We start from the raw sequence: 57,671 nt of genomic DNA on the forward strand, positions 1-57,671 counted from the left end.
TCTTTATCCAATTAAAAATTCAACGCTACAACTATTAGTTGCTAATATTCATGCCATTAATTTTAGTCTAGGGGTCAAAGTTTACCGCCAACAAATCTATATGTTATTAAATTATATTAAGCAACATCATGGACCAGTAATTTTAGCGGGAGATTTTAATGCTTGGAGTCGGCAACGGTTGAGCCTACTTTATCATTTGATACGTTCAATAAATCTTAAACCAGTTAATTTCTCGATTGATATAAGAAAAACGTTTTTAGGTAGGCCGCTTGATTTTATTTTTTATCGAGGGTTGAAGCTTGATGCGGCTAATATAGTTAATACAGCCGCATCAGATCATAATCCATTATTTGTTAAATTTAAATTGGATTAGAATTGACCAAATTAATTGTTAATATATCACCTTCTTTAACACGCATATTTTTTAATTTATTCCATTGTAAAAGATCGGTGATCTTAACTCGGTAATTTTGCGCTATAGTATAAAGGTTATCACCCGCTTTAACTTGATAAGTAATCTGTTTTTTGCCACTATTTAACATTGATTTAGTATCTTTTACTGTAGTATTGGTATATTGAATAGTGGTAGATTTTATTTCAAACGGCATATTGTTATGTGGAACATCTTCTAAAAGTTCAGTTACTTGATTAGCAACTAAATTTTCACTTTTTAACTTTTTAAATAATTTATCTGCATGAGAATAAGGTACCAGTAGATGGAAAGGGCCATTTACTGTTTGTTGTACATAACCTGCATTGTATGTCATTAAATCGCTAAGTGATAATTCTGAATATTGCGCTATTTTAGCCAATGATACATTTTTAGACATATCGATTCTAACTAATGAGTTTTCATAATTACAGTCAGGTAATTTAATACCATAACGTTTATTATTTTTAACAATATCGATAATAGCTAATATTTTTGGCACATAATGCATTGTTTCTGTCGGTAAATCTAACGACCAATAATCTGTTGATAAACCTTTAGCTTTATTTTTATCAATAGCTCTTTGAATTCGACCTTCACCAGCATTATAGGCAGCTAATGTTAATAACCAATCACCATTAAATCGATTATTAAGATTTTGTAACAAAGAGATTGCTGAACCTGTTGATGCGATTAGATCTCGTCGGCCATCAAAACTATTGCTACGTTTTAATCCATATTCTTTAGCGGTAACAGGTACAAATTGCCATAAACCAGCGGCTTGGGCAGGAGAGGTGGCTAAAGGGTCGTAAGCACTTTCTATTAACGGTATTAAAGCTAATTCAACCGGTAATTTGTTTTTTCGTAACTGATTAATGATGTAATACACATAAGGTTCAGATCGTAACGCAATATTTTCAAATCCTTTTGGATTACGTAATAAACGTTCGCGTTCGGCAACAACACGGCTATTATTTGGAACGTTAACGTTTATTTGCTTTAACATATAATGCCAAGGATTTTGCGTGACTGAAGCGTAATTAACACCACCACTTTTAACGCTAGAATTAACTATTGATTTAGCATTATATTTTTTTGAGCCAGCGTTGTATCGTGAACCATGATTTTGACACCCGACTAAAAAAGCACATAACACTGTAAATATTAATAATTTTTTCATTAGATTATAAGTTAGGACATTAATTTAAGCTGAGTATTATACCTAAAAAATGTCCTTTTGGCTCCTAAAAAAAGTAAACATATCTAACTCATTGTTACAATTAAATTTATTTTGTAAATTTTTTTCCTCACAACGTAAAAATAAATTGATCTGTTTTTCTTTGGTTAAAATGGAAGGCAAAGTAATTTTCTTTTTGCAAATAAAATCATAATACTCATGGATAACTTGATCCTCAGGAACTAGCATTTGAGCAAAATCTAAATTAGTTAAGGTATATTCGTGTCCTGCACAAATAAGGGTATCATCAGGTAACAGCTTTAATTTATTCAGCGAACTTAGCGTTTGCTTATAATCACCTTCAAAAATTCTACCACAACCAGCGGAAAACAATGTATCTCCAGAAAATAAATATGGCTGACAATAATAAGCTAAATGTCCTAATGTATGTCCCGGTACTGAAATAACCTCATATCGAAAATCACCAATCACTAATTCATTGATGTTTTCGAGATGATTAATCTGCAAATTAATTTCACTTGGCCCATAAGCTTCAATATCGGGATAAGCTGCTTTTAGCTCAGTTACCCCACCAGTGTGATCGATATGGTGATGAGTGAGTAAAATTGCAAGGGGTGATAAGTGATATTTTTTCATATAACTTAGCACTGGAGCAGCCTCACCTGGATCTATAATAACCACCTGTTTATTAGCATTTTCAAGTAACCAAATATAATTATCTTTTAGAGCAGGAATAACATGTAACTGATACATGGAAATTATACCTTCTATTTTATCTGATTAATCGGTTAATGATGCTTCAAAAATAGTATCATGTAAGGTGGGCGATTCAGCTTGCGTTTTGGCAATTTCATCACAGCGTTCGTTCTCAATATGGCCCGCATGACCTTTTACCCATATCCATTCAATGGTATGTAACTTAGCTAATACATCTAAACGTTGCCATAAATCAACATTTTTCACTGGTTGTTTTTTTGCGGTTTTCCAGCCGTTTTTTTTCCAACCATAAATCCAATTCGAAATGCCATTACGCAAATATTGGCTGTCAGAATAAAGCTTAATTTGACAGGGTTCTTTCAGTAATTCCAATGCCACAATGGCAGCAAGCAATTCCATGCGATTATTAGTGGTGTTAAAATAACCTTGAGCTAATACTTTTTCATTTTCTTTGTATTTTAAAATAGCTGCATAACCACCAGGTCCAGGGTTACCCAAACAAGATCCATCAGTGAATATTTCAATATTTTTTTGTATATTTGACATAGTTATAAACTTATTACGTGATTATTTTTCAAGAAATTTTAGCTTAATATAAATATTAATAAGCCAATATTAATGTTGTATCAATCATTGATTAAAACAGTGGAGGTATCAACATCAGTACGTTTTGGTGTTAGACTATACCATTAATTTGTTAAATTCCCAATTATAGATAAAGAAGAGTATATTGTGATAACACATTCAACCCGCCAAATTGTATTAGATACAGAAACTACAGGTATGAATCAAGACGGTAATAATCATTATGAAGGTCATAAGATTATTGAGATTGGTGCAGTTGAGGTATTAAATCGACGATTAACTGGCAATCATTTTCATGTTTACATCAATCCAGAACGTTTAATTGATGAAGAAGCCTTTAAAGTTCATGGTATCAGTGATGAATTTGTTAAAGACAAACCGATTTTTAAAAATATTGCACATGATTTTATTAAATTTATAGATGGTGCTGAATTAGTTATTCATAACGCCTCGTTTGATGTTGGCTTTATGGACTATGAATTTCGCCTTTGTGGGTTAGACTATAAAACCGCCGATCACTGTATTGTTACAGATACATTAGCAATGGCTCGCCGTCTTTTCCCGGGTAAACGTAATAATTTAGATGCATTGTGCGAACGTTATCAAATTGATAATTCTCATCGTACTTTACATGGAGCCTTACTGGATGCTGAAATACTTGCTGAAGTTTATTTAGCAATGACCGGGGGACAAACTACTTTGGCATTTAGTTCGGACGATAATTTATCTTCATCAATGACGAATAATGCTGTAAAAAAAATTGAACGTAATGGGATACCACTTACAGTAATTAAAGCTAATGAAGCGGAACTATCTGCGCATGATTCAATTTTAGAAAAAATTGATAAAAAAAGTGGTGGGGCGCTTTGGAAAGAGCATTAATGATTGTTTTCTATTCAATTGAACATAATTTTTGAAATTTATATTGACGAAAATAATAATAATCTTTAATATCACGCCTACTTTAATGTTCTGCATTAAAGAATCTAAAAAGCGGAGCGGTAGTTCAGTTGGTTAGAATACCTGCCTGTCACGCAGGGGGTCGCGGGTTCGAGCCCCGTCCGTTCCGCCAATTCTTAAAAGTTATACTTAATTTAAGTTTAATTAAAAATCACTCACATAAAATCATCTATATAAAACTTATAATATTTCTTAATCAATCTTAACTATAATTCAATACTATTTATTGTTAAAAAATACAAAATAAATTTCATAGCAATAAATTAATTTTTGTATCCTTTTTTCGTTCCAATTTTGATTTTAAATATAAGTGATATCACGACGAGAACCTAAAGTTGTAACTTTCTCTATTTATGTTATCTTCAACAATTATTTATACGAGTTAAATTTATTTTAATTGATTTAAATATGTTAAAAAAATCGCTATTTATTCTTCTAGGCGGGCTTTCCTTTGTATTAGGAACTGTGGGCATTTTTGTTCCTCTTTTGCCGACAGTGCCTTTTTATCTGCTTACTGCATATCTATGGTTAAATAGTTCTGATCGCCTGTATAACTATTTTACTCAAACTCGTTATTATCAAACTTATGTACAAAAAATGATTATCGAGAAAAAGATTTCAAAAACAGGATTAGTAAAAATGTTAACTATGGTATTTATCATTTTATTAATTCCATTTATTTTATTTGATTCTTTGCATGTTAGGATTATTTTAGCAATAGTCTTCTTTGCACATGTTATTTTTGGCGGTTATTATTTTCTCAAGAAGTGATGATATAGTTTTTGGTAAGAATAAAATTACAGGGCAAATAAGTTACCCTGTAACAATTAATTAGTAATAAAGCGAGTTAATTGATAACTATTTAAGACTTTTTTTAATCTCAATAGCTAATAATGGGTTCCACATTGCTCCTGTAGCACTCATTACCGCATCAGCGCCATTTTGAATAAATTGATGATAATGTTCACTATTACTAACACCACCAACACCAATAATGGCAAATTTTAAATCCATTTGTTTACGATATTTATTAAGTCGACTAACCATATCTAAACCAGCCCAACGGATTGCATCACCACATATACCACCTTCCTTACGGTTTTCGCCTAATGCCGGATGTCCACTTGCATCTACCGGTTTGGCTGAAAGGGTATTAATAGTACTTAATCCGTCAATGATTTTTCCGACTCGAGTTAATAGAGATATGATGCGTTCATCATCTGGGAAGTAAGCTAATTTTAAAATAAGAGGGCGATCTGGTACCGCATTCTTAATTTCATTCACAATTCGTTCTACTTTATCGACATCAAAACAAAGTAGTTTACTTGCACCTTCATTTGGACAACTCAAATTAGCTTCTAATATTGGTGCATTAGTTTCTCTTACTAACTTAGCAGCTAAAGCATAATCTTTTTCTATCTCACCATTACCTTGAGTTCCTTGGAAACTACCAATAACACATTGTCCAGCGCCAGCTGCATTTACCGCATCAGCCATATCCGGTTGCCAAATATCAGGTGCAAAAGATGGTACACCGAAGGAGTTGGTAATTGATAAAGGTTGATTATAATTTGTATCAGCCAATACTGTGTCTAAGTTAGGTGATAACTTGCCATTAGGATGAACAGATAAAACATTCGGTAATGGATGACATTTGTGAAACTTGGTTCTAACCGTTTTATAAACACATAAGTCAAATCCATAAGCAAAAGCAGCTTTAATATAATTAGCATTTAGTAACGGACCTGCTGGCTGACCAAATGGTAGGTTAACATCGACATTTAAAAATTTTGTTGGTTTAGTTGCGACCTGTTCAGCCTTATCTAATTCAGCAAAAAGTCCAAAAGGGCCTTGAGTATAGTTATCTTCATAACTTATACTTGGATTATAAAAAGGGATCAAAGGTTTCATGCTATCTCCTGTTTATGGCTATTCTTAATGTGGTTTTGATTTAAAATTTGGTATAAACTTGAAAAGTTAAAGTTGTAGACATAAAAAATCCTCCATAAAGGAGGATCAATATTTAAAAGAAAAAGACAATTCAATTTTGTTTTTGTTATTGGTCTGTGTGTTTGAACCACAATCATAATCAAATTCTCTTTTCTAAAATTGCTAAGCATTTTAGCTGAATATAAATAAAGTTCAAGTGCTATATTAATAAAAATATATAAGTAAATGAAATAGTTATAGTGTTTTTTTTTAGACTGTCTGACCTAAAATAGTTATATAAGCCAACAAATTCGATAAGAAATGAGTAGTCATTTGATTTGATTTTGTAATTTTTGTAATTAAACCACTAAAAACATTTGATATTTTCCTGTCGAAAAAATGATATTTTTTGACTAATGAAACTTATGTAAGTGGAGAAGAGAAATTTGAGATGGTATTATGCACGCCAAAATTTTAATTTTAATATTAAATATTAGGTATAAATAAATGAAAAAAGATATTTTCAAATCAGTAACCTTACCCAATGGAGTGGCATTAAAAAATCGCATTATGATGGCACCTATGACCACTTGCTCAGGGTTTTATGAAGGCTCGGTTACAAGTGATTTAATTGAATATTATCGAGCAAGAGCTGGAGAAATAGGCTCAATTATTGTTGAATGTGGTTTTGTCGATAATAAAGGATTAGCTTTCCCTGGTGCAATCGGTCTTGATAGCGATGATAAAATTGAAGGTCTGGCAAAAATAGCTCAAGCTATTAAAGAAAAAGGTTCAAAAGCGATTATTCAAGTTTATCATGGCGGTAGAATGGTTGAACCGAAACTCATTGGTGGTCAAACTCCAGTTGGTCCAAGTGCTATTGCGGCACCAAGACTGGGAGCAGCTACACCGATAGAATTAACTGCCGATGAAGTTGATCAAATGGTTGATAAGTTTGGTCAAGCAGTACGTCGAGCTATTCAAGCTGGTTTTGATGGCGTGGAAATTCATGGTGCTAATACTTATTTGATTCAACAATTTTATTCACCAAATTCAAATCAACGAAATGATAAATGGGGAGGTAGTCGTGATAATCGAGCTCGATTCCCATTAGCGGTTTTAGATATTACCTATAATATGGTCAAACAGTATGCAAATTCAGACTTTATTGTTGGTTACCGTTTCTCACCAGAAGAAGTTGAAGAGCCAGGAATTCGTTTTGATGATTCAATGTATTTACTTGAAAAGCTTGCGGAGAAAGGCTTAGATTATATTCACTTTTCCATGGGGGCAATTTTAAGGCCTTCGATAGTTGATACTCAAGATCCAACACCATTAATTAATAAATATATAGCAATGCGTTCAGAAACTTTAGCTAAAATCCCGGTTGTTGGGGTGGGCAACGTTGTTAATGAAAGTGATGTTAGAGCCGCATTAGATAATGGATTTGACTTTGTCGCAGTTGGCCGAGCGTGTATTGCTTATCCAGATTGGACTGATCGCATCATGAAAGGTGAAAAATTAGAGTTATTCATTAATAGTGACAAACGAGAAGAACTTAATATTCCAGAACCTTTGTGGCATTTTTCACTTGTCGAAAGTTTAATTCGTGATGTGAACTTGAATGTTAAAAAGTTTAAACCAGGAAATTATCAAGAAAAAGTCAATGATGAGTCTTATGAATTTGTGATTAATGTTGAGCTTGGTAAAGATTTCATCAAAGATATGCAATTAGTTAATGCCAATAATTTTGATAATGAGGTATTAAATAATTTTTCAGAAATTAAGCATCGCATTATTGAATCAAATAGCCCTCATGTAGATGCAATTTCTGGAGCTACATCACAAAGTGAAGCCTTCAAAAAAGCAGTTACTAAGGCAATGGCTCAATCAAACAAAGAAGCGATTATTGCCGAAGGTGGCGATCCAAATGCTAAAGCCTATGATGTTGTTGTTGTCGGTAGTGGTGGTGCCGGTCTTGCTGCAGCAATTCAAGCCCATGACCTAGGTGCTAGTGTTGTTGTGATTGAAAAAATGTCGGTTATTGGCGGTAATACCAATAAAGCTTCTGCAGGTATGAATGCTGCGGAAACCAAATTCCAAAAACTTAAAGGTATTGTTGATAGTAAAGATCTGTTCTATCAAGAAACCATGATTGGTGGCAAAAACAAAAATAATCCAGAACTATTACGCTATTTTGTTGAGAATGCCCCTGATGCTATTGATTGGTTAGATAATAATGGCATTGAACTCAGCGGTATTACAACTACTGGTGGTATGAGTATTGATCGGACTCATCGTCCAGCGAGTGGTGCTGCAGTCGGCGGTTTTTTGATTAGTGGTTTAGTTAAAAACATTAACCGACGTGGTATTGAAGTAATGCTTGATTGTAATGTTACTGAAATTATTACTGAAAATAATAAAGTTGTTGGTGTTAAGGTGACTGAAGAAGACGGTTCAATACAAACCATAAAAGCTAAAGCAGTTATAATTGCTACCGGCGGTTTTAGTGCTAATCATAAAATGGTTGAAAAATATCGTCCAGATCTTAAAGGATTTGTCACCACCAATCACAAAGGTGCAACTGGCTCTGGTATTATGATTTTAGAAAAATTAGGTGCCGGAACAGTGGATATGAAAGAAATTCAAATTCATCCAACTGTTGAGCAGACTACATCTTACTTAATTTCTGAATCAATTCGTGGCGGTGGTGCTATTTTAGTATCACAAAAAGGTGAACGTTTTGTTAATGAATTAAATACACGTGACAAAGTATCTGCCGAAATAATTAAGTTACCTGAACATTATTCGTATATTTTATTTGATCAACAAATTCGTGATGAAAATAAGTCTGTTGAGGAATATGTATCGCAAGATCTAACTGTGCAAGCTAATTCAATTGATGAGTTAGCGCAAAAATTGTCAATTGATGCGAATACCTTACATAAAACCATTGAACGATATAATCATTTTGTTAATAACAAACAAGATGAAGATTTTGGTCGAACTACTGGTTTACGCCATCCAATTGATAAAGCTCCTTTTTATGCGATCAAAATTGCTCCAGGTATTCATCATACTATGGGTGGGGTAACAATTAATACTGAAACTCAGGTTCTTGATACCGAGAAAAATGTCATCAGTGGGGTATTTGCTGCTGGTGAAGTTGTTGGTGGTGTACATGGCGCCAATCGTATCGGAGGTAATGCCGTAGCCGATATTATCATTTTTGGTATGCAAGCAGGAAAACAAGCGACAGATTATATTCATCAATAACTGAATAGCAATTTTTGAATGCATCATTCACGCTATGAATATACTCAAGCTATGATGGGAACAACGGTATCATTAATGCTTTTTGAGCCTAATGAAACCGTTGTACAACATGTTTTTAATACCATTAATCAGCTTGAAAATAAATTAACGGTTAATAGACCGGTATCGGAAGTTATGTCAATCAATAATGCGGCAGGAAAACATCCGGTTAGAGTTAGTCATGCCGTTTATTCGCTTATTGAGCAAGCTTGGAAAGTCAGTTTAATGCCAAATAGTTGCTTTAATGTTGCTATTGGCCCATTAGTTAAACTTTGGAAGATCGGTTTTTCTGGGCATCAGGTCCCCAATCCTGAGCAAATTGTTGAAAAGAGATCTTTGATCGATCCTAATGATATTAAATTAGATCCTAAATCTTGTTCGGTATTTTTAAAAAAGGCTGGCATGGAGATTGATTTGGGGGCAATAGCCAAAGGTTATATTGCCGATGTGATTAAACTTGTTTTGCAACAACACAATGTTTATCAGGCCATAATAAACTTAGGTGGTAATGTGCTAACTACTGGCGATTCACCCATTGATGCTGAAGGTTATTGGCATATTGGGTTAAAAAAACCCTTTTCCTCAATCGAAAATGAGTTAGTCGGTCTTATTAAAGTAAAAAATAAATCCGTAGTTACATCAGGAATTTACGAACGTTACTTTATTGAAAACCAACATGTTTATCATCATATTTTGGATTCTAAAACGGGTTATCCTTTAGATAATGAATTAGAAAGTATAACCATTATTTCGGATACATCCCTTGAGGGAGATATTTATTCAACAATCTTATATGGATTTGGTACTGAAAAGACTAAACAATTATTGAAAAGTCAGCAAAATTTATCTGCTATATTTTTATTGAAGGATAAAACAATAAAGATAGTCAATCCTGATAATTTTGCTTTTCAACTGCTCGACCAAGAATATCAAATAAGCTAGATATTGCGAATAAAATAAAGATTTTACCAATTATATCATTTCATTATCAATTTGATTAAATTGATATTTAATTTAAAAGGAAATATTATGAGTACAGTAAAAAAACCGCCAGTTAAATGGCTTCCTCTTATTATTATTGCAGGAATATCGGCAATATTATGGCTTTTTATATCTCCACCAGAAGGTATTAGTGTAGAAGGGTGGCGAACAAGTATTATATTTGTGGCAACTATCGCCTGTATTGTTGCAGAAATCATGCCTATAGGCGCAATTGGATTATTAGCTATTACGGTATTTGCTGTTCTTAGACCATCAGGAGCGACAACCGCTGCCGAATCAGTCAAAATATCATTAAGTGAATTAAACAGTAGTTTAATTTGGTTGATTGTTATCGCGTTTATGATTGCTAGAGGGTTTATTAAAACTGGTTTAAGTAAACGTATTGCTTATTTTTTAGTTAAAATTTTAGGTAAAAATACCTTAGGTTTAGCTTATGGACTATCAGTCACCGATGTTGCTTTAGCGCCGGCAATTCCAAGTACTACGGCTCGAGCTGGTGGGGTAATCTATCCAATAGCTGAAGCATTGGCTATCAACTTTAATTCAAATCCTAAAGATGAATCAAGAAATCGTATTGGTACTTTTTTAATGCTAACCATAAGTCATGTTAACGACATTACTTCGGCAATGTTTTTAACAGCTTTTACTGGTAATTTATTAGCGGCAAAATTAGTGACTTCATCACTTGGTATCACTTTGGGTTGGGGACAATGGTTTATTGCTGCAATTGTTCCTTGTTTAGTGTCATTTGTTGTTATTCCTTTAGTTATTTATTTTTTAACTAATCCAGAATTGAAAAAAACACCTGAAGCACCAAAATTAGCTGCTGAAGAACTTAAGAAAATGGGTTCAATTACCTTAAAAGAAATCATTATGGGTTCTACAGTCGTTTTATTATTAGCGCTTTGGATTTTTGGTAAAAATATTGGTATCGATTCAACTACAACCGCATTTATTGGTTTAACTATTTTAATTTTAACTGGTGTATTAAGTTGGGATGATATCAAAGGTGAAAAAGCGGCATGGGATACATTAATCTGGTTTGCTGCTTTATTAATGATGGCTGGTCAAGTTAATAAACTTGGTGTAACTAAATGGTTAGGCGATACCATTGGTGCAGCAGTAAAAGGCCATTTAGGTGATAGTAGTTGGATTTTTGTTATTATTATTCTATGTGTAGCTTATGTTTATTTACACTATTTCTTTGCCAGTGGTAATGCACATATTGCGGCTTTATTCCCAGTATTTTTATCTGTTGCTATTGCCTTAGGAGTACCGCAATTAATTGCTATTTTTGCTTTAGTTATTTGTACCAATTATTTTGGTTCTCTTACTCAGTTTGCAAATGCTCGAAATCCATTATTATTTGCTGAAGGATTTGTACCGGTAAAAACTTGGTGGAAAGTAGGCTTTATTTGTAGTGTAGTTAATCTAATTATTGTTTTCACCATTGGAATTTTATGGTGGAAAATTATTGGATTAGGTTAAAAACTCTATAATCTCTACTGTTATCGACAAATAAAAAGCCCCCCAGTAATTGGTTGTCCAACTATTGGGGGGTCACTTCAAATGGCGGTTTTTTACCTTAATAAATTAAAAAGCTTAAAAAGTATCAATCGATAATTTCCAGTTATTTACCGATTTCCAATATTTTTTCTCTTGTTCCAAATCTAATAGAATCAACCTATTATTTTCAACAAACAGCTTATCTATCGTTAGTGTCATTTTAGTGGATTTTTCTTGCGACAAAATTAACTTAAAAGCATTGAGATCTAGATCGGGACTACGTTGATTGTTTATGAGTATCGATAATCTGAGAATTTGTAACATGGCAATGATATGCTTAAATTCAAACAAGCTAAAATAAGGAAATTCTTCTATATTAATCGATTTTCGATGGTAACGAACCAACGTTGATAATAATAATTGCTGTTCTTCATTAAACCCCGGTAAATTACTATTTTTTAGAATATAACTAGAGTGTTTATGGATCGAAGAAAAGTTAATTTTTAACCCCACCTCATGCAATTGTGCTGCCCAATATAAAATGGATTCAACACTTGGTGGTATGATCATTAAAGATTGCGCTTTCCATTGAGAAAAAAGGTATTTTGCCGTTTTCACAATTTGTTTAGCATGGCGTTCATCAATATTATAGTGCTGCGATAGCGATTCAGCTGTTGTTTGTCTGATATCTCGGTAGTTCGGCCCATCAATAAGTTCGTAAAGAACACCTTCACGTAAAGCACTTGGACTAAATTGTAATTCTTCTAAACCTAATGCATTAAAGACGCCACTGAAGATAGCTAATCCACTGACAAAAACATTTTTTCTTTCCTCGGATAGAGAAGGAAAATCAATTTCATGAAAATAATTAAATTCTAATACATAACTGATTAAATCATCCAAACGTTTAGGGGTAATAATTCCGTCGCTAACCCCAATATCGAGTAAAATTTTATAAATGCTTTTAATGGTACCGGATGTACCGAAAGCAGCACTAATATTTTGTTTTTTTATTAGATTGATTAAATTTTCAATTTGTTGCTCGGCAGCTAATTTTGCTTGTTGAAATGATTGATAATCAATTTTCTTTTGCGGAAAAAACTGTTTAGTGTAAGTGACACAACCCATTGGTCTGCTAGCTACGAGTATTGGTTTTAGATTATTACCTTTACCAATGGCAATTTCAGTAGAGCCACCACCAATATCAACCACGAATTTGCTATCGTTTTCATTGGTGGACTCTGCTGTCATTGTACCGAGATAAATAAGTCTGGCTTCTTCTTGACCAGAAATGATTTCAATAGGGTATGGTAATACTTTAGCTGCTTCGTTTAAAAATTTAAGTCTATTTTTCGCAATTCGTAAAGTATAAGTAGCGATAATTCTTACATTTTCGGCTGGAAATCCATTTAATCGTTCAGCAAATAACGCTAAACATTCAATACCGCGATTAATACTTGATTCACTTAATTCATTATATTCATTTAATCCAGTAGCAAGATGAATATTCTTTTTATGTTTATATATGATTTGTCTAGCTCCATCGATATTGCGAGCGATGATCATATGAAAACTATTAGAGCCTAAATCGACGACAGCATATTCATTAAATTTATTCACGTTAAAACCCTTATACCGATGATTCCATGTGTTTTAAATAGTCATAAATGGCATGTTGTGCTCTTATTTTTTTCTTATTGCCTCGTTGTACATAATTATTCATATTATCTTTATCGATGATTCTTGCTTTGACATTATCATTGCATTGCAAGTTAAAGATATCATGTATAGTAGATTTTAAAACTGGATCAAAAATTTTAACACCTACTTCAATTCGATTATCTAAGTTACGAGGCATCCAGTCTGCTGATGAAATATAAGTGTCTTTTTTACCATCGTTTTCAAAAATATATACCCGAGCGTGCTCTAAATATTGATCGACAATACTCGTTACATAGATGTTTTCACTTAAATTAGGGATTTGAGGAACTAACACACAAGTCCCCCTAACAATCATTCTAATATTTACACCGGCACATGAAGCTCGATAAAGTTGGTCAATCATCTCTTTATCGGTGATCGCATTCAATTTTAAATAAATACCAGAAGGTTTTCCTGCTTTGGCATTATTAATTTCACGTTCAATAAACTCATAAAAACGTTGACGAGTATTTTGTGGCGATACCAGTAAGTGATTAAATGAAACAGGTTTAAATGGATTTTCAATGAAATTAAATACTTTAATAACTTCATCGGTAATGGCTGGATCAGAAGTTAATAGTGAAAAATCGGTGTAGACTCGTGCTGTTTTTTCATTAAAGTTACCTGAGCCGATATGTGCATAGCGGACAATTCTATCTTCTTCTCGTCGATCAATTAAAAACAATTTAGCATGGATCTTGAGTTTTGGTTGTGAATAGATAACTTTAATACCACTACGAATTAATCTTTTTGCCCATTTTATATTTGCTTCTTCATCAAAGCGAGCCTGTAGTTCAACCACCACTGTAACTTTTTTACCATTATTGGCGGCATTAATTGCTGCGTGTATAAATCGGGAATCTTTCGCAACCCGATAAATATTCATACGAATATGGGTCACAGCTGGATCGAAAGAGGCTTGACGCATGATCTCAAGTACATGACCAAATGAATAATAAGGATAGTAGAGCAATACATCTCGATCCTTAATAGTCGCAAAAGCATTCCTAAATTTTTTGAATCGATTATAAGCAAGGCTAGGTAAACGTTTATTAAGTAAATTTTTAACCCCTAAATCAGGAAAGTTAACTAAATCTTTAAAATTAGGATAACGTCCGCCTGGCATTGCATCTTGTTCTGTTAATTTTAACTTATTAATCAATAATTCAAATAATGCTTTAGGCATATCTTTTTGATAGGTAAAGCGTACCGGTTGTGCGGTTAAACGTTGTTTTAATCCTTGTGACATTAATTCTAGTAAACTATCTAGTTCACTATTTAATTCATATTCCGCATCACGATTAATATTGATTGAATAAGCATTTAATTCAACAGCATCAAAAAAGACTTTAAAAATATCGTCTAAACAGTAACGTAAAATATTATCTAAAAAGATAATTGATTTGTTTTTGGTTGAAACTTCCGATGGTAATAATACAAAACGAGGAGCATTGTCGGTAGGCAGCTCTAATAAGGCATAACTAATATTGTCTTTACAAATAATTTCCACTGCCAAATAAGCATGATCATCTTTGAGAAATTGGATCAATTCAGTATGGCTATCAAGAAGAATAGGGGTGATATATTGTCTTAGATTTTGCTTATAGTAATTTTTTATCCAATTTTCTTGATAACTAGTAAGTTGTCTCTCATTTATTAGGAAAATCTGGTTTCTAGCCATTTCTAATAATAGTTCGTTATAGAGCTGATCAAATTGTAATTCAAGTTGAATAACTTTTTGGTTAACTTGTCTTAATAAATGTTTCGCATTTGAGGTGGATTGAGATTGTTCTTGCTCAATAAGAACATATTTTTTTAAGTTTGCAAATTGAACTTTATAAAATTCGTCTAGATTACTGGAGTAAATACCTAAAAAACGGATTCGTTCTATAAGAGGATTACTTTCATCAGCAGCCTCTTGTAGTACACGTTGATTAAAGGATAACCAACTGAGTTCTTTGGGTAAATATACTTTTTCTATAATCATGTCTTATTTGGTCCAGTCCACAAATTGAATATCTAACAGCATAACGCATGTTAAAAAAAAAGCTAGCACATCGCTAGCTTTTTATTATTCATTTAAACAATTTTAAAATGATTAGATACGGTGTACCGAAGTTGTATTAGTAGTACCACTTGGAACCAATGCACCTGATACCATAACAATCGTATCACCTTGTTTAACATTACAAACTTTAACTGCCATTTCTTTACCTAAACGGTAGAAATCGTCAGTTGAGTTAATCGCATCAATTAAAATTGGTTCAACACCTTTAGATAATGCTAATTGATTAACTGTTTTTTGACTTGAAGATAACGCTAAAATACGAGCTGTCGGGAAGTAATGACGAAGTTCACGAGCAGATTTACCACTACGAGTAGCAACAACAATTAATGGCACATTTAAACGTTCAGCAATTTCAACTGCACCACAACAAACTGCAGCAGTAATACGTAATGTTTCTTCTTTGGTTGTTAACTCAAGTTTAGCAGGAATAGTACCATCAGTACGTTTACAGATTGTAGCCATCACATTTACTGCTTCAAATGGATATTTACCTTTAGCACTTTCACCTGATAACATAACTGCGTCGGTTCCATCAATGATTGCATTAGCAACGTCACCAGCTTCAGCACGAGTAGGGCGAGGGTTTTTAATCATTGAGTCTAACATTTGTGTTGCAGTAATAACAGGTTTTGAAGCTTTGTTACATTTTTTGATCATCATTTTTTGAGCAAAAATAACTTCTTCAACAGCGATTTCCACACCTAAGTCACCGCGAGCCACCATGATACCGTCAGAAGCTTCTAAAATTTCATCAAAATTATCTAAACCTTCTTGGTTTTCAATTTTAGAAATAATTTTAATTTCTTCACCACCGTGAGCTTTAAGATGAGCACGGATATCTTCAACGTCAGAACGTTTACGGATAAAAGATGCAGCAATAAAGTCAACACCTTGCTCACAACCGAAAATTAAATCATTTTTATCTTTTTCAGCAAGTGCAGGTAATTTAATAGAAACACCTGGTAAGTTAATACCTTTATTTTCACCTAAATCACCATTATTTAGTACTTTACAGACAACTTCGTTACCTTTGATTTCGACAACGTCCATAGCGATTAAACCATCATCAACCAAAACACGATTGCCAGGTTTAAGATCTTGAGCAAAACCTTTATAAGTAACCGCAACACGTTCTGAATTACCAACAACGTTCTCATCAGTAGTAAAAGTAAATGTTTGACCAGCAACAAGTGATACATCATTACCACCTTCTAACTTAATAGTACGGATTTCTGGACCTTTAGTATCCAACATAATTGCCGCTTTTAAGCCTGTTTCTTGCATTACTTCACGTAAATTTTTGATTCGATTTCCGTGTTCTTCATAATCACCATGAGAGAAGTTTAAACGCATTACATTCATGCCTGCATTTAATAATTTGGTTAACATCTCTTTTGATTCTGATTTTGGTCCTATAGTACAAACGATTTTTGTCTTTTTCATAATATTATCACTACTTGTTAAGGTTAATGTTTAAATTTCATATAAACTGGGTATATGTCTAAATGCAAAGTATTTACATTGGATTGAAAGGGATATAAGAAGGATCGAGCAACTGAAAAATAGTTACTTAATTTTATTTCAGTGTCTGAAAAATTGACTATTTTCATTAAAATTTAGATCCTCAAAAAATTGGCTTCATTATAGACTTAACTCTATTTTAAATAAAGTTTTTTATCACTAAATCTGTTTTAAGTTTATACAATTAGTATAAGATAACAAATTGGATAATAACGATAGATTTTATAAAAATTTTGAGGAAAGGGGTTTTTTAGTTACATATAATCTTTTAATTGAAAGATAAGTGTGTCTTGGTTATTTTTTAGTACTAATTTAGTGTCAATTAATTGAATATTTGCCCCATCAATAATCAGTTTTTTAATCACATTATCGAGTAAATCTAATTGTTTGTTCAGACATTTATTGTTGGTCATATTAATTATCTGGACTTTGATCATATTATTTTCAAGTTTAACTTGAGCTAAAAATTCACTACAGATTTTTCCAATCATAATCATATTTTCGCCAAATTCTAAATCAACATTTTTGAAAATAGGTAAACTTAAACCATTATTTTCCATCAGAATATAATGGTGATGCATAAGATCCTGTTCATTAATGCTATTTGAAAAAGCGCATCCAGTTGAGTTAAATATTAGCGAAGCAGATAATAATAGTAATAGTGATTTCTTCATTTAATCTCCTATAAATAAGGAATATTTGCTATAATTTATAACAATTATAATTGTGAATAATATTCTCAACGCCTTATGGTATCTCAACAATTAAACAAATTGTCGTCAATGACTTTCTTAGATCAACTGAAAATAAGAAAGCTTATTAATAAAAAACAAAATATTGCTGAAATTCAATCAGCAATTGATTTAGCTGTTGAACATTATAATGTTCGATTACAATCTTTACCTGATCATATTGATTTTCCTAGTAATTTACCTGTAGTTGAAAAAAAACAGGCTATTTATGAAGCAATTAAACATCATCAAGTGGTCATAATTGCTGGCGAAACCGGCTCAGGTAAGACGACACAAATTCCCAAAATATGTCTAGAATTAGGGCTAGGTGTTAAAGGCTATATTGGTCATACTCAACCTAGAAGATTAGCCGCTCGTTCGGTAGCCAATCGTATTGCTGAAGAATTAAAGACGGAAATAGGGCAATTAGTCGGTTACAAAGTTAGGTTTTCAGATCATGTCAGTGATAGTACATTGGTTAAATTGATGACTGATGGGATTTTATTAGCAGAAATTCAACAAGATAAGCTATTACTGCAATATGATACTATCATTATAGATGAGGCTCATGAACGTAGTTTAAATATTGATTTTATTTTAGGATATTTAAAACAACTATTACCTAAACGCCCCGATTTAAAAGTTATTATCACTTCGGCAACAATAGATGTTGAGCGTTTCTCTAATCATTTCAATCATGCTCCGATAATTGAAGTATCAGGCCGAACCTATCCGGTTGAAGTTAGGTATCGGCCAGTGATTTTTAGTGAGGATTCTGAAAGCGATAAAAACAATGATTTTCAACCAATCATTAATGCTATCGATGAGCTTTCATCGGAAAGTACTGGTGATATACTCATTTTTCTAACGGGAGAACGTGAAATACGTGATCTTGCCGACACATTAAGAAAATTGGAGTTGAAACATACTGAAATTCTACCTTTATACGCAAGGCTATCGGCATCAGAACAAAATCGCATTTTTCAACCGCATAATGGACGACGAATTGTTTTAGCAACTAATGTTGCTGAAACATCGCTCACTGTTCCAGGCATTAAATATGTTATCGATCCTGGCTTAGCCAGAATAAGTCGTTATAGCTATCGTACTAAGGTGCAAAGATTACCAATTGAACCAATTTCTCAAGCATCGGCAAATCAAAGAAAAGGGCGTTGTGGTAGAACATCAGACGGTATATGTATTCGGCTTTATGATGAACAGGATTTTCTATCGAGGCCTGAATTTACTGAACCAGAAATATTACGAACAAATTTAGCCTCAGTTATATTACAAATGACATCATTAGGATTAGGTGATATTGCTGCTTTTCCGTTTGTGGAATCACCTGATTCTAGGTATATTCGTGATGGCATACGACTATTAGAAGAACTCGGAGCCATTTACACTAAACATCATCATTATCACTTAACTGATATAGGTCGAATTTTATCTCAGTTGCCTATAGATCCTCGATTAGCGAGAATGTTAGTTGAAGCAAGACAATTAGGTTGTATAAAAGAAGTGATGATTATTACTGCCGCACTATCAATACAAGATCCTAGAGAACGTCCATTTGATAAACAGCAAGCTTCTGATGAAAAACATCGCCGATTTGCCGATAAAGAATCAGACTTTATCTCTTTTATTAATTTATGGAATTATATTGCCAGTCAACAAGCAGAATTATCGGGTAATCAATTTAGACGTTTATGTCAAAAAGAATACCTCAATTATCTGCGTATTCGTGAATGGCAAGATGTTTATACGCAAATTAGGCAAACAGTTAAACAACTAGCATTTCCGATTAATAGCCAATTAGCGGATTATCGTTCATTACACATTGCACTATTAAGTGGTTTATTATCGCATGTTGGGATGAAAGAAATCGAAAAACATGAATATATTGGTGCTCGTAATATTAAATTTGCTATTTTCCCTAATTCAGCGATTTTTAAAAATCAACCAAAATGGTGTATAGCTAGTGAATTGGTTGAAACCAGCCGATTGTGGGGTAGAACTGCAGCCAAAATTGAAGCTGAGTGGATCGAACCAATAGCTAAACATTTAGTTAAATACAGTTACAGTGAGCCGAGATGGTCTAAAAAACAAGGAACAACCATTGCTAATGAAAAAGTCACTTTATATGGATTACCTATTGTTGCTAGTCGCACAGTTAATTACAGTAAAATTGATCCAATATTAAGTCGTTCTTTATTTATTCGCCATGCGTTAGTGGAAGGTGATTGGCAAACTAACCACAGTTTTTATAAGCAAAATCAAAAATTAATCAATGAAGTTGAGGATCTTGAACATAAGTCTCGACGTCAAGATATTTTGATTGATGATGATGACCTATATAATTTTTATGACCAACGAATAGATAAATCAGTAATTTCTGCAAAGCATTTTGATACATGGTGGAAAACAAAACAAAAAGTTGATCCAGAATTTCTTAATGTTGAAAAAAATATGTTGATCAAACCGTCAGCACAACCGGTGAAAGTGAATGATTATCCAGATTTTTGGTATCAAGACAACTTAAAGCTACCTTTAAGTTATCAGTTTGACCTTGGTAATGAACGTGACGGCGTCACAATCACTATTCCACTAAATATCCTTAATCAGATAAAAAATAGTGGTTTTGATTGGCAAGTTCCTGGTTTTCGCTATGATTTAATTATCTCATTAATCAAGTCATTACCTAAATCATTACGTAAAAGTTTGGTACCGGCACCTAACTATGCTGAAGCCTTTTTGAGTAGAGTCAATTCTACAGCATCGCCGTTACTTGAAACGTTACAAAATGAATTTAGAAAAATGACCGGTACTAGGATTGAGTCAACAGATTGGCAACTTGATCAAGTACCTAGTTACTTAAAGATGAATTTCAGTATTGTTGATCATAATCGCGAAATTGCTTTCGGCAAAGATTTAGTTAAACTTCAAGAACAACTTAAAACAGAAGTTCAACAAGCTTTATCATCCTTAACCCAGAAAAAATCGATTAAAATAGAAAAGAATAATATTACAGATTGGGATTTTGGTTCTTTACCTGCAATCTATGAAGAAAAACAAAACAATTACACAATTAAAGCTTATCCAGCGATTATTGATAATCAACATTCAGTTAGTATTAAACTTGTTGATTCTTTGGAAGAACAAAAGCGATTAAGCAAGTTAGGTATTCGACGATTATTAATCCTCAATATTCCATCACCGATAAAATATTTACATGAGAAACTGCCAAACAAATCTAAGCTAGGTTTATATTTTAATTCGTTTGGCACTGTACTCAATCTTATTGATGATTGCATTGCTTGTGGCGTTGATCATTTAATAGAAAAAAACAACCAAATTATTGATAATCAAAAACAATATCAACAACTTCTTACTTACACTAAAAGCCATATCAATGAAACTGTTGTTGATATTGCTAAACAAGTAGAATCAATATTAACGTTACACTTTAATATTAATAAAAAATTAAAAGGTCGAGTAGATCTATCCCTTGCTTTTGCTTTATCAGATATAAAACAGCAAGTCAGTGAATTAGTCTATAAAGGGTTTGTTGCACAAACCGGTTATGACAAACTTCCTGATATTTATCGCTATTTATCTGCGATTGAAAAACGCTTAGAGAAGCTTGGTTCGAATATGGCTAAAGATAGACAAGCAATGAATATAATAGAAGAAGTTAAGAATGAATATCAAACTTGGCTAAATAGTTTGCCAGAAAATCAAAAACCATTAAGCAAAGTGACTAACATTAAATGGATGATTGAAGAACTAAGAGTTAATCTTTTTGCACAACAATTAGGAACACCTTATCCAATTTCAGCAAAACGCATAAGACAACAAATAGAGACTGTATCGACAGAGTTATAATTTTAGAATCTATAATCTGATAAGTTATGAGAATAAAAAGAAGGGCGCTTAGGCGCCCATTTTTGATTATCGATAAAGATCAACAAATACCGTAATATTTGGGCCTTTAGTATCATGTGCTACACGAGCAATATGATAATATTTTGCGCCAGCTTCAATCGCACGTTTACCTGCTTGATAAGAAATTTCTTGATCAGTGACATAATAGCCTCTAAATTTCAATGTATCAAAAGCAACCATTTTAGCTGCTGTAGCATCATTCAGTTCTTGAATTTTTCTTCCATCAGGCAATGTTACGGTGTAACGAGTCACTCTTTGTGGTTCTGTAGCAACAGTACTTGTTGTTTCAGTATTTGATGATGTTGCAACTTTACCTGTAGTCGTTGTGGTAGTCGTTTTATCTATAACTTTATTATTAAATTTATCAGCATAATATTTTTCATTAAACGCTGAAGGAGAATAATAACCAGGTTTTTCAACCTGCATTGCAGCATCGCCACCTTTAGCTAAAGCTAATTGACCCGCTTCAGAATCATAAGGAATAGCATCTTCAGGTTGTAATTTTCGTTCTGGTGCATCTTTTTTGAATAAATAAGCTGCAATTTGTAAATTACTACCTATTTCTGAACGTGAATCAATATAGAACCCATAAGCCCCTTTAGCTGAAGCTTCTTTAGCAATTGCTTGATTGATGTCATAATCGGTTGGGAAGTAACCACGAATACGAACAATATTAAATGGTTCTAAACGAATAGCTTTTGATTTTGGATACTCATAAACTCCTTCAAACTTACGTAAACTTTCCGCTTGTTCTATAGCTTTAGGAGCGTCTGATTTATATAATTTAGCATAAACAATTCGTAAAGTGTCATTAGATGGACTAATATTGGTAGTAGTAATATAGAAAGAAGCCGCACCTTCATTATCAGCAGCTTTAGACATAGCCATAAGGTAATCGCTATCGGTATAAAAAGCACCTCTAATAGTAATGCTCTTGTAAGATTGCATACTATTAGCTTGTTCTTCAGTTAACTGCTGGGCAGCGAATGAAGAACAGGGGATAAGTGCAATAGTTGCTGCAATAAATGTTTTCTTTAAACTTGTCATATAAAAAACCTTACAGTAAATTTTAATTAATTTAGTACAGATAAATTTAGTTACATATTTCTATTAAAGCTTCTAAATTATTAATATATATGTATTTCCCTTTAGCTGTTAAAATATTTTGTTCTTGTAATTTTGATAAATTCCGGCTAACGGTTTCAATCGTCAAGCCTAAGTAATTGGCTATATCAGCACGACTCATTGCCAGTTTGATATTTAAAGAAGTATGTCCTCTTTGTTGATATCTAAGATAAAGAGAATAGATAAAAGTAGCAAGACGTTCATCAGATTTTTTTTGCGAATAACAGAGAATTAATTTTTGATAATTATATATATCTGTACTTAATAATTTAAATATCAGATCACGAACATCTTTGTTACTGTCAATTAATGACATTAATTCATCATAGTAAAGTTCACAAAGCGAAGTATTTCCTAATGCTTGAATATTGCTATTATATACCTTAGTTGAAATGGAATCTAAACCAACGATATCCCCAGGTAAATAAAATCCATTAATTTGTTCTGTTTTTTCTGGAGTAGTGACAAACGTCTTTAATGCACCAGAATGAACAATATAAAACTTTTTAAATGGAGTTTTTGATTTAACAACTATTTCATCTTTTAAATATGATTTTTGCCGTTCTAAAACATTACTTAGTGAATTATTAAGTAACATAGGGATACACAATCCACCAATACTACATAATTCACAAGGAACTGAATAACTATTGCTACGCAATGTTTTATAAATAGTGTGCATATAAACCTAAATAGAATCGTTAAAGATTTTAATTGCTAAGATTACCATATTTTATGATAAAACAAAAACTAACTATATAGTTTATATTTTATTATTCAATAAATAGAAAAGAAATAAAAAATTATTATTAAATAATTAAATTACCACTTTTTGGTAATTTGTTTTTACTTTTTAACTTATTAAAATCCTCATTTTACCGAGTAATAAAGAGATAAACGGGGATAGATTATAATATCTATTATTTAACATAATATACATTATGCGAACTAAATATAATCAATATTTAACTTAATATTATTTTTTATTTTCTAGATGACAATTTTGTAAATACTTCCTATTAGTAATATATCAGTTAAGCGTATAAATGTACTTAATTATTGTGATACTATGCTTGTGCTCATAAATCATAAATTCTAAACAGGAAATATCACAATGAAAAAACTGGTTTTACTAATAGTATTCTTTTATAGTTCATTGCTATATGCTAATCCATCTCCATTTGGTCTCGAAATTAATAAAACAACATTAAAAGAAGCTAAAGAAAAATATACTTTAAACTTTGATGATACTAATTTATATTCCAACGGACCTATGTATTACATCAAAAACAATGAATTAGATATTGACGGATTAGAAAGCGTTTTACTCATTTTCTCAAAAGATGAAAAATTATTAGCTATTAGTACTACATTCGGTAAATATAAATTTAAATCTTTAAAGGAAAATTTATCTCAAAAATATCAATTAGTAGAAAAAAAACTTGAGTTTGTTGGTGATCAATATGTTAAATATCAAAATGATGAAACTATTATTGAATTAAAATCACCGCACATGTCTTTTGAATTAAATCTTCTTTACATTGACAAAGAGTTCAACGAACAAGTAGAGCAAGCAGTAAAACAAGAAAAGAACCAGAAAAAACAAAAAGAATTAGATTCTTTATAAGAAGTTTTGCTATTTAAGAACAGAAGATATTACTTTGTATAACTTCTGTTATTTCTAATAAAGATAAAAATACCATATAAATCAATAGAATATTAAATTTCCTCAACACATGTGTAGTAATACACAATTCTCTGCAGAGCATAGGATACATTTAATTTAGTCAATCAGCCAGCTGAATTAACTTTTTACAATATATAAATTAAAAATTAAGCTATATTAAATTATTTGCACTTTCATAACTTAAATAGCCATAACATTACATATAGGCTATTTATTATACTCAAGACATAAATAGAACATTTGACATAAAATAATTTATACTTTAGGAAAGAAAATAATGAATAATTTTATAAAACAAACTTTTTATCTACACCAATTAGTATAATTACAAACTTATTAAAGAAAAGGATATTGCCGCCCTTTTCTTTTAATAAAAAGATACTATAAGTTAAATAATTAAAGTTAGAATAATGTATATTATGTTAAATATAACATATTATTACGAACTTAATTCTTCTTTAAAAAAGAACTAATTTATTCAGTAAATTTTGTTTCTTTGACTGTAATTATTTATTGGTTAATAAAATCAATTCACTTCCTGGTAATGGCATTTTTAAAATGTGTTTTTTGATTTTACCCCAAACTTGCATTTCACAGGCTTTGCAATTAAATTTCAGTATTAATTCTTCATTATTATTTTGTATTAATTTCATTGGTGTTACTTTTGTTTTCACACCTTGAATACCTTTAGCTTGTTTAGGACATAAATTAAACGCAAATCTCAAACAATGTTTTGTAATCATTAATGGCGCATCATCTTTAATTTCATGTGCTTCAAAAGCACTTTCAATTAGTTTAACGCCATGCTGAGTATAAAATTCTCTAGCCTTATGATTATAAATATTTGCTAAAAAGCTTAGTTGCTCTTCTGGATAAATTGGCGCAGGTTCCGCTTGTGGTTTTCGTAACTTTCTTTGGTAATGAGTTAGCCGTTCCAATGTTAACTTATCAATAATATCTCTTCGTAATTGATTTAATTGGCTACTTGGAATAAAAAATATCTCGGTCAAATTAACTTCTAAATCAGTAAGATAATATATCGTTTTACCAATTTTTGATAAGCTATCTTTTATATTTTTGAGTGCTTTATCAGATTGTTCAGCTAATTCAAACTCACCCTTTAAAGTAATTTTTACACTACAGCCCTCTTCACTTGTTGCTATCAATTGAACAACATTTGATTGATTGAACAATTCAAATGCTACACCAATTCGACGACTACTCGATTCTTTTAATAAAGCTTGTTGCCAATTGTGATCAAGGTTACGATTAATTTGATAAGGTAATTTTAAGGAATGAAATACCTTAGGTAATTCATTAGGAAACACTCGATAATGATTATTAGCAACTTTTTCAACTTTATCAGCTCTGAATCCTACGATTTCACGCTTTACCAAGACGTTTAATCCATCACCATTCGTTAAAACTTTTTCAGATTTAATATCAATTGTTTGGTTAGTAACTTTCGTCATCTCACCGATAGGTAAGCCAATAAATTTAGGTGAATCAAAAGCGCCAATATTGGCTTGTCTACCCCGAACAAAATAATCAGTAGCACCTCGATGAAATGTTCTATTGGGATCTGGAGTGAATGAATGTTGAGTTCTACCACTTGATGCACTTGCAAAATCATCCGATTTTTCTAAAATTTCATCGAGTTTTTTACGATAAAATGCCGTTATATTTTTTACATAGCTTAAATCTTTATAACGTCCTTCTATTTTAAATGACCTAACTCCAGCTTGTATCAATTCGATTAAATTTTCAGATTGATTATTATCTTTCATTGATAAAAGATGTTTTTCATAAGCAACAACACGGCCTTGATCATCCTTTAATGTGAATGGTAAACGGCATGCTTGCGAACAATCACCTCGATTGGCACTTCTACCCGTTTGAGCATGAGAAATATAACATTGACCTGAAAATGCAACACATAAAGCCCCATGAATAAAAAATTCGATATTGGCATCTATTTGTTGATGAATATTCGCTATTTCAGTTAAGTTTAATTCTCGAGCTAGAACTATTTGTGAAAAACCAACATCTGAAAGAAATTTAGCTTTTTCCGGGGTTCGAATATCCATTTGCGTGCTAGCATGTAAATCTATCGGCGGAATATCCATGGCTAATATGCCCATATCTTGAACAATTAAAGCATCAACTCCTGCATCATATAATTGCCAGATCAATTGCCGAGCTATCTCAAGTTCATTATCGTGCAAAATAGTATTTAATGTGACAAAGACTTTGGCATAAAAACGATGGGCAAACTCAACTAATTCGGCTATATCACTGACTGAATTACCGGCATTATGACGGGCACCAAAATGCGGGCCTCCAATATAAACTGCATCAGCCCCATGTAAGATTGCTTGTTTGGCAATGTCTATGTTTTTCGCAGGACTAAGTAATTCAAGTTTATTATTGTTGGTTTGCAGGTACATATTAAATCTCTAGGAATATTATCGATTGATAAAATAAATGGCAAATATTATTACTATTTGCCATTAAGGTTTTATTTGTTTATTAAGCCAATATTTAAAGTTTTATTAACCAATAATTGATTGATTTCTTAAAGCTTCAATTCGTTTTTCTAAAGGTGGATGTGATAAGAATAGTTGGGAAAATCTGGCTTTCTTCTCACCATTAATGCAAAAAGCTAAAATTGACGCTTCTTCATTTGGTTCATGGCTTACTTTTAGTTTTTCTAATGCAGCAATCATTTTGGCAGAACCTACCAATTTTGCAGAACCTGCATCGGCATGAAATTCGCGGTAACGCGAGAACCACATTGCAACCATACTTGCTAAGATTCCAAAGATAGTTTCAAATATCATCGCTATCACGTAATAGGCTATATCAGCTAATGCTTCACTACGATCTTCTATTACTTTAGCAAACATTGACGCTATAATTCGTGAAATAAAGATAACAAACGTATTTAGTACACCTTGTAGGAGTGCCATAGTCACCATATCGCCATTTGCTACATGACTCATTTCATGACCAATTACCGCTTCTGCTTCATCTTGGGTCATTGCCGCTAATAATCCGGTACTTACCGCAACTAAAGAACTGTTTTTAGTCGCTCCTGTTGCAAAAGCATTAATATCATCTGCTTCATAAATTGCTACTGCTGGCATCTTTAATTTAAGTTGATCTGATTGGCGACGTACGACATCAAGTAACCACTGTTCTTGAGCATTACGAGCCTCTTTTATCACTTGACCACCAACAGAACGTAGTGCCATTCTTTTAGACAAAAGAAGTGAAATAAATGAACCGCCAAAACCAAAAATAGCTGCGAAAATAAGTAGTGCTAAGGTACTCTGGGCATTCACGCCTAAAATACTCAGAATTATACCAAATACAAACATAACCGCTAAGTTAGTTAGAAGAAACAATCCAACTCGCATCATATACAAATTCCTCATTACTTTGCTTAATTTAAATAATTTCATTTAAGAAAATGAATAAAATTTGATATATGATCGCAAAAATGCTGTATTCCTACAACCTATTTAGTTGCAAAATTAAAAAAAGAAAAATCAATTGATTAATAAACAAACAACGACAAGCTTAATAATTTTTTATTTTTGAGAGGAAATCTTTTGGAGGAGACCCTATCAGCCACATCCCACACACATATTTTTTACTTTGGCTGCTTCCTTCCGGACCTGACCTGATGAGCAAAAAAATGTTGCAAGAGGACCCATAGAGCCTCCATAGAGGAGGTGTATTATGCTTGATTCAGCAATTAATTACAATAATTTTTTAACAAAAAAGTAAATAACCTTTTTGTTGTAATAACAACAAAAAGGCTATTACTTACAAAACAATTTTTAAAAAACTTAATTATAAAGTTAAATTTTTCTCAATTCGTTCTCTAAATTTAATACCTGGTCTAAATGTGACAACTCGTCGAGCTGAGATATCTACACTCTCACCAGTTTTAGGATTACGACCTGGACGTGAATTTTTATCACGAACAGCAAAATTGCCGAATCCAGAAAGTTTAACTGGCTCACCTTTTTCTAAAGCAACGCGAATTTCTTCAAAAAAAAGTTCAACAAGGACTTTAGCTTCTTGACGATCGATATCAAATTTATCGGCAAGACGATCTGCAATATCAGCTTTAGTTAATGTCATAATTATCATTCTCTTAATAGGGCATTGAAACGATTCTGTAAAGCAATAACACAATTGCTTACAATGTTTGTTATATCTTCTTCTTCCAGTGTACGTGATTTGTCTTGTAAAATCAAACTGATAGCAAGGCTTTTTTGATTATTGTCAATTTTATCACCTTGATAAACATCAAACAAGTTAACTTTTACAAGTTGCTCACCACCAGCACGCTTACACTCAGAGATAATATCCGCTGCTGGAATTGTATTCGATACTACGACAGCTATATCACGTTTATTTGATGGATATTTTGATAACTCATGAGCAACAGGAACTTTTTTATCATTAATTTTAGCTAAATTTATTTCAAAAACAAGCGTTTTACTGTTTAAAGATAATTTTTTTTCAATTTCAGGGTGTAAAACACCAAAATTGCCGATAACTTCGCCATTAAAAAGGATTGTAGCACTTTGTCCAGGGTGTAATGCATCAAGTTCGGAACGTTGATATTCAATACCATCAGAACAGCCTAAAAGAATAAATAACTGTTCTAAATCCCCTTTTACATCATAAAAATCGATATTTTGTTTAGGTAATGTCCAATGTTCTTCATATAAACTTCCAGTAACAACACCAGATAACATTAATTCTTGACGAACACCAAACTCACAGCTTTCATCTGGTATAAATCGTAATCCTGTCTCAAATAATCGCATGCGAGATTGTTGGCGATTTTGGTTGTATAACACTGCATCTAATAAGCCAGACCATAAAGACAAACGCATAACCGACATTTCACTCGAAATTGGGTTTGGTAATGTAATCTGTGGTTGTTGTGGATGTAATGTTTGCTGAATTTTAGGGTCAACAAAACTATAAGTTACGGCTTCTTGATAGCCTTTGTCCACTAGTAGATTTTTTACTCTAGATAAGGAAATTTTATTTTCCGGTTTTGGTTTCATCACCGATTCAATTTTCATATTCACATTAGGAATATTGTTATAGCCATAAATCCGGGCAACTTCTTCAACTAGATCTTCTTCAAGTTGTAAATCAAATCGCCAGCTAGGTGATTTAACAGTCCAACTATCATCATTATAGGCAACTTCACAACCTAATCTTACTAGAATATCGGTAATCTTTTGGGTTTCAATATGATAGCCAATAATGCGATCAATTCTGTTTCGACGTAATTTAATTTTTGCTTGAGCAGGAAGCTCATTTTCATTCACAACTTCAGTAATAGGCCCTACTTCACCGCCACAGATATCAACAATCAATTGAGTTGCTCTTTCGATTGCAGCTGATTGTAAATAAGGATCAACACCTCTTTCATAACGATGAGAAGCTTCTGTATGTAAACCGTATTCACGAGCTTTACCAGTTATAGCTAATGGAGAAAAGAATGCTGATTCAAGAAAAATATCTTTCGTTGATGCAGTTACACCTGATTTTTCACCACCCATAATACCGGCGATTGCTAATGCTTTTTGCTGATCAGCTATGACTAATGTTTTTTCATCAAGCTTAACCTCATTACCATTGAGTAACACAAGCTTTTCATCTTTATTGGCATAACGCACAACAATGCCTTTGTCAATCTCAGCTAAGTCAAAAGCGTGCATTGGATGACCGAGTTCTAATAAAACATAGTTAGTAACATCGACAATGGCATCAACAGAACGAATACCGCCTCTACGTAACTTCTCTTTCATCCATAGTGGAGTTGAAGCATCAACTTTAACATTTTTGATAATGCGACCTAAATAACGAGGGGCTGCTTTAGCTGCATCAACCTGAATAGGTAAAGTATCATTTATTGTATGAGTGATATTTTCAACTTTTAGTTCTTTCATTGGGATATTGTTTACAGCAGAAATATCTCTCGCGACACCAATGATACCAAAACAATCGGCACGATTTGGTGTAACGCTAATATCAATCATTACATCATCTAAATTTAAATATTGTCTTATATCTTGTCCTAAAGGGGCGTCCTCTGGTAATTCAATAATTCCATTATGATCGTCAGAAATGCCTAACTCAGAATAAGAACACAACATCCCTTCCGATGGTTCACCGCGAAGTTTTGCTGCTTTGATTTTAAAATCACCAGGTAATACAGCGCCAATTGTGGCACAAGCTACGGTTAAACCTTGACGACAATTAGGTGCACCGCAAACAATATCCAATAATTCAGGTTTACCAATATCTACTTTGGTTACTCGTAATTTGTCAGCATTAGGATGTTGTTTACATTCAACAACTCTACCCACCACTACACCGGTAAAATCACCAGCAACTTTTTCAATATCATCTACTTCTAAACCAGCCATAGTTAACTGATCTGATAATTTATCGCTACTTATTTCTGGATTGATCCATTCACGTAGCCAACTTTCACTAAATTTCATGTTTTGATCTCCAGAACTAGTTAAATTGCTTTAAAAAACGTAAATCATTTTCAAAGAAAGAACGTAAATCTGTGACGCCGTAACGTAACATGGTTAATCTTTCGATTCCCATTCCAAATGCAAAACCACAATATTCTTCAGGATCAATACCTACATTACGTAACACATTAGGATGAACCATGCCACAGCCTAACACTTCTAACCATTTCCCATTTTTAGCTTTAATATCAACTTCTGCTGAAGGTTCGGTAAATGGAAAATATGCAGGTCTAAATCTTATTTCCATATTATCTTCAAAGAAGCAATGAAGAAAATCATGTAATAAACCTTTTAAATGCGTAAAACTAATATCTTTATCTACCAACAATCCTTCCATTTGATGGAACATCGGGGTATGGGTTTGATCATAATCGTTTCGGTAGGTTCTGCCTGGAGCAATAATTCGAATTGGTGGTTTTTGATTTTCCATGGTTCGAATTTGAACAGTAGAAGTTTGGGTTCGTAATAAACGTTTTGCATCAAACCAGAATGTATCATGATCAGCACGAGCAGGATGATGTGCAGGAATATTTAAAGCATCGAAGTTATGATAATCATCTTCTATTTCGGGTCCTGTTTCAACAGCAAAGCCTAATTCCCCAAAAAACTCAACCAAACGGTTAATAGTTTTAGTTACTGGATGCAATCCCCCTAATTCAAGTGATTTACCTGGAAGAGTAATATCAATGGTTTCATTTGCTAATTTTGCATTAAGAGCCTGACGCTCTAAAAAGTGACGTTTTTGATTTAATAACTCAACAACTTCTTGCTTTGCATCATTAATTTTCTGACCTATGGTTGGCCGTTGTTCAGCTGGAACATCACGTAAAGACGCCATTTGCATGGTAAAATAGCCCTTTTTACCAAAATATTCCACTCGAATCTGTTCGATAGTATTAATATCATTAGCACTTTCAATAGCGGATTTGGCATTGCTTACCAGTTCAACTAATTGAGACATACAGTTCTCCTGCTTATTGTTTATTACATAAAAAAAGCCTCTTCTGAGGCTTTTATAATTATTTTTCGTTTCTCATTTGCCTCATAAACGAATGAGATTATCGAAGCTAAAAAAGAAATGAAAAATAACTAAATTCATAATCAATCAACTCTTAAATATCGTTAAAACAATAAAAGCCGAGATAACCCGGCTCTTATAAAGCTATTAAAGTGCAGCTTTTGCTTTTTCAACTAATGCAGCGAATGCATTTTTATCGAATACTGCGATATCTGCAAGGATCTTACGATCGATTTCAATTGAAGCTTTCTTTAAACCATTGATAAAACGGCTGTAAGATAAACCACATTGACGAGCAGCAGCATTGATACGAACAATCCATAATTGACGGAATTGACGTTTACGTTGACGACGGTCACGATACGCATATTGTCCAGCTTTAATTACTGCTTGGAAAGCAACACGATATACGCGTGAACGAGCACCATAATACCCTTTTGCTTGTTTTAAAATTTTCTTGTGACGTGCACGAGCAATAACACCACGTTTAACACGAGCCATAAACTATATCCTCTAAATAATTAATCAATAAATTAAGCGTATGGAACACACGCCACTACTAAACCTAAATCGCCTTTTGACACAGTAGTCAAACCACGTAAATGACGTTTACGTTTAGTTGATTTTTTAGTTAGGATATGGCTCTTGTTAGCTTGCTTATGCTTAAAGCCACCAGATGCTGTTTTTTTAAAGCGCTTTGCTGCGCCTTTTACAGTTTTAATTTTAGGCATTTTATAAATTTCCACTTCGCATTGTTAATAAAAATAAAATAATGGTGTAATTTTTAGCAAACTAAAAATTAGCTTGTTGAACCATTATTTCTTCTTCGGCGCTAACACCATTATCATTTGACGACCTTCAATCTTAGTTGGATAAGATTCAATGATAGCCAAATCAGCCAAGTCTTCTTTAATGCGATCAAGCATTTCAGTACCTAACTGTTGGTGAGCCATTTCACGTCCACGAAAACGCAACGTAACTTTAGCTTTATCGCCATCTTCAAGAAAGCGTATCAGGCTGCGGAGTTTTACCTGATAGTCGCCTTCGTCTGTACCAGGTCGGAATTTAATTTCCTTAACCTGAACAACCTTTTGCTTCTTCTTCTGTTCTTTTGTTGCTTTACTCTTTTCATAGAGGAACTTGCCATAATCCATAATTCGACAAACAGGTGGCTCTGCATTAGGACTTATTTCAACTAAATCTAACGTTGCTTCTTCAGCTTGTTTTAAAGCTTCGTCTAAGCTAACAATGCCGAGCTGTTCACCATCGACGCCGGTTAACCTCACCTCGCGAGCAGTAATCTCATCATTGATTTTGTGCGCGCGTGTTGACTGAATTCGTTTACTGACTTTAATATCTCATTCCTCCAAATTAATTTATCATTAATTCATTTGTTCTAATGAACGACTATGAATTTCATTAAGCAATAATTCTATAACATGTTTCACTTCAAAGCTACCAAGATCTTTACCTTGGCGAGTTCGAACTGAAATTGTTCCTGATTCTATCTCTTTGTCTCCACAGACAAACATATAAGGAACGCGTTTTAGAGTATGCTCACGAATTTTAAACCCTATTTTCTCATTTCTCAAGTCCGCTTTTGCTCTAATGCCAACTTTTTGTAGTTGCTCGGTTAATTGTTTGGCATAATCGGCTTGATTATCAGTGATATTAATAACCGCTACTTGTAATGGTGCCAACCAAGTTGGGAAGAATCCAGCACAATCTTCGGTCAATATGCCCATGAAGCGTTCCATTGAACCAAGTATAGCTCGGTGAATCATAACAGGAACATGACGTTCATTATCTTCACCAACATAAGTTGCATCTAATCGCTCTGGTAACATAAAGTCAAGTTGAACTGTACCACATTGCCATGCTCGACCTAAGCAATCATGTAAAGTAAATTCAATTTTTGGACCATAGAATGCCCCTTCACCAGGTAAATATTCAAATTCAATGCCATTTTCTTGCAAACATTCAGCTAAATCTTTTTCTGCTAAATCCCAAGTTTCATCCTTACCAATACGTTTTTCTGGACGAGTCGATAATTTAACCGTGATATCTTTAAAGCCAAATGTACTATAAGTATCATAGACCATTTTGATACAATTATTTACTTCACTTCGAATTTGCCCTTCAGTACAGAAGATATGTGCATCATCTTGAGTAAAACCTCGAACTCGCATTAAACCATGCAAAGATCCAGAAGGTTCATTACGATGACAACTACCAAATTCGGCCATACGTAATGGTAAATCGCGATATGATTTTAGGCCTTGATTAAAAATCTGTACATGGCCTGGACAGTTCATTGGTTTAATGCAGTATTCACGATTTTCTGATGAAGTAACAAACATTAATTCTTTATAGTTGCCCCAATGCCCTGTTTTTTCCCAAAGTACACGATCCATCATAAATGGACCTTTCACTTCTTGATAATCATATTCTTTCAGTTTGGTACGAACAAAAACTTCAAGTTCACGGAAAATAATCCAACCATCATTATGCCAAAATACCATACCTGGTGCTTCTTCCTGCATATGATACAGATCAAGTTGTTTACCAATTTTACGATGATCGCGTTTTGCCGCTTCTTCTAAAAATTGTAAATAACTGTCGAGTTGTTTTTTATCTGCCCATGCAGTTCCATAGATGCGTTGTAACATTTTGTTATCACTATTACCACGCCAATAAGCGCCAGCAACTTTTTGTAATTTAAAATGGTGACAAAAACGCATATTAGGCACATGTGGTCCACGACACATATCAATATATTCTTCATGATGATAAAGTGCTGGAGTAGAATCTTTAGGAATGTTTTCATCTAAAATAGCAATTTTATAAGGTTCGTGACGTTCCCAAAAGACTTCTCTTGCACGTTCCCAACTCACTACTTCTTTTTTAACTGGGTAATCTTTTTTGGCCAATTCATGCATGCGTTTTTCTAAAGCATCAAGATCTTCCTGAGTTAAAGAGTGATCTAAATCGACATCATAATAAAAGCCATTATCAATGGTAGGCCCGATAGCCATTTGAGTATTAGGCCATAATTGTTTTATGGCATGTCCTAATAAATGTGCACAAGAATGACGGATAATTTCAAGTCCATCTTCATCTTTAGCGGTAATAATAGATAAGGTTGCGTCATGCTCAATAACATCACACGCATCTTTACGTTCACCATTAACACGGCCTGCGATACAGGCTTTAGCAAGCCCTGCACCAATACTTTGTGCAACTTCTAATACAGTAACAGGTTTATCAAATTGACGTTGACTACCATCAGGAAGAGTAATAATTGGCATAATAAATCCTTATAACAGTGGTGCGCCACACGAAAGCGCACATGCGTACATAAATAAATAGACGGAGTATACTATCACTTATCATGAGGATTTTAAATAGGCTTGAACTTGATTTAAAAATAGATTTATCTCTAGTGATTAAATACATCCTGATTTCATAACGAATAAAAACAGACATTACCCTATTTTTAATTATTAATAGCCTTTTTAGTGATTATTTTTGATTAGGAATCAATAAAACGATGTTGTAATCGAATATGAAAATAATAGTTATGACCTAGCTATTATTCACTAATTAAAAAGCTAGGTCTCAAAACAGATTATAATTCGGTTAAATATGTTTGTGGTATAATAGGCATCGGGCCGCTTTGAGTACAAACATATGCAGCGATGTGATTGGCTTTACTATTAATTTCTTGTAATTGTTTGCCTTTTAAATATAGCACGCTGCTTATTGCCATAAATGAATCACCAGCACCAACAGTATCAATTGGGGTGATTTTTTCAGCAGGACAATGATTCTGTTCATTTTTAGTAATAAGATGACTACCTTCACTACCACAGGTATAAATTAACAACTCAAGTTGATAATGTTCATTTAGATAATTGAAAAGCGCTTGCGGATCAGCTTTTATCTTCAATAAATCAGCAACAATTGGTAATTCTTCATCATTTAACTTTAAGATATTGGCATGTTCAATACACAAAAGTAAAGTCGCGTTATTATAATCATTTTGACGTAAATTAATATCAACAATAATTTTGCTTCGTTGTGATCGATGATTAACAATCTTTTGCAATAGTTCGTGATTATGTATATTACGTTGAATTAAACTGCCGAAATAGATTGCATCTAAATCATCTTGCTGAATAAGTTCTAATAATTGATCTGTTAATTGAATATCATCCCAAGCAACAGGATTAACAATATCATAAGTGGGTTTACCGGCTGAATCTAATTTAACTAATACCGTTCCAGTTGGATAATTTGCAGATATTTGAATTTGTTGTGGGATTTGCAGTTTTTCAATCTGTTCACGTAATTCTCTACCATTGTCGTCATCGCCAATTGCTGAAACTAATATTGCATTTGCTCCAGCTGATTTAGCATGATAACAAAAGTTGGCGGCAGCTCCGCCAATCTTTTTCCCATTAGGTAAACAATCCCATAAAAATTCACCTATTGCAACAATCTTTATGTCATTCATCTTCGATTAACCCTTGTTTGACATCAATATTTTTTTCCATACTATCGGCTTGCTTCTGCCAATCATCAAATTGACCATATGCAGTATAAATCGTTGAACCGGTAGGTAATTCTGGATACTCATTTTCACCATTAGTACCCCAATTAACCCAACCGGAATCTTTACGTTGAACAATTTGATAACGTCCGACAATATTACTCGTATACCAAACCATAGCATAACCTGATTCGGGATTTATTTCAGCCGTTTTATTTGCAGCAAGTGGAAAAATCGTTTGTTCTGGCACACTATTAACATCTACATCTTTAGCAAATAATACTTCTTTGTTTCGAGCGCTATTATGCACAACATGATGAGCTTTACGCAGAATGGTTTTGACATGTGATTTTATTTCTTCATCACTTAAAATACCTTCTTTAACACAAAATAGGCGCCAGAAGAAATCCCAAGAAACTGCATTAATATTATCACCAATAGACTCTCGATAGAGTCTTGCATTTGGTGGAAGTTGATCTAGTGGTTGCGATAAAATTCGATTAACTTCATCAGCTAGAATATTGGCATAAAGATCACCTTGACGATAAAATGTACCGCCATAGCTAGCAAAACGAGAAAATACCACATTATTTTTACCACTTTCATACTCATCACCAACGGTGATCTTATTTATGACCGGCATACCATCAACAGAAGTTTCAAAATCATCAACATTATAAGTACGCCTAAACCATGGTGATTGATAGAAAAACTCCCAAACAATTGAAAATGATTTATCATGCAAAGCTGGATCTAAGCCATTAGGGATTTTACCATTAAAACGATAACGACAATAAATTGGACCTTCAACCTCTGTTTCACACTCTACGATGGTATGCTCAGGCGGATTAATTAATCCATTGGCAGGAGTAAAAAAGGGTCCATAAAAACCACCTATAGCATTAGAGCAATCTTTAATCAAATTACGACCTTCTGCTTTAGCAGAAAAGTAACGAATACCCCATTTCCCATATGATGTCCCGTCTGCAGTACCACGACATAATTCTAAAATATAGTGGCCTGTATCAAGTCTTTTTACACCATCATTCAAAGTAGGCACTAGTTGTTTTATGCCATTTGCATTATCTACAGGCGTTTTCTCATCAAGATACAAAGTATAATTTTCAACTAACTGGTCTAAATTAGTTACTATAAAGACGATTGAGCAAGCAGAGATTAGTGTATTGGTATCATCATAAACGATATCAAACAATTGATGAGGTATAACTTTCCCTTGCTCATTAACTAGTTTTAATTTAGACGGATCTATTGGCTGTTCTTTGAAAAAAAGACGCGCGATTACCGGTTCATTATGTCGAGTAATACCATCTGGGTTATTTAACATCAAAGTACATTTTTTCATTTTATTGTCCTATTAATTAAATTTGCTATTATTCATACATTTAAAAACAAATTAGTCTAAATTAGTTTGCTTTCTTGCGTTTTAGCATATCGACATAGACGGCTAAAAAGATGATTACGCCTTTTGCAACTAATTGCCAAAATGAATTAACCCCCAATAAATTCAAACCATTGTTAATAATGCCGATAACTATCACACCTAAAATAGTGCCACTAATACGACCTATTCCACCTGACATTGAAATACCCCCAAGTACACAAGCGGCTATCGCATCCATTTCATAACCTTGTGCAACTGATGGTTGTCCTGAATACATTCTTGCAGCCAGCACTATTCCTGCGAAAGCAGCTAAAAAACCGGCAATGGTATATACAATGATTTCAACACGTTTAATGGCTATACCTGATAATCTCGCAGCCTCACGATTACCACCGAGAGCATAAATATAAGTACCTAAACGCGTTCGATTAACAACCACCAACATGACTACTATAAATACCAACATATAGATAACTGGATATGGAATCATGCCTAAGTAACCTGTACCTATGCTGGTAAACCCCTCATCAAAAATACGAATTGATTGACCACCACTATAAATATAACCTACGCCACGAGCGATCATCATCATTGCTAATGTAACGATGAATGGAGGAATACCTGTATAAGCAATAGCGACACCATTTGCCGCACCACATAAAGTACCAATAAATAAACCCAGCATAATAGCTGGAACAATGCTCATTTCACCGATTGAAATAAATCCAACTGTGAGTGTACCCGCCATAGCGACGATCGAACCTACCGATAAATCAATACCACCCAATATGATGATCAATGTCATTCCTAACGCTAAACACATATTAGTGGATACTTGTCTTAACACTGAGAGCATATTTTCTTGGGAAAGAAATACCGGACTAGCAAAACTTAAAATGATACTAATTAATAGAAGCGCAATTAAAATCCCTATATTATTAGTAATAAAATTTTTGAAACTTCTAATAATGATATTATTGGTTATTGTAGAGTGATGATAGCTCATATCATCTGATTGTTTCATAGATTGGCTAGCCATTTTAAGCTCTCCCTGTTGCTAATTTCATAATTTTTTCCTGTGTTAATTCTGATTGCGATAATTCACCTTGAATTTGTCCATTCGCAACAACACAAACACGATCACACATATTGATAATTTCTGGTAATTCTGAGGAAATCATAATAATAGCCATGCCACTTGCACAAAGTTCATCAATGATTTGATAAATTTCGGCTTTAGCACCAATATCAATTCCTCGAGTAGGTTCATCTAAAATGATGATTTTCGGTTTAGTTGCTAGCCACTTAGCTATCACAACTTTTTGTTGATTTCCGCCACTAAGCTGACCAACAATTTTGTCAGCATCTGGGGTTTTTATATTGAGCTTATTAATATAGTATTGAATGATATCTTTCTGTTTTTGTTGATTAACAAAACAACCATGCATAAATTGTTTCAATACTGTTAATGTTAAATTGAATGCGATACTATTACCTAAAATAAGACCTTGTTTTTTTCTATCTTCAGGAACTAAAGCTATTCCTATATCAATAGCATCTTGCGGCGATTTGAGCTTAACAAGCTGATTGTCAAAATAAATTTCACCACTATCATATTGGTCTGCGCCAAAAACTGCTTGCATGATTTCACTCCTACCTGCCCCCATAAGACCGGCAAAACCTAAAATCTCTCCTTTCTTTAAATGAAAATTAACGTTATTAAATACTCCTTTTTTCGAAAGATTTTTAACTTCTAATAAACGTTCTCCATTTTGTTGATAGTGACGTTGATAATAATTATTTAAGTTACGCCCAACCATCAATTTGACTAATTCATCAATATTGGTTTGTTTAGTATTGACGGTATCTATATAACTACCATCCCTAATTACAGTTATTCTGTCTGTGATAGTAAATAACTCATCCATACGGTGAGAAATATAAATGATACTTACGTTATGTTCGGTTAGTTTTTTAATCATAATAAAAAGCTGCTCAACTTCTTTATCAGTTAAAGAAGAAGTAGGCTCATCCATGATCAAGATACGAACGTTAAATGAAATAGCTTTAAGGATTTCGATAAGTTGTTGTTGTGCTATGGTTAACTCATGTACAGGACGTAACACATCGATCGTTAATCCCATGCTTTCCATCATTATTTTGGCTTTGGTGATCATTTGACGATGATCTTTAAAACCCATGCGTGTTCTTGGTTCTCGGCCTAAGAAAATATTTTCATATACACTAATATAAGGAACTAAGACAATCTCCTGATGAATAACATTAATTCCTCTTGCTTGTGCATCTTTAATACCATTAATTATCTCAGTTTTACCATTAATCTTAATTTCACCGGCATCTGGTTTATAGATGCCGCCAATAATTTTGATTAAGGTTGATTTGCCAGCGCCATTTTCGCCCAACAATCCATGAACTTCACATTGTTTAAGGTTAAAGTGCATATCTTTTAACGCATGGACACCAGCAAATTTTTTTTCTATATGAGATAGTTGTAATGCAACTTGTTCCATATAAATATCACCTTATTGATTTCAATAGATATAACTTGATTAAAGTCAATGATTACTGCCAGACTTTTACTCCATATTGATCAATCATTTCTTTGGTAATTGGAAAAGTTGGTACTAATATTTCTTTAGCAACGCTTTCTCCAGCTAAAACCTTTTTACCAACTTTATAGGTTTCTTTAGCTAATTGAATTGGTGCTTGGGCAACTGTTAACGTTATATCTCCATCGCTAAATGCTTTTTTACCGTCAGGAGAACCATCAACAGTATAGACTTTAACATTTTTAAGTTTATTTGATGCTTTCAATGCAACGACAACACCTAAAGCAGAAGGATCATTTACGGCAAAAAATGCTTGTAAATCAGGATGAGCTTGAATAATATCTTCGGCAATTGGCATGGTGACCTCTAAAGCACATTTGCCATTTTGTTGAGAAAGGACTTCAAATTTACTTCTGTTTTCGCCTAATCCGGCATAAAAGCCATCAGCTCTTAAAACGCTAGCACGGTTGAAAGGACAATCAATAACAGCAATTTTAGCGCCATTAGGATAATCTTTAGCCATTTGTTCACCATTAATTTTACCAGCCAAGAAATTATCTGAAGCCACAGTGCTAACCACTAAATCATCATCACTAATAGGATTATCAATCACCACTACCGGGATCTGTTTTTGTTTTGCAGCCAATAATCCTTGGCGGATACCTTCAGAATCAACGGCGATTAAGTAAATAATATCAACTTTTTGATTAATGACATCTTCCATCATTGAAATTTGCTTAGCTTGATCATATTGAGGATCGACAAGAATGTATTGATCGCCATTTTGTTTGGCGATTTCAGAAAATGTATCAGATATTGCTGTAAAAAATGAATTGTTTAAAGTTGAAGTGATAAAAGCAAACTTTATAGGTTTTTTATCATCAGCATTTACAAGTTGAAAACAACTTGTAAAAAGAAAGAATGTAATTGTTAAAAACGATGCTATGAATTTTTTCATAAACCCACCTCGGATAATCAAATGATTTATAATAATAATTTCCTTAAATACTAAAACTCAAAAATATTTTGCAATATATTTTGAGTAAATTCAGTCTAATTATCTGCAACAAGGTTAACAATATTAATCTATTTCTTTTTATTATTTATGATATCAAAGTCACTTTTTTTAAGAACTTGTAAAATTTAATTTATCAAGTTTAATGGTTATGTCATACTAGTTATATTCAATTAAAGTTATATAGGTAAAATAATGGCAAATAAAAGTGAGCAGATTTATCAGGAAATATTATTGCAGATCAAAAGTGGAATTTTAGATTGTAATAGTACCCTTCCGTCTTCATCTGATTTAAGCTCAATATATAAGACTTCCCGGCCAACGATCAGTAAAGTATTTTCAAGATTAAAAACAGAAGGTTATATTGAAGGTAAACAAGGTGGTAAGTTTTATGTTAGACACCCCAAAAATCAACAAGTAAGCAAATATATTTTTGGAATATTGGCTCCTCGTTTAGAACAAGATGAAAGTAGAATGATTCTTGACAGTTTATATTCTGAGATAGCAAGTTTAGCCAATAATTATCAGTTTTCTCTTTTATGGGCAGGGATGCTGACCAAAAGTCAGGATATACAATCTATTTTAAATGACGTAGAAAGAGTCATCATTAATTATACAAAAAATAATATTAACGGAATATTTTTCACACCTTTAGAGTTTCACCCTTACGCGAATATCATAAATAAAAGAATAATGGATTATCTGGCACTCTACAATATTCCTTGTATATTGTTAGAGAGAGACTATTGTGTTTTCCCTTCTCGAGGTAAAGCTGACTTAGTTAGTATTGATAACATTGCTGCAGGTTACGTTGTCACAAATTATTTTATTGAAAAGAAAAATGCTCGAATAGCATTTGTATCAAAAAGTGATTCAGCTAATACCGTTGCTTTAAGAACAATTGGGTATAAACAAGCACTATATGATGCAGGAATTACAAAAATTAACGATTGGATAATTCAAGTGCCACAAATTGATGAAAAAGTAATTAATCAATTGGCAAAATTGAACATTAAACATGTAGTTTGTGGTAATGACTTTACGGCAATGCAATTAATCTCATTGAATCAAAGAATAAATCCAAAACAAAAATTATTTACGATTAGCTTTGATGATGCTGATTATGCAGGTCATCTATCTACCCCACTGTCTACTTATAAACAACCGTTAGCAAGTATAGCTTTGACTGCGGTAGAAACTTTAATTCAAAGGATAAATAATCCAACCTTACCAATTCGTACTATATACGTAAATGGTGAATTAGTTATCCGTGCATCAAGTGGAGCATAATATAGAACTCATTATTCAGTCGATAAAATACAGCCAACAAAATTAATATATATTTATATAATATTCAAATATATAATATTGTATATATAATTACTAAACATAATTAGAAAAGGAAATCTTAATGAATAAATTTTATAACATATATAATGTATTAATGATTGGCTTAATCAGTTTAATTTTAAGTGGATGTCAACAAGCAATCAATTCAAAAGCCGCAAATGATAGAGGAATAGGAACACAATGGGGGGATGGGGTCGAATCTCATGTTCGTGAAGTTAAATTAGATCGCATTAATAACACACCAATAGACGTTGCGGTAATTCATTATTCTAAGAAAGTTTTTGTGCATGGAAAAAAAGTTCAAGAACTCATGCTCAATGGCGATGTGGGTATGTCAATAATTGATGATAACAATAACAAATGGTCGCTTTTCAAACAGGATGATGAAATCAATATGCTTGGTGAAGAAGGTAAAAGTTATCAACTTTATTATGTTAATTATTCAAGAAATACTTATGAAATTGTAGCAACTGTTGATGGATTAGATGTTATCAACGGAAAAGCTGGTTCATTGAACAATAATGGTTATATTTTAAGACCGTATAGTACGCTATCAATTAAAGGGTTCCGAAAAAATGATAGTGAAGTAGCCTCATTTACATTTTCACAAGCATCTAAAGCTTATGCAAATCATACCGATGAAGGTTCAGCGAACAATATTGGGGTGATTGGTACAGCAATTTTCCAATTGGAAAGTGGTAATCAATATAAGAAATCACCGAATTCTAACGCTTTCCCTGCCGATAGTTATAATAGCAAATATGCTAAACCACCAAGATACTAAGTTTAATCGAGTAAATTATAATTAATAAACTATTCCGCCAATAATCATTGGTGGAATAGAGAAATCAAAAACTAAATTTTCAAAAATAACTCTCTACTCTTAAAAGGTTTTGAACCTATATAAGGTTTTAAAGCCATTCGAGTAAAACGTTTAGCAGCTTTAAGCGTATCTATAGTTAGAAACTCTCTTTTACCCAATGCTATGACCTGTTCGCCGGTGAAACTGGTACTATTTTGTAGCAAACTACTAATAAAACCTTTTTCTGATTGATATTGATAATGCATGGTTTCAACAATATCATCGCCCGTTGCACTGCAATGAAAAAAGTCAACGTGATAGCCTAAATTCTCAAGTAATGCCAATTCAAATGTACGCAATACATTTTCAGCTGACATTTGTTGTGCCAATTGTTGTAGGCTTATCAAATAATCATCAAATAGCGTATTAGTTTCAGTTTCAGCTAATAGGACTCGATCTAATAGTTCATTTAAATAAAAAGCGCTGTACAGAAAAACTGATACAAGTGGTAATGTCAGAGATATTGCTTCAACCTGACGCAAATTCTTAATTTCTCCTTGACCTGAATACTGAACAATTAATGGCGTAAAAGGTTGTAAAATTCCCTTCAATACTGATTTTTTACGTCTAGCCCCTTTAGCTAGAATAGTTACTTTTCCTACATTCTCAACAAATAAGTCAACTAATAAGCTACTTTCGCTATAGGTACGCGTATGAAGAACAAATGCTCTTTGCCAATTTTCCATCAATGATATCCGTCAATAAAAACGCTTGTTTTTTTATTCAAAAAAAGAGAGTGATTAAAAATTGTATGATTTAGGCAATTTTAATCTGAAATTTTGTTAAAAATCCGATATAATCAATAGTTAATTATAGGATAATAACAAAAGAGTAACTATGGAACTATTTTCAACAATATTACTTCTGGTATTAATTGTATCACTTTCTGGTGTTGTTATAAAAATGTTGCCGATCCAAATTCCTTTGCCATTAATGCAAATTTTATTGGGTTGCCTTTTAGCTGCTTTGGGTGTGTATTTGAAATTTGATCCAGAACTCTTTCTTGTTTTATTTATACCTCCCTTACTGTTTGCTGATGGTCGAAAAACTTCGGTGAAAGATTTTGTCTACAATTTTAGAGAAATTGTCGGATTAGCACTGGTATTAGTCGTAATTTCTATTATTGCGCTAGGATATCTACTTTATTGGATGCTTCCAAATGTTGAATTGCCAGCAGCTTTAGCATTAGCAGCAGTTCTATCTCCTACCGATGCCGTTGCTCTTAGTGGAATTGTCGGTAAAGGAAGAATTGAAAAAGAAAAAATGGAAATCATTGAAGGTGAAGCATTAATGAATGATGCTTCTGGCCTTGTTTCATTAAAATTTGCCATCGCAATAGCCGCAGGCGCTTTGCAATTTAACCTATTACAAATCAGTATTTCATTTTTCGTTGTTGCAATTGGTGGACTTGCGGTTGGGGTTTTATTCACTTGGTTATATGCACGTATCTTACGTAAAATAAACCAATTAACTCATAATGATCCTGCTATTCAAATTGTATTACTATTCTTACTACCATTTGCGGCTTATATCATAGCGGAAGAATGTCATTGTTCTGGAATTTTAGCTGCTGTTAGTGCAGGTATGACAGTAAACCAATCAGGCATGATGCGCAATGCACCATTAACTGCTCGCCTACAATCTGATAGCACATGGTCAATGTTAACCTTCGTATTTAATGGTTTTGTATTCCTTTTATTGGGTATTCAATTGCCTAGTATCTTATCAACTACCTTTACAGAAAATCAGACCGATGCTTCAATTGAATTATGGCAATTATGTTTGATTGTTTTATTTGTTTTCGTAGTCTTAATGGGTACTCGATTCGCATGGTTATGGGCAATGAAACATATGCCAACAATGCCTTTCGGCACAAAACGCCCATTAGCATTCAGAGCCTATACCAATCGTGATCTTTGGATTTCCACATTTGCTGGTGTCCGTGGGGCAATTACTTTAGCTGGTGTATTATCAATTCCAATGACTATCGGTGGTCGTTACCAATTAGTATTTATTGCTGCTGGGATTATATTAGTATCATTAATTTCAGCTGTAATCATATTACCTATCCTATTACGTGGTAGTGTTATTTTGGACAATTCCGAACAAGATAATGAGATTTTAACTGTTAAAGGACAAATGGCAGAAGAAGCTATCGTTAGCCTAGAAAAAATGCAAACTAGTCTTTTACAAGAAACCTCAGAAGAAGGTTTAGATCAAGAGATTATTCATGAAGTCGGATCGCGGGTAATTGGTTCATTAAGACGTAGAACAGGACTTAAAGATTTAGAACAAAAAGCACTTGAGGCTGAAAATCTAGAAAGACGTATGCGTTTGGTGGCAATTGGTGCTGAACGTACAGCATTACTTCAAATGAAAATTCGCAATGAAGTGAGTGAAGAAACGTATGAACATCTGAATACAGATTTAGATATTTATGAGAAGATGATTTCTGGAGATGCATAAATGATTGGCAACAAACACCAATTACTTGGCAAAATTCATTCTCAATTTGTCGATAAAGCACCACAAGTGTTAGGTTTAACTTTACGCTGTATACCTTTCGACTTGAAAAAACGAACGATTGAACAATTATTGCAATTACAATTCAAAAATTCGCTGGAAGATGGTGATCTTGATTTTTTAGAAAATCGTTGGCTTAAAATACAAGTAACAGATCTGCAATTAGTTTGGTTTGTGAGCTTAATTGATAACAAACTAGTTGTGAGTCGCGAAGAAATTCCTGATGTTAGTTTCATTGGTAATGCTAATGATTTGATTATGATTGCGACTAGAAGACAAGATCCTGACACACTATTTTTCCAACGTCGACTAATTGTTGAAGGTGATACAGAATTAGGTCTTTATGTAAAAAACCTAATGGATTCAATTGAAATAGAAGCTATGCCAAAGTTTTTAAGAATAACACTGGAAAAATTAGCAGATATTATTGAAAGTGCTCCTAAAGACTGAATCACACTAAAAGGGAATAATAAATTCCCTTTTTTTATTAACTGATATTATTTAAATAGCAATTATTTTTAGTAAATAGTAATTATTTTTATTGAAAAATTGGTATTGATTAAATTAATATGCATATTAACGATGGATCATTACCTCGTTAATTATTCTCTACCTGCCCCATCTCTTACCCTCAAAACAATGTTAGCTTTGCATAAATATAATGGAGAGAACCAATTATGAGTAATCTAACAAAAGCACTATTATTTTTTATTTCCTTTATCATCGCTATGCCAGGGTTTTGTACTGATTTTTACAATAGAAATGAAGGTGATTATATTATTAAAAACTTTCAATTTAATGATGGTAATACGGTCAAAAATCTAAAAATTCACTATGTCACACTCGGAAATCCTAAAGGCAAACCTGTTTTAATTTTACATGGCACAACTGGTGATGGTAATTCTATGCTTAATGATAGTTTCGGGCATGCATTATTTGATAAAGGAAAACCGTTAGACGCTGAAAAATATTTTATTATATTACCTGATGCAATTGGTACGGGAAAATCATCAAAACCTTCTGACGAACTAAAAGGAAATTTTCCTCATTATGATTATGGTGACATGGTTAATGCTCAATACCAACTATTGAAAAATGGATTAGGCATAAATCACCTTGAACTTATTATTGGTAACTCAATGGGGGGCATGAACACCTGGTTATGGATAACTAAATATCCCGACTATATGACAGCTGCAATTCCAATGGCAGCAACCCCTGCCCCAATATCTAGTCGAAATTGGATTATGAGAAAAATGCTTATCAATTCAATTAAGGAAGATCCTGACTGGAACAATGGTTTTTATACTAAACAACCGGAAAAATTTCAAACTGTTTATAATTATTATGACATAGCAACTAATGGTGGCGATATTGCTTGGCAAAATAAAGCCTATAATACGGCAAAAACAGAAGAAATATTATCAGACAAGTTAAAAGAACGTGTTAGCATGGATACTAATGACTTTTTATATCAATGGGATGCCGCAAGAAACTTTGATCCAACACAAGATTTAACTAAGATTAAGGCGTTTATTTTAGTTATTAACTCAGAAGATGATGAAAGAAATCCGCCAAATACTGGTGTAATGCAAAAAGCGTTGAAAAATATTGTAGCAGCCAAATATTATCTTATCCCTGCCAGTGACAAAACCAGTGGTCATGGCACTACAATGAATGCGAACCTTTGGATTGAGCAATTAAAAATATTTTTAAAAGAAATCGACACCTATTACTAAATTAAAATATCGATTAAAGGTGAATATATCCCTATATTCACTTTTAATATTCTGATTAGTAATGCAAAGATAATATGACTCTTCAAAAACAAACATAATAAAGTAACAATATAAATTTCATCACGTTTTAACTATATCTAATAAGTCTTATACAATTCCTTTTGCTGTAGATAATTTTAAATAAAATATAATCTGATGTTACTCAAGTTACAGTTATCAGCCATAATGGCGTATAAAATTATATAGCGACTAATTAGCTAAAATGAACTTAAAAAATCTCTAGTAATCAATATGTTTTATCTTTTTTTTCTATATTTCTTAAGTTTATACACTTCGACTTTAGGAGCCATCGCTTTTTTAATTGCTCTAGCTTCCTCTAATTTTATACGCTCAAGTTCATTACGCTTTTCTTTCTCTTCTGCTAATAATTTATCTTTAGCTTCTTTACACTCTTGAATTACCGATATTGCTGATAGAAAAAATATACCAAGAAAGAAAATAATAAAAATACTTAAAAAAATATTATCTAACGGTGTTTCGTTGCCCGTTCCTCTACTAGAATGGAAAGTATGAAAAGAATAAGTACGAAACCGAGGAACATATGTTCTATAATGAGCAACGCCATAAGCATTTTGTATAACAGTAATAAAAAAGACCAACACTAAGATAATTTTTGTTTTCATTATTAACACTTTTCACTGATAAACTTGTTGTCATTACCCTGAATTTTTTCTATTTGTCGATTTCTATCACATTCCCATTGTTCAGGTGGATACATGAATTACCGCATGGTATACCTTTATTACAGTTTTTAGTATCACAATTTGCAGTAAACACGAAACAAATAGCTAAAACAAGGATAATTTTTTTGCGAAATCCATTTCGAAACACCAATACTGAAATAATAATTTGTTTTATATTCCATGTAAGCTAGCTTAAAAGCATGATCATCAACAGAAAGCTGATAATATCACTCTTTTTTTAGATAACGAATTAATAAGAATTAAAGTGAAATAGTTATTTTAATTCTGATAACCCTGGTAAACTTAATAGCATGCAATATAGCCAAAAAGATTTTTTATTAATTAATCTAATTATAACAATAAGTTAAATGATAAATCAAGGTAACTAATATAGCATTATCAAGAGCTGAGATTAACAAACGTGGTAATGAAAAATGTGGTATAAAAAATAAGCTCATTAATAATTTATTTGACATATCTTCCCTCCATAAAATATGACAACATCAAATTTGTGACGGTGTAACATTTATATTTAGGATTAACTGAAATATTATTAATTAAATTTAACAGATTAATTATTCAAAATAAATTTACTATAAAATCTTTTCTATCAATAGTAGAACTAGCAAAAATAATTTCTGTAATTGATCGTAAAGTCAGTTTAATTATTACCTTGATTTTTCATTAATGATTAACTATTAAAATTTTTTTATTGTTACATCACTGTATTGTTCATAAATAAAATTAACTAAATAATGATATAATCAATTGAAATTAAAATGAAAACTCAAGAGCAAAATAACGTAATGAAAAACGATCAAATACAGCCGACTTTTTACTTTCACGATTACGAAACTTTTGGCATCAATCCAGCTTTAGATCGTCCAGCACAATTTGCCGGCATTAGAACAGATAGTGATTTTAATATTATTGAAGACCCCTTAGTCATTTATTGTCAAATAGCGCAAGACTATTTACCCAATCCTGAAGCAGTTCTTATTACTGGTATTACACCACAAAAAACAAATCAAAGTGGCTTATGTGAAGCTGAATTCACCAAATTAATCCATCAAGAATTTAACCGACCGAATACTTGTATCTTAGGTTATAACAATATCCGCTTTGATGATGAAGTGACTCGCAATATTTTGTATCGTAATTTTTATGATCCTTACTCTTATAGTTGGCGTAATGGTAATTCACGGTGGGATCTACTTGATGTCGTTAGAGCATGTTATGCATTAAGACCTGAAGGTATTAACTGGCCAACAAATGATGCTGGTTTACCGAGTTTTCGTTTAGAAGATTTAACTAAAGCGAATAATATTGCCCACGAGCATGCCCATGATGCAATGTCAGATGTTTATGCTACTATTGCTATGGCAAAACTTATCAAACAAGCCCAACCAAAGTTATTCAATTATTTCTTTAAATTACGTAATAAAAACAGAGTTGCCGAGCTTATTGACGTTGTAAATATGACACCTATTGTTCATGTATCAGGAATGTTAGGTAGCCATAGAGGTAATATGTCATTAGTCTGCCCTATTGCATGGCATCCAACGCAAAATAATGCAGTTATAGTCTGTGATCTAGCTGGAGATATTGATTCAATTATTGATTTACCTGTCGAGACTATCCAGGAAAAACTTTACACTAAAACAGCCGATCTTGAGTTAGACGAGCAGCGTATTCCCTTAAAACTGATTCATATAAATAAATGTCCAATTATTGCGCCGTTAAGCACATTATTAGCTGATAACGCAAAACGTTTTAATTTAGATAAACAACAATGTTTAATTAATCAACAAAAACTTCTGCAAAACCAAAATAAATTACAGGATAAAATGCGTGAGCTATTTAGTATCAATAATGATTATCCAGTTAACAGTGATGTTGATGCGCAAATTTATAGTGGATTTTTAAATGGTCAAGACCTATTACGTTGTGAAACTATACGAACTACACCAATTCATTTATTAGAAACTTTATCAATCACTTTCGATGATCCACGATTAACCACATTATTCTTTCGCTACAAAGCGAGAAATTATCCACAAACATTAACCGAACAAGAACAGCGTATTTGGCAAGATCACTGTCGAGATAAACTCAATACCATTGAGATACAAAATTATTTACAATCACTGGAACAACTTGCAGAAATTTATATACAGAAACCGGAAAAGCTTACTTTATTAAAACAGCTTTACCAATATTGTCATTATTTAGTTGGATAATTAAATTACAGGGGCGTATTATATATTTCTAATTTTAGCTCTCCGCCCTTTCTAAACGACGGGCATACCGTCAATATTTAATTTTAAGACAATTAGTGTATAAACCATGAAACATTTTTTAGCCAAACATGCAACAATTAAGCATCGACTTTATTCTTTATATTACACACTATTTAGTTATGGTCGTGGATTAATTATTTTAACCCTATGTTTATGGGCCGGTAACATTGTTTCGGCAATCTTACCAATCATGATCCCTGGTAGTATTATTGGTCTATTAATCTTGTTTTTTTTATTAGCTTTTCAACTTATACCAACGCGTTGGATCAAAAACAGTTGTAACCTCTTTATGCGCTATATGACTGTGCTATTTATTCCTGCAGCAATGGGAATCATGGATAATTATTCACTGCTTTTAGCTAATTGGCTGCCGATTATCTTTGCCAGTGTTGGCGGTTCAATTATTGTTTTATTTTTAACGGCATATCTTACTGAGCGTTTGCATAAACCAGCGCTAAAATCGGCTGATAATAAGGGGAAACAATCATGATATGGATGCTACCATTAACTGTTTTAGTTTTTCTTGTGATTCGTAAAATTTCCTTTAAAATCAAAAATCCATTATTTAATCCACTAGTGATTTCGGTTATTGTTTTAATTCCTATTTTATTAATTACACACACTAGTTATATTGAATATGTAAAAAATGTTCAAATTATTAATGATTTACTTCCATACTCGGTTGTTGCTTTAGCCTATCCTTTGTTTGAATTAATCCCACAAATCAAAGCCCGTTGGAAATCCATCATGATAATCACCTTTACCGCTTCAATTGCTTCTATGGTGACGGGAGTATGTATTGCATTCTGGTTAGGAGGTAGTGATGAAATTGCCGCCTCGGTACTACCTAAATCAGTTACTACTGCCATAGCGGTAACTATCGCAGAAAATCAAGGTGGAGTTCCATCTATTGCCGCATTATGTGTAATATTAGTTGGAACTTTAGGTGGAATTTTTGCTCATCAATTATTAAATTGGGCTAAAATCAAAACAGCTTCCGCCAGAGGTTTATCAATCGGTGCTGTATCACATGCTGTTGGTACTGCACGCTGTATTGAAGTAGATTATAATGAAGGAGCTTATAGCTCTTTATCACTAGTACTATGTGGTATTATGACTTCATTGACAGCACCATTTTTATTTCCAATAATGGTATTTATTTTTGATTGGTTTTAGCATGATATTAAGAAAATTTATTGCTTATTTAATTACCTTTCTACTGTTTTTAATAGCGGTAATAATTAGTCTCGACTATTGGATAAGCTATAAAACAGCACCTTACATTTATCATGATGAAAATAAACTCCCCTATCGAACAATTGGTGTAGTATTAGGTACATCTAAATATGTAAAAGGTGGTGGAATTAACGGTTTTTATCGCAATCGTATCGATGGCGCTATTGATCTATATTGGCAAGGAAAAGTCGATTATCTGTTAGTAAGTGGTGATAATGCGCATTTAAATTATAATGAACCAATTACGATGCAAAAGGATCTGATTAAAGCAGGTATCCCCAAAGAAGCGATTGTATTAGATTATGCTGGTTTTAGAACCTTCGATTCAGTTGTTCGGGCTAATAAAGTTTTTAATGCTGATGATTTTACTATTATTACGCAAGAGTTCCATTGCGAACGTGCTATTTTTATTGCTCTTGCGCAAGATATTCAAGCACAGTGTTTTGCCGTTCCAGCACCCAAAAGTATGAAGTTAGTTCGCATAAGAGAGATGCTAGCTCGTGTTAGTGCTTTTATTGATTTATATATAATGAATCAAAAACCTAAATATCTTGGACCTATCATCCCTATCATAAATAATGATGAATAAATTAAGCTAAAATCTGTAAAAATTTTGAGGAAAGGGGTTTTTTAAGCTCTTAATACATACAAATTCGTTAAATTATCAATTAGAATTACATTTATATATTTCTTTTCTATCAATAAAAATATCAGTATAGTAAATATTTTTAATTACATCTAATTGATTTAATATAATATTATCCAATAATAAAAATTGAAAATTTTATTTTTTTGCTTAAAAATTAACTTATAAAGTATTTGTCTAATATTTTAGATTGCATTTTTATGCAAAAAAAAGTAATATTTAGTCAATTAAAATTTAAACAATTTATCTAATACTAATGAATATTGAATTAAGCCATATTAACTGTTTTTATGGTACACATCAGGCATTGAACGACGTTTCTTTATGTTACCCTTTAGGTGAAACAATTGTTTTACTTGGTCAGAGCGGTGCAGGTAAAAGTTCTTTGTTGAAAGTTTTTAATTTACTTGAAATTCCTACATCAGGTGAAATGACGATTGCTGATTCGCATTTCGATTTTTCGCAAAAAATAAGTGAATCAACAATTCGAACATTACGTAAAAATGTCGGTATGGTTTTTCAAAATTACAACCTATGGCCACATTTGACCGTTTTGGAAAATTTGATTGAAGCGCCATGCCAAGTATTAAAATTATCAAAACAAGAAGCTAGTGATAAAGCTATGTCAATCTTAGCTCGTCTACAAATTGATGAAATGGCGCATCGCTACCCTCTCCATCTTTCTGGAGGCCAACAGCAACGAGTTGCTATTGCTAGAGCATTAATGATGGAGCCGAAAATTTTGTTATTTGATGAACCAACAGCGGCATTAGATCCAGCAATTACATCACAAATTGCTGAGATTATTAATGAACTGTCACAAACCGGAATTACACAAATTATTGTTACTCATGAAGTCGATTTTGCACGTAAAGTTGCTTCACAAGTGATTTACATGGAACAAGGTAAGATTATTGAACAGGGACAACTTGAGTGTTTTGCTCATCCAAAAACCGAAGAGTTTAAAGCTTACTTATCACATTAACATTAATTAAAACCAGATTGGGTGGAAATATGAAAAAAACATTACTAGCGATTTTATTTGCTGGATCTGCTTTTGCAGCTCAAGCAGCAGAAACATTAACTATTGGTACCGAAGCAACTTATGCGCCTTTCGAATTTACTAATGATAAAAATGAAATTGTTGGTTTCGATATTGACGTTATGAATAAGCTTTGTGAAGAAATGAAAGTATCTTGCAAAATTGTTAATCAATCATTCGATGGTTTAATTCCTAGCCTTAAAACTCGTCGAATTGATGCGGCAATTGCTGGTATTGATGTTACTCCAGAGCGTCAAAAACAAGTTGCGTTCACTAAAATCTACTATGATGACAGCTCAATTCAATTTATTACTTTGAAAGACTCATTAACCAGTCTTGATCAATTGAAAGGTAAAAAAGTTGGTATTCAAAAAGGTACAACGTATTCAAAATACTTAAATGAAAAGTACCCTGATGTTAAAGCAGTAAGTTATGACAGCTATCAATTCGCTTTTCTAGATTTAAAAGCAAAACGTATTGATGCCATTGTTTCAAGCTCATTTGTTGCTGGAGAATGGTTAGGTAAGGATGCTGAGATTGTTGCTTTGGGTGACAAAATTACCGATCATGAATTCTTTGGTGAAGGTTTAGGTATCGCTTTACGTCAAGGAAATGATCAATTACTTGAACAATTCAACCAAGCAATTGATAAATTAAAAGCAAATGGTGAATTAGATATTATTTATAAAAAATGGTTTAGTAAATAATCTTATTTACTAAAATCTGTACGTTGAGATCTCGCCGCATACTCTGCGGCGAGTTTATTTTTTAATTTAATTACGGTTTTTTTATGTCAGACTTTTTTGCACACGGTATCGACTGGTTACTCTCTTCTATGGATGGGTATATTTTGCCGCTAACTAAAGCAACCGCAATAACGTTATCATTAGCATTTGTATCGTTAATTGTCGGCATGTTTTTTGCGTTCATTTTTACTATTTTAGAATCAGTACCCTTCAAACCTGTTGCATGGTTAATGTCACTATTTAATTTAACTATTCGAGCGTTACCCGAATTATTAATTGTGGTGGCAATCTATACCGGTTTACCGCTGTTATTGATGGCATTAGATGATGGTTTTACCATTCCATTTGGCTTTACATCATTTACCGTAAAAATGAATATTGAAAATACTCAACCAGATCCATTTTTATGCGGTGTTTTTGCTTTATCCTTACTTTATGCCGTTTATGCATCTCAAACCTTACGTGGAGCATTTAAAGCGATACCAAGTGGGCAAAAACAAGCTGCTCAAGTATTAGGTCTTAGTAAATCTCGTACTTTTTTCCGCATAATAATGCCGCAAATGTGGCGCCATGCATTACCTGGTTTGAGTAATCAATGGTTAATTTTATTAAAAGATACCGCCCTTGTATCTGCGATAGCGATTGATGATTTAATGATGCAAACCAAAACAATTGTTGCAAGAACCAACCAACCTTTCTTATGGTATTTTATTGCTATGCTTGTTTATTTAGTGATATCAGTTTTAAGTCAACGCGTTATTTCTCGTATTGAAAAACGCTCTACCAAATTTGAACAACCGTCATCAGCTAATAGTCAGTAAGGTCATTTTATGTCTGATAATTTTATTTACTATCTAAAAATCATTCTTCAAGGTCTACCTGATACTTTAAGCTTAAGTATCGCAGGCATATTATCAGCTGGTTTTTTAGCTATCGTTTTTTCTTGCCTTTTATCTTTAAATTCAAAGTTTTTAACTAAAACGATACGTGGGTATATTGTTATTTTTACTGGTTCACCTTTATTGGTACAACTTTTTTTAATCTATTATGGACCTTCACAATTTGGCGAAATTTTAAGTAAAGTACCCGCTTTTTATGAATTTATTTCATCGCCATGGTTTTGTGCTTATTTAGCATTAACGCTTAATAGTGCAGCTTACACTACTCAAATTTTCTATGGTGCTTTAAAAGCTGTTCCACAAGGACAATGGCAAGCATGTAGTGCATTAGGCATGAATAAAAGACAAACACTCAAAATTGTAATGCCATATGCATTAAAACGTGCACTATCTACTTACTCTAATGAAGTTGTCTTCGTGGTTAAGGGAACCGCACTAGCATCAATGATTCCTGTTATGGATCTCATGGGATATAGTAATACACTAAATGGTGAATACTATGATTTCTCAATTTTTGTTGTTGCTGGGCTCATCTACCTCTTGATAAATGGTATTTTAAGCACCATTATGAGGATAATAGAGAAAAGAGCCCTCACCTTTGAAAATTAATATGAGCCAATTTGATTCTGTATCTTTCTTAAAAACCGTCCCACATAAACCAGGTATCTATCAAATGTTTAATGATAAAGATACCATCATTTATGTGGGAAAAGCGAAAGACCTCAATAATCGTTTAAAAAGTTACTTTAACAGTAGTAAAAAAACCATCAAAACCGATCGATTGGTGAGTCATATTCATCGAGTAGAATTTACCATCACCAATACCGAAACAGAAGCTCTTTTGCTTGAACAAACTTATATCAAAAAATATCAACCACGATATAATGTTTTACTCAAAGATGATAAAAGCTATCCGTTTATTAAATTAAGTAAAGAACGCCACCCACAATTATCTTTATACCGCGGAGCAGTTAATCGTAAAAAAGATGAGTTCTTTGGCCCTTACCCAAGTGGTTATGCAGTTAAACAAATTCTCGCATTATTACAAAAAACCTTTCCGATAAGGCAATGTCTTAATAGTACTTATCGTAATCGAACACGTCCTTGTTTGCAGTACCAAATTAAACGTTGTTTAGGCCCTTGTGTACCTGGTTTAGTCAGCGACGAAGATTATAACGAACAAGTGAATTATGTTAGGTTATTTTTATCTGGACAGTCAGATGAAATCTTAAAAAAAATTACCGCTGATATGTTAAAAGCCAGTAGTGAGCTTAATTTTGAAAAAGCAGCAGCGTTGCGTGATCAGTTACAAGCAATCAAACACATTAATGAAAAACAAGCTATCTACAATAATAATGATAATTTGGATGTAATCGGTTTTCATTATGAACTCGGCTTAGCTTGTATTTATGTGCTTTTTATCCGTAATGGTCAAACATTTGGTCATCGTTCTTATTTTCCTAAAGTACCGTCTAATACTGAACTTGAAGAAGTTATCGAGACATTTTTAGGGCAATTTTATCTACAAGGTAATCAAAATAGGAATATCCCAAAGAAAATTCTTCTGAATTTTTCGTTGTCCGATAAACAAGCAATGGAAGAGACGTTATCTATTGTTGCTGAACATCAAGTTAAATTAGTTGATGAACCGAAAGGTGATAATCTTAAATTATTAAATATTGCGACCGTTAATGCTCAAACGGAAGTTAAAAATAAATTACTTGAAAACTCAACCATTAAACAAAGATATGATGCTTTAAAAGCTTTTTTGGGGATTGAGAAAATCAATAGAATGGAATGTTTTGATATCAGCCATTTTATGGGCAAAAACACTATCGCCTCTTGTGTTGTGTTTGATGATAAAGGACCAGTTAAATCTGAATTCCGTCGTTATAATATTACTGGTATCACACCTGGTGATGACTATGCAGCAATGGAACAGGTATTGACTCGTCGTTATAGTAAAAAAGATCTTCCTGAAGACAAAATCCCTGATATTATCTTTATTGATGGTGGAAAAGGTC

Annotated in this window: 49 protein-coding genes, 1 tRNA gene and 1 other RNA gene (2 of these 51 cut by a window edge); 23 read left to right on the top strand and 28 right to left on the bottom strand. The window is 32.8% G+C overall.

Features of this window, described 5'->3' with window-relative positions:
• Positions 1–373 carry the end of an endonuclease/exonuclease/phosphatase family protein gene (locus H3U97_RS03500; protein WP_065612973.1) on the top strand. The gene continues 401 nt to the left of window position 1, outside the view, so only the last 373 of its 774 coding nucleotides appear in the window; the start codon falls outside the window, past its left edge; it ends in the stop codon at positions 371–373.
• On the opposite strand, the gene H3U97_RS03505 is transcribed toward H3U97_RS03500, so the two are convergent.
• From H3U97_RS03505 to rnhA, 3 genes are read right to left on the bottom strand one after another with little or no spacing between them, the layout of a single operon-like run.
• Entirely contained in the window at positions 360–1,610 is a 1,251-nt protein-coding gene (locus H3U97_RS03505) for a transglycosylase SLT domain-containing protein (protein WP_034903686.1), read from the bottom strand. The genes H3U97_RS03500 and H3U97_RS03505 overlap by 14 nt on opposite strands.
• A gap of 42 nt (positions 1,611–1,652) precedes the next feature.
• Positions 1,653–2,381 carry a hydroxyacylglutathione hydrolase gene (gloB, locus tag H3U97_RS03510; protein WP_198198152.1) on the bottom strand — a complete coding sequence of 243 codons (729 nt, stop codon included), beginning with the start codon at positions 2,379–2,381 and terminating at the stop codon, positions 1,653–1,655.
• A gap of 27 nt (positions 2,382–2,408) precedes the next feature.
• Positions 2,409–2,882, bottom strand: a complete 474-nt coding sequence (gene rnhA / locus H3U97_RS03515) for a ribonuclease HI (RefSeq protein WP_065651259.1) — start codon at positions 2,880–2,882, stop codon at positions 2,409–2,411.
• Between the two features lie 195 nt (positions 2,883–3,077).
• Between rnhA and dnaQ the strand changes: the two genes are divergently transcribed.
• From dnaQ to H3U97_RS03530, 3 genes are all read left to right on the top strand, one after another.
• A complete protein-coding gene (gene dnaQ / locus H3U97_RS03520; protein WP_034903680.1) occupies positions 3,078–3,812 on the top strand; it encodes a DNA polymerase III subunit epsilon in 735 nt (244 codons plus the stop codon).
• Positions 3,813–3,925: 113 nt separating this feature from the next.
• Positions 3,926–4,002 (top strand) — tRNA-Asp (locus tag H3U97_RS03525).
• Positions 4,003–4,298: 296 nt separating this feature from the next.
• Positions 4,299–4,661, top strand: coding sequence for a YbaN family protein (locus H3U97_RS03530; protein WP_198198154.1), 363 nt, complete (start codon positions 4,299–4,301; stop codon positions 4,659–4,661).
• 87 nt (positions 4,662–4,748) lie between these two features.
• On the opposite strand, the gene H3U97_RS03535 is transcribed toward H3U97_RS03530, so the two are convergent.
• Positions 4,749–5,801, bottom strand: a complete 1,053-nt coding sequence (locus H3U97_RS03535) for a hypothetical protein (RefSeq protein WP_198198156.1) — start codon at positions 5,799–5,801, stop codon at positions 4,749–4,751.
• Positions 5,802–6,326: 525 nt separating this feature from the next.
• On the opposite strand from H3U97_RS03535, the gene H3U97_RS03540 reads away from it, so the two are divergent.
• From H3U97_RS03540 to H3U97_RS03550, 3 genes are all read left to right on the top strand, one after another.
• The gene (locus H3U97_RS03540) at positions 6,327–9,095 is read left to right on the top strand and encodes a flavocytochrome c (protein ID WP_198198158.1); all 2,769 of its coding nucleotides are present in this window, start codon (positions 6,327–6,329) and stop codon (positions 9,093–9,095) included.
• An 18-nt stretch (positions 9,096–9,113) separates the two neighbouring features.
• Entirely contained in the window at positions 9,114–10,076 is a 963-nt protein-coding gene (locus H3U97_RS03545; RefSeq protein WP_198198160.1) for an FAD:protein FMN transferase, read from the top strand.
• 87 nt (positions 10,077–10,163) lie between these two features.
• Positions 10,164–11,624: a DASS family sodium-coupled anion symporter gene (locus H3U97_RS03550; protein WP_198192043.1), complete on the top strand. Its 1,461-nt coding sequence runs from the start codon at positions 10,164–10,166 to the stop codon at positions 11,622–11,624.
• A 114-nt stretch (positions 11,625–11,738) separates the two neighbouring features.
• Here H3U97_RS03550 and H3U97_RS03555 read toward each other — a convergent pair whose 3' ends face one another.
• From H3U97_RS03555 to H3U97_RS03570, 4 genes are all read right to left on the bottom strand, one after another.
• Positions 11,739–13,262, bottom strand: a complete 1,524-nt coding sequence (locus H3U97_RS03555) for an exopolyphosphatase (RefSeq protein WP_370545673.1) — start codon at positions 13,260–13,262, stop codon at positions 11,739–11,741.
• Between the two features lie 10 nt (positions 13,263–13,272).
• The gene (gene ppk1, locus H3U97_RS03560; RefSeq protein ID WP_086361194.1) at positions 13,273–15,330 is read right to left on the bottom strand and encodes a polyphosphate kinase 1; all 2,058 of its coding nucleotides are present in this window, start codon (positions 15,328–15,330) and stop codon (positions 13,273–13,275) included.
• A gap of 111 nt (positions 15,331–15,441) precedes the next feature.
• The gene (pykF, locus tag H3U97_RS03565; protein WP_065612964.1) at positions 15,442–16,854 is read right to left on the bottom strand and encodes a pyruvate kinase PykF; all 1,413 of its coding nucleotides are present in this window, start codon (positions 16,852–16,854) and stop codon (positions 15,442–15,444) included.
• A gap of 332 nt (positions 16,855–17,186) precedes the next feature.
• Positions 17,187–17,606 carry an META domain-containing protein gene (locus H3U97_RS03570; protein ID WP_198198162.1) on the bottom strand — a complete coding sequence of 140 codons (420 nt, stop codon included), beginning with the start codon at positions 17,604–17,606 and terminating at the stop codon, positions 17,187–17,189.
• 75 nt (positions 17,607–17,681) lie between these two features.
• On the opposite strand from H3U97_RS03570, the gene hrpA reads away from it, so the two are divergent.
• A complete protein-coding gene (gene hrpA / locus H3U97_RS03575; RefSeq protein ID WP_198198164.1) occupies positions 17,682–21,548 on the top strand; it encodes an ATP-dependent RNA helicase HrpA in 3,867 nt (1,288 codons plus the stop codon).
• A gap of 66 nt (positions 21,549–21,614) precedes the next feature.
• On the opposite strand, the gene H3U97_RS03580 is transcribed toward hrpA, so the two are convergent.
• Positions 21,615–22,655 carry a YdgH/BhsA/McbA-like domain containing protein gene (locus tag H3U97_RS03580; protein ID WP_198198167.1) on the bottom strand — a complete coding sequence of 347 codons (1,041 nt, stop codon included), beginning with the start codon at positions 22,653–22,655 and terminating at the stop codon, positions 21,615–21,617.
• Between the two features lie 46 nt (positions 22,656–22,701).
• Positions 22,702–23,415 (bottom strand): helix-turn-helix domain-containing protein, encoded by a 714-nt coding sequence (locus H3U97_RS03585; protein ID WP_034902725.1) that lies wholly within the window; start codon positions 23,413–23,415, stop codon positions 22,702–22,704.
• A 432-nt stretch (positions 23,416–23,847) separates the two neighbouring features.
• Between H3U97_RS03585 and H3U97_RS03590 the strand changes: the two genes are divergently transcribed.
• On the top strand, positions 23,848–24,360 hold the full coding sequence (locus H3U97_RS03590) for a hypothetical protein (protein ID WP_065578750.1): 513 nt from the start codon (positions 23,848–23,850) through the stop codon (positions 24,358–24,360).
• Positions 24,361–24,926: 566 nt separating this feature from the next.
• Here H3U97_RS03590 and H3U97_RS03595 read toward each other — a convergent pair.
• The 15 genes from H3U97_RS03595 to H3U97_RS03665 all read right to left on the bottom strand — a co-directional run bounded on the left by H3U97_RS03595 (position 24,927) and on the right by H3U97_RS03665 (position 41,504).
• Positions 24,927–26,861 (bottom strand): U32 family peptidase, encoded by a 1,935-nt coding sequence (locus H3U97_RS03595; protein ID WP_065578991.1) that lies wholly within the window; start codon positions 26,859–26,861, stop codon positions 24,927–24,929.
• A 111-nt stretch (positions 26,862–26,972) separates the two neighbouring features.
• Entirely contained in the window at positions 26,973–27,842 is an 870-nt protein-coding gene (gene htpX, locus H3U97_RS03600; protein WP_065612960.1) for a protease HtpX, read from the bottom strand.
• Positions 27,843–28,044: 202 nt separating this feature from the next.
• Positions 28,045–28,140: signal recognition particle sRNA small type (gene ffs / locus H3U97_RS03605), an RNA gene on the bottom strand.
• 138 nt (positions 28,141–28,278) lie between these two features.
• Positions 28,279–28,572 carry an integration host factor subunit alpha gene (locus H3U97_RS03610; protein ID WP_034882129.1) on the bottom strand — a complete coding sequence of 98 codons (294 nt, stop codon included), beginning with the start codon at positions 28,570–28,572 and terminating at the stop codon, positions 28,279–28,281.
• 5 nt (positions 28,573–28,577) lie between these two features.
• The gene (pheT, locus tag H3U97_RS03615) at positions 28,578–30,965 is read right to left on the bottom strand and encodes a phenylalanine--tRNA ligase subunit beta (RefSeq protein ID WP_198198169.1); all 2,388 of its coding nucleotides are present in this window, start codon (positions 30,963–30,965) and stop codon (positions 28,578–28,580) included.
• Between the two features lie 16 nt (positions 30,966–30,981).
• Positions 30,982–31,965 carry a phenylalanine--tRNA ligase subunit alpha gene (gene pheS, locus H3U97_RS03620; RefSeq protein WP_198192046.1) on the bottom strand — a complete coding sequence of 328 codons (984 nt, stop codon included), beginning with the start codon at positions 31,963–31,965 and terminating at the stop codon, positions 30,982–30,984.
• Positions 31,966–32,169: 204 nt separating this feature from the next.
• On the bottom strand, positions 32,170–32,523 hold the full coding sequence (gene rplT, locus H3U97_RS03625) for a 50S ribosomal protein L20 (RefSeq protein WP_024496189.1): 354 nt from the start codon (positions 32,521–32,523) through the stop codon (positions 32,170–32,172).
• Positions 32,524–32,555: 32 nt separating this feature from the next.
• Positions 32,556–32,753 carry a 50S ribosomal protein L35 gene (gene rpmI, locus H3U97_RS03630; RefSeq protein WP_065557738.1) on the bottom strand — a complete coding sequence of 66 codons (198 nt, stop codon included), beginning with the start codon at positions 32,751–32,753 and terminating at the stop codon, positions 32,556–32,558.
• 84 nt (positions 32,754–32,837) lie between these two features.
• On the bottom strand, positions 32,838–33,377 hold the full coding sequence (gene infC / locus H3U97_RS03635) for a translation initiation factor IF-3 (protein WP_065612958.1): 540 nt from the start codon (positions 33,375–33,377) through the stop codon (positions 32,838–32,840).
• Positions 33,378–33,404: 27 nt separating this feature from the next.
• The gene (gene thrS, locus H3U97_RS03640) at positions 33,405–35,330 is read right to left on the bottom strand and encodes a threonine--tRNA ligase (protein WP_065578754.1); all 1,926 of its coding nucleotides are present in this window, start codon (positions 35,328–35,330) and stop codon (positions 33,405–33,407) included.
• 320 nt (positions 35,331–35,650) lie between these two features.
• Positions 35,651–36,538 carry a carbohydrate kinase gene (locus H3U97_RS03645; RefSeq protein ID WP_198198171.1) on the bottom strand — a complete coding sequence of 296 codons (888 nt, stop codon included), beginning with the start codon at positions 36,536–36,538 and terminating at the stop codon, positions 35,651–35,653.
• Positions 36,531–37,937, bottom strand: a complete 1,407-nt coding sequence (locus tag H3U97_RS03650; RefSeq protein ID WP_198198173.1) for a hypothetical protein — start codon at positions 37,935–37,937, stop codon at positions 36,531–36,533. Before H3U97_RS03650 ends, H3U97_RS03645 begins: the two co-directional genes overlap by 8 nt.
• Positions 37,938–37,998: 61 nt before the next feature.
• Positions 37,999–38,982, bottom strand: a complete 984-nt coding sequence (locus H3U97_RS03655; protein ID WP_081298904.1) for an ABC transporter permease — start codon at positions 38,980–38,982, stop codon at positions 37,999–38,001.
• A gap of 34 nt (positions 38,983–39,016) precedes the next feature.
• Positions 39,017–40,507 carry a sugar ABC transporter ATP-binding protein gene (locus tag H3U97_RS03660; protein WP_198198176.1) on the bottom strand — a complete coding sequence of 497 codons (1,491 nt, stop codon included), beginning with the start codon at positions 40,505–40,507 and terminating at the stop codon, positions 39,017–39,019.
• Positions 40,508–40,559: 52 nt separating this feature from the next.
• Positions 40,560–41,504, bottom strand: a complete 945-nt coding sequence (locus H3U97_RS03665; protein ID WP_065578758.1) for a sugar ABC transporter substrate-binding protein — start codon at positions 41,502–41,504, stop codon at positions 40,560–40,562.
• 252 nt (positions 41,505–41,756) lie between these two features.
• Between H3U97_RS03665 and H3U97_RS03670 the strand changes: the two genes are divergently transcribed.
• Together H3U97_RS03670 and H3U97_RS03675 are read left to right on the top strand one after the other, a co-directional pair.
• Positions 41,757–42,851: a GntR family transcriptional regulator gene (locus tag H3U97_RS03670; RefSeq protein ID WP_198198178.1), complete on the top strand. Its 1,095-nt coding sequence runs from the start codon at positions 41,757–41,759 to the stop codon at positions 42,849–42,851.
• Positions 42,852–42,972: 121 nt separating this feature from the next.
• Entirely contained in the window at positions 42,973–43,695 is a 723-nt protein-coding gene (locus H3U97_RS03675) for a hypothetical protein (protein ID WP_065612952.1), read from the top strand.
• Between the two features lie 71 nt (positions 43,696–43,766).
• Here the strand turns inward: H3U97_RS03675 and recO are convergent, their stop codons facing one another.
• On the bottom strand, positions 43,767–44,459 hold the full coding sequence (gene recO / locus H3U97_RS03680; protein ID WP_198198181.1) for a DNA repair protein RecO: 693 nt from the start codon (positions 44,457–44,459) through the stop codon (positions 43,767–43,769).
• A gap of 151 nt (positions 44,460–44,610) precedes the next feature.
• Here recO and H3U97_RS03685 point away from each other — a divergent pair, with 151 nt between their 5' ends.
• From H3U97_RS03685 to H3U97_RS03695, 3 genes are all read left to right on the top strand, one after another.
• Entirely contained in the window at positions 44,611–46,239 is a 1,629-nt protein-coding gene (locus tag H3U97_RS03685) for a Na+/H+ antiporter (protein WP_198192049.1), read from the top strand.
• Positions 46,240–46,746 (top strand): SCP2 domain-containing protein, encoded by a 507-nt coding sequence (locus H3U97_RS03690; RefSeq protein WP_065578763.1) that lies wholly within the window; start codon positions 46,240–46,242, stop codon positions 46,744–46,746.
• Between the two features lie 227 nt (positions 46,747–46,973).
• Positions 46,974–48,035: an alpha/beta fold hydrolase gene (locus tag H3U97_RS03695; protein ID WP_198198183.1), complete on the top strand. Its 1,062-nt coding sequence runs from the start codon at positions 46,974–46,976 to the stop codon at positions 48,033–48,035.
• 296 nt (positions 48,036–48,331) lie between these two features.
• Here H3U97_RS03695 and H3U97_RS03700 read toward each other — a convergent pair whose 3' ends face one another.
• Entirely contained in the window at positions 48,332–48,718 is a 387-nt protein-coding gene (locus tag H3U97_RS03700; RefSeq protein ID WP_034903748.1) for a hypothetical protein, read from the bottom strand.
• A gap of 2 nt (positions 48,719–48,720) precedes the next feature.
• Positions 48,721–48,813: an endonuclease gene (locus tag H3U97_RS11575; protein WP_122983216.1), complete on the bottom strand. Its 93-nt coding sequence runs from the start codon at positions 48,811–48,813 to the stop codon at positions 48,721–48,723.
• A gap of 771 nt (positions 48,814–49,584) precedes the next feature.
• Here H3U97_RS11575 and sbcB point away from each other — a divergent pair.
• From sbcB to uvrC, 9 genes are all read left to right on the top strand, one after another.
• The gene (gene sbcB / locus H3U97_RS03710) at positions 49,585–51,018 is read left to right on the top strand and encodes an exodeoxyribonuclease I (RefSeq protein ID WP_198198385.1); all 1,434 of its coding nucleotides are present in this window, start codon (positions 49,585–49,587) and stop codon (positions 51,016–51,018) included.
• A 106-nt stretch (positions 51,019–51,124) separates the two neighbouring features.
• Complete coding sequence (locus tag H3U97_RS03715; RefSeq protein WP_198198185.1) at positions 51,125–51,568, top strand: CidA/LrgA family protein; 444 nt, start codon at positions 51,125–51,127, stop codon at positions 51,566–51,568.
• Positions 51,565–52,254 (top strand): CidB/LrgB family autolysis modulator, encoded by a 690-nt coding sequence (locus tag H3U97_RS03720; RefSeq protein WP_198198187.1) that lies wholly within the window; start codon positions 51,565–51,567, stop codon positions 52,252–52,254. The genes H3U97_RS03715 and H3U97_RS03720 overlap by 4 nt, the downstream gene beginning before the upstream one ends.
• A gap of 1 nt (position 52,255) precedes the next feature.
• Positions 52,256–52,903, top strand: coding sequence for a vancomycin high temperature exclusion protein (locus H3U97_RS03725; RefSeq protein WP_065612947.1), 648 nt, complete (start codon positions 52,256–52,258; stop codon positions 52,901–52,903).
• Positions 52,904–53,216: 313 nt separating this feature from the next.
• Complete coding sequence (gene artP, locus H3U97_RS03730) at positions 53,217–53,945, top strand: arginine ABC transporter ATP-binding protein ArtP (RefSeq protein WP_065578769.1); 729 nt, start codon at positions 53,217–53,219, stop codon at positions 53,943–53,945.
• A gap of 29 nt (positions 53,946–53,974) precedes the next feature.
• Positions 53,975–54,709, top strand: coding sequence for a transporter substrate-binding domain-containing protein (locus H3U97_RS03735; protein WP_086362507.1), 735 nt, complete (start codon positions 53,975–53,977; stop codon positions 54,707–54,709).
• An 83-nt stretch (positions 54,710–54,792) separates the two neighbouring features.
• Complete coding sequence (gene artQ / locus H3U97_RS03740) at positions 54,793–55,569, top strand: arginine ABC transporter permease ArtQ (RefSeq protein ID WP_232343732.1); 777 nt, start codon at positions 54,793–54,795, stop codon at positions 55,567–55,569.
• Positions 55,570–55,578: 9 nt separating this feature from the next.
• On the top strand, positions 55,579–56,256 hold the full coding sequence (artM, locus tag H3U97_RS03745) for an arginine ABC transporter permease ArtM (RefSeq protein WP_065578772.1): 678 nt from the start codon (positions 55,579–55,581) through the stop codon (positions 56,254–56,256).
• A gap of 1 nt (position 56,257) precedes the next feature.
• Positions 56,258–57,671, top strand: the 5' portion of a protein-coding gene (uvrC, locus tag H3U97_RS03750) for an excinuclease ABC subunit UvrC (RefSeq protein WP_065613463.1). The gene runs 422 nt beyond the window's last position; 1,414 of the gene's 1,836 nt are visible here — the first part of the coding sequence; it begins with the start codon at positions 56,258–56,260; its stop codon lies beyond the right edge, outside the window.

The organism is Gilliamella sp. W8128, assembly GCF_016100545.1.
GTDB classification, from domain to species: Bacteria; Pseudomonadota; Gammaproteobacteria; order Enterobacterales; family Orbaceae; genus Gilliamella; species Gilliamella apis.

Coding starts and splice junctions, on each gene's coding strand:
- hrpA (WP_198198164.1), top strand. CDS start 17,682: ATGGTATCTCAACAATTAAACAAATTGTCGTCAATGACTTTCTTAGAT.
- H3U97_RS03725 (WP_065612947.1), top strand. CDS start 52,256: ATGATATTAAGAAAATTTATTGCTTATTTAATTACCTTTCTACTGTTT.
- gloB (WP_198198152.1), bottom strand. CDS start 2,381: ATGTATCAGTTACATGTTATTCCTGCTCTAAAAGATAATTATATTTGG.
- rpmI (WP_065557738.1), bottom strand. CDS start 32,753: ATGCCTAAAATTAAAACTGTAAAAGGCGCAGCAAAGCGCTTTAAAAAA.
- H3U97_RS03720 (WP_198198187.1), top strand. CDS start 51,565: ATGATATGGATGCTACCATTAACTGTTTTAGTTTTTCTTGTGATTCGT.
- pheT (WP_198198169.1), bottom strand. CDS start 30,965: ATGAAATTTAGTGAAAGTTGGCTACGTGAATGGATCAATCCAGAAATA.
- H3U97_RS03685 (WP_198192049.1), top strand. CDS start 44,611: ATGGAACTATTTTCAACAATATTACTTCTGGTATTAATTGTATCACTT.
- pheS (WP_198192046.1), bottom strand. CDS start 31,965: ATGTCTCAATTAGTTGAACTGGTAAGCAATGCCAAATCCGCTATTGAA.
- pykF (WP_065612964.1), bottom strand. CDS start 16,854: ATGAAAAAGACAAAAATCGTTTGTACTATAGGACCAAAATCAGAATCA.
- H3U97_RS03570 (WP_198198162.1), bottom strand. CDS start 17,606: ATGAAGAAATCACTATTACTATTATTATCTGCTTCGCTAATATTTAAC.
- htpX (WP_065612960.1), bottom strand. CDS start 27,842: ATGATGCGAGTTGGATTGTTTCTTCTAACTAACTTAGCGGTTATGTTT.
- H3U97_RS03540 (WP_198198158.1), top strand. CDS start 6,327: ATGAAAAAAGATATTTTCAAATCAGTAACCTTACCCAATGGAGTGGCA.
- H3U97_RS03700 (WP_034903748.1), bottom strand. CDS start 48,718: ATGAAAACAAAAATTATCTTAGTGTTGGTCTTTTTTATTACTGTTATA.
- H3U97_RS03610 (WP_034882129.1), bottom strand. CDS start 28,572: ATGACATTAACTAAAGCTGATATTGCAGATCGTCTTGCCGATAAATTT.
- H3U97_RS03530 (WP_198198154.1), top strand. CDS start 4,299: ATGTTAAAAAAATCGCTATTTATTCTTCTAGGCGGGCTTTCCTTTGTA.
- H3U97_RS03715 (WP_198198185.1), top strand. CDS start 51,125: ATGAAACATTTTTTAGCCAAACATGCAACAATTAAGCATCGACTTTAT.
- H3U97_RS03585 (WP_034902725.1), bottom strand. CDS start 23,415: ATGCACACTATTTATAAAACATTGCGTAGCAATAGTTATTCAGTTCCT.
- H3U97_RS03505 (WP_034903686.1), bottom strand. CDS start 1,610: ATGAAAAAATTATTAATATTTACAGTGTTATGTGCTTTTTTAGTCGGG.
- H3U97_RS03690 (WP_065578763.1), top strand. CDS start 46,240: ATGATTGGCAACAAACACCAATTACTTGGCAAAATTCATTCTCAATTT.
- H3U97_RS03670 (WP_198198178.1), top strand. CDS start 41,757: ATGGCAAATAAAAGTGAGCAGATTTATCAGGAAATATTATTGCAGATC.
- sbcB (WP_198198385.1), top strand. CDS start 49,585: ATGAAAAACGATCAAATACAGCCGACTTTTTACTTTCACGATTACGAA.
- H3U97_RS03535 (WP_198198156.1), bottom strand. CDS start 5,801: ATGAAACCTTTGATCCCTTTTTATAATCCAAGTATAAGTTATGAAGAT.
- H3U97_RS03645 (WP_198198171.1), bottom strand. CDS start 36,538: ATGAATGACATAAAGATTGTTGCAATAGGTGAATTTTTATGGGATTGT.
- H3U97_RS03550 (WP_198192043.1), top strand. CDS start 10,164: ATGAGTACAGTAAAAAAACCGCCAGTTAAATGGCTTCCTCTTATTATT.
- artM (WP_065578772.1), top strand. CDS start 55,579: ATGTCTGATAATTTTATTTACTATCTAAAAATCATTCTTCAAGGTCTA.
- rplT (WP_024496189.1), bottom strand. CDS start 32,523: ATGGCTCGTGTTAAACGTGGTGTTATTGCTCGTGCACGTCACAAGAAA.
- ppk1 (WP_086361194.1), bottom strand. CDS start 15,330: ATGATTATAGAAAAAGTATATTTACCCAAAGAACTCAGTTGGTTATCC.
- H3U97_RS03695 (WP_198198183.1), top strand. CDS start 46,974: ATGAGTAATCTAACAAAAGCACTATTATTTTTTATTTCCTTTATCATC.
- H3U97_RS03665 (WP_065578758.1), bottom strand. CDS start 41,504: ATGAAAAAATTCATAGCATCGTTTTTAACAATTACATTCTTTCTTTTT.
- H3U97_RS03580 (WP_198198167.1), bottom strand. CDS start 22,655: ATGACAAGTTTAAAGAAAACATTTATTGCAGCAACTATTGCACTTATC.
- thrS (WP_065578754.1), bottom strand. CDS start 35,330: ATGCCAATTATTACTCTTCCTGATGGTAGTCAACGTCAATTTGATAAA.
- H3U97_RS03660 (WP_198198176.1), bottom strand. CDS start 40,507: ATGGAACAAGTTGCATTACAACTATCTCATATAGAAAAAAAATTTGCT.
- artQ (WP_232343732.1), top strand. CDS start 54,793: ATGTCAGACTTTTTTGCACACGGTATCGACTGGTTACTCTCTTCTATG.
- H3U97_RS03675 (WP_065612952.1), top strand. CDS start 42,973: ATGAATAAATTTTATAACATATATAATGTATTAATGATTGGCTTAATC.
- H3U97_RS03650 (WP_198198173.1), bottom strand. CDS start 37,937: ATGAAAAAATGTACTTTGATGTTAAATAACCCAGATGGTATTACTCGA.
- recO (WP_198198181.1), bottom strand. CDS start 44,459: ATGGAAAATTGGCAAAGAGCATTTGTTCTTCATACGCGTACCTATAGC.
- H3U97_RS11575 (WP_122983216.1), bottom strand. CDS start 48,813: ATGTATCCACCTGAACAATGGGAATGTGATAGAAATCGACAAATAGAA.
- H3U97_RS03545 (WP_198198160.1), top strand. CDS start 9,114: ATGCATCATTCACGCTATGAATATACTCAAGCTATGATGGGAACAACG.
- H3U97_RS03655 (WP_081298904.1), bottom strand. CDS start 38,982: ATGAGCTATCATCACTCTACAATAACCAATAATATCATTATTAGAAGT.
- artP (WP_065578769.1), top strand. CDS start 53,217: ATGAATATTGAATTAAGCCATATTAACTGTTTTTATGGTACACATCAG.
- H3U97_RS03590 (WP_065578750.1), top strand. CDS start 23,848: ATGAAAAAACTGGTTTTACTAATAGTATTCTTTTATAGTTCATTGCTA.
- H3U97_RS03735 (WP_086362507.1), top strand. CDS start 53,975: ATGAAAAAAACATTACTAGCGATTTTATTTGCTGGATCTGCTTTTGCA.